This is a genomic window from Mesorhizobium sp. M0854 (assembly GCF_040319815.1).
In the GTDB taxonomy this organism is placed as follows: Bacteria; Pseudomonadota; Alphaproteobacteria; order Rhizobiales; family Rhizobiaceae; genus Mesorhizobium.
Genome location: NZ_JAMYOL010000025.1, coordinates 1 through 55726 on the forward strand (window position 1 = coordinate 1; position 55726 = coordinate 55726).

The window sequence follows — 55726 nt, forward strand, 5'->3', positions numbered from 1 at the left end:
GCGTGAACGCCTTTCTTCTCGTTGTCGAACTTGTAAATCTGCTGGAAAAGCGCGGAACGATCAGCAGCGACGACGTCGCGAAAATAGCCGAAGCCGCCGCACTTGCCGTTGCCGCATCCAGCGAACCCGACGTGAACAGCATCAATCTGTTGCAGGCCATCGCTGCCGCACGCCGGCCCAAATAGGCTTATATCAAATCCGCCAGCAATCGGCGCCCACCGACGCGTGGACTACCGAGATCAAAGGGACGGATGCGGAGGGCAAGCGTGTCGAGGACAACGCGGGAACAGTCGCTCCCGATTTATTCCTGGCCTTTTCTGCACTCAATCTCTGAAACCACCCACCCTGCCGGTTGCCGCCACCGATGCACATGCCAGCGTGCCAATGCGCACGACCGAGTGCGCTGGTGTAGCGAAGCTTGCGCAGCTACCGCGTGCTCATGCACCGCAGCCTAAGCCTCATGCTAATCACCCAGCCGGTTGAGTGCGGTAGGTACAAACGTCCGCTTGTAGAATGTCCTTCTTGCCTATTAATGCAGACGCTCTACCTCGTCCCGATGATTTGGGCTCCCGCTGGAAGGTTCTACGATGCCGGCGAAGTCGCCAATCCACCGCCGATGCACGACCCCGTCATTCTGCGGCTGGTCAAAGAAACGGGGATCACCGTCGAACAGGCGCGCGATCTCATCAACCTATTGGGCAACCTCAACTGGAACTCGCTCTTGCGAGAAGCCCGCTTCCTTACCAGCGCCGCTGAGGCGATAGGCACTCAGTCACGGATATTGAAATATTGAAAGCGCCACAAAATCCGCTAGTCTTAACTGCGGTCGCCTCTGCTTGCCACGAGGTGACTACCTAGCCTAACCCCGCTCCGGCCAAAGCGTCCCCCCGCCCTCGCCCCAACGCCGGAGCGGGGCTTTGGTCATCCCCGGCCTTGTCAGGCGCACGGTTGTCCTTGCCACGATGGCCAGTAGCCACGGTGTCGGTGCGGTACTTCATTGTCGCTCAACCTCGCCGCATGTCCCTTCAAAGCGACGCGCTTGCTCACTGGATGACCTTCACGATCCTGCGTGTGCCTGGATCGACCAGGACGGTCTGGTTGTCGACGACGACGTAGCGGTATTTGACGTTGGGGACTTCATGAAGCTCGACGGTATCGGGCAGGGTCGAGCCGACATTGAGCTCCACGCCGGGGAGCTGGACGGACGCCAGAGGCTGCTTTTTCACATACTCGCGTACGATCGTCTCCTGCTGCGGTTCGATGACCACGTCCTGAGCGGCAGCGGCGCCAATACCCGCAAGCAGCAAAAACCCAGCCGCGGCCGCCGAAAGATGCATTCTCATGATTGTCTCCTTTCCTCGTGAGCCACCTCTGCGCTGCGCTGCGTCATGCTGTTCGCAGCGGGGTCGCTATAGGCCGGTAACGTCATCAGGTGGAGCTTGTTCCGCCACTCGGATCGCTTGCCGTTTCCTTCCATTAGTTTGGAACAAAGTTTTTTAAACGCAGTTTTGCGGGGTGAAGGGACGCATTTTCCAAGGAGATCTCTCATGAAAGGCGTTCTGATCACCAGCATGTTAGCAATCAGCGTCAGCTGCGGGGCCGCACTTGCCCAGACGCAGCAGTCGACAGGCGATCAGTCCGGCGCCAATTGTGCAGCCGGCACTGCCAATTGCCAGAACGGCGCCAAGATGGGCGAGCAGGCTCAGGGCAAGGCCGGCGCCACCACTGATCAACAGGCGCAGGGCAAACCGAAGCTGAAGACCGGCGAGCAGGCACAGGGCAATGCTGGCGCTACGACTGACCAGCAAGCCCAGGGCAAACCGAAACTGAAGACCGATCAGCAAGCCCAAGGCAAGGCTGGCGCCACGACTGACCAGCAGGCCACGGGCAACACGAAGATGAAGACCGAGGAGCAAGCCCAGGGCAAGGCTGGAACCACCACCACCGAGCAGGCTCAGGGCAACACCAAGATCAAGCCCAATCAGCAGGCTCAGGGCAAGGCTGGAACCACGACAACCACCGAGCAAGCTCAGGGCAAGCCTGGCGCCACGACCGACCAGCAGGCCACGGGCAGCACCAAGATGAAGACCGACGAGCAGGCTCAGGGCAAGGCCGGGACCACGACCACCGAGCAGACCCAAGGCAATGCCTCGACGCAGACGCAGGACCAGAGTTCGACCGCTTCCATCAGCAATGTGACCGTTGAACAGAAGACCCAGATTACCCAGGTCATCAAGGAGACGAACGTCCAACCCGTTTCCAATGTCGATTTCGACATCTCCGTCGGCGTCGAGGTCCCGCGAAAGAAGGTCCGGCTGCATCGTCTGCCGGCGCGCATCGTCAAGATCGTTCCGGCTTATGAAAATTACGAGTATTTCGTGCTCGCTGACGGCCGGATCGTCATCGTCGATCCGAATACCTACAAGATCGTGGTTATCCTGAGCTAGTTGTGGCCAGATGGTCTACAAGTGGGTTGATCGTACCAAAGCCCGCCGCGCAGCTCGGGCGGCGGGCTTTTTCCGTACCCGGCTCCAGCGTCTGCAAATCGCCCATCAAGGTCCGTCCTCGGGGCGAGGAGTGAGCACGGTATGATCGACGGTGTCGGGCAGGCACGGAGTGGGCACCAAGCTTGTTCGGACTGACGCGGTGGCCATGGCATCAATGTTCGTAACCAGCACCATTCGCGCGTAGTGCCGCGGCCACAGCGGTTCTCCAAACAAGATGAAGATGCCGCCAACCATCAGCGCCACCAACAAGAGTGCCGTTGCGTTTGCAAATATCTCGCCGTAGCGCATGGTAACCTGTCCTGGCCGGAAATCGATTCAGCCTGTGACAGCGGCAATCGGGACGGTGCCGAAACCCAGCTCTACTGCCCTTGGCGCCTTGCGAATGCCGCCTCCCGTTGGATCCTCTCGGGAATAAGCCAGGTGAATAGCGGCACTCTCGGTACTTTGTTCCCGGGGCCGGACGACAGCCGCTCCCTTCATGCCGGACGTTTCCGTTGGCGAAGCCGCTGGCGGTCGTCGCCATTGATGTGCGGCAGCGAGGTCCTTGACGTGACGTTCGTGCATTTGCAGCACCGGCAGCGTCTTCTTGGCAAACTCCTTCGTCGCCGGATCGTCGCCAGAATTCGCGTAAGCGGAAAACAGCACCACCGCTTCCTTATGCGCCTGGGTCTGCATGTCGATATATTTCGATTGGAAACTGTCCCCGCTGGCCTCCTTGAGTTGGTCGGAGAGCGCGCGAAGCTTCCGTGGAGATCGTTCGCCAGTCTCAGAACCGCCTGACGTCTCAGGACCCGCCACTCATCGAGCGCGCCGCCGGCGACTACGGCTCGGCGGCGGTCACCGCCATCAATATAGCGATTGGCCGTACCGCGCCGGCGGAGCTTCTGGATAGCCAGGCCCGCAATGCGCAGCGCCCTTGTCCGGGCTCTGAACAGAGCCGGCGAGGATGCGTGAGGACCGGCTGCGTGGGTGAGATGTCCGAGCCATCCCAGCGTTGACGCCGATCCCGGGGCCGTTCGGCACGGTTTTCGGCAGCCGGCTCGCGCGGGTCTCGCTCCAGATCGTCGCGGGCAGCCGGAGGGTCTGGTTGTGCCATCATCAGAGAGCGCCAGTTTTCGCCTGTGGCGTTCGGTCTTAGAGTCCGTCATTCGGTGCCGACGATCAGCCGGGTGGAGAAAGTGGTGCACACCGGTCGGCTGCAGATCCTGACGGACCCGACGGTGCAGACCCCGCTCGGCGTTCCGATCTTCCTGCTCGCCGTCGTTATCGCGCTGCTGATTCCCTTCCGGAATATCCTGCCGGTGCTCTCACTGGTAGTCTTGGCCGTCGCATTGATGGAACGCGACGGTCTCGTAACCCTGATTGGACTGCTGCTCGCCTCGACGTCGTTTGTCGTGACTGCGGCTCTGCTTGTTGTTGTGGCATCAGCGGTCCCGACGTCCTAAGCGCGGGATTGCGAGATCACGGGCGCGTCGTCAGGCATTGAGTCCGAGACCGGCCGCTCACTGACGGCCCAGGCCTGCTCTTCGACATTTTCATCTGCCTCAAGTCTGCGCCGCAACTCGCTCATCACGCGGTGCGCCATCTGAACATCCTCAATCGAAATATGACCTGCCACATAGGCAACAACCATGTCGGTACCCGCAGAGCCATAACGCCAGCAATAGCAGGTTCTAAAAGGGTCCAGAATGTTTGGTCGAACTACCGAGCGGGGATTCGTAACCAGCTCGCTAAGTTCCCCGTGCCGCTCACGATCCTATAGACGGTTGAACCAATGGGTTGCCATGCGGCTATTCGCGAAGATCGAACGCGACGAACAGGCCAAAGGCTGGTGCAACATCAACAACAAGAGCGACCAGCTCGCAGTCACTTGCCACCAGATGTGGCCCGTCACGGCGCACCGCCGCGATAGTGTCTTTGACGGAGATGATGATGATTTGGCCGCGCCGGGCTTGTAAGATCAGCTCTTCAACAAGCTCATGTGCAGTCACTTTGCGGGGTCGGCAGTTCGTCAGAACGTTCATCCGAAGGCCTCCCACCTCAGCGAGAACCCAAGTGGGAATTTATGGATCACTCCACGGAAAAATCAATGTTCGAATCGTACTGAATAAAGGACTGAATCTTTGGGAGAAATTTTCCCCTCGTCCTACGGGGAAAGATACATCTTGGCTTCCTTGGCGGCAGCCTCAAAGGCCTTTCGTACCACCTGAGGGTCAATCGGATCGCCCTCCAGGTCTGACAGGCAGAGGGTCACCGCCTTGTGCCAGCGAGGTCCTCTGCGGGTCCACCTCTTGAGTTGCTCAAGGGCTGTCCTCGCATTGTTGCAGCCATGCCTGTCGCCGGTTTCAGTCTTCACGAACACCGGAGGGACGAACCAATGGGTTGCCATCGAGGGACAATTAGAGGGGGTGGAAATGTTTGGAAGGGATGTCTGAGCCGGTGAGCGAATTTGGCTTGTGCGAAGAGCCACACGACCTGCTAATCAGGAAAAAGCATCCCCTCCTCCATGGCAGCGGCCAGGAACGCCTTGCGGCACTCCTCAGGCTCATCTCGTCGGCAATAACAGCCACGCAAACGCGCACCGCGAGGTTCCAGTCAGGGCCACGGTTGGTCCACTTCAGGAGCTCCTTGGCTGCAGCGTGAACGTGGTGGACCCCTAGCGGAAGCCGTCGTGCTCCGTCTTGACGTACACTGGAAGTGCGAACCAAAGGATTGCCATGGAATTTAGAAGGACTTCCTCTGCGACCAGCTTCCGGTCGGGAGCTGGTAAACTTTTTGACCATCGGCCCTAAACAGAGGACCGTAACATCCCCATCTCCTCGGCTGCGCCGCGGTCGCGGTGAGGATAGGCGCCCAGCCTGGTTCGGTTTCGCCGTTGCGGAGCCACGGAAACGGCAGATTCTCTCACGTTTGGCGGTGCGGCGGTGGAACGGGGCGACCGAGAACCGCTGTTGCCGTTAAATCTCAGTCTTCGCTGCAGGCCAGCGCGATCAACGTCCACACATATTTCTGAAAGTCTCAGGCTTTAGCAGCCTTCCGCCCGTAGGGATCGCACCATTCGCACGACGACGGGATCGTAGGCGATTTTTTCGGATCTGCTGTAGTTCATTATAAAGAGCGCCGCACCGTCATTGCAGACGGCAATGACGCGTACGTAGCGGATTTGCCCGTCCCTGACACCGGAATAACTGGCCCACGTCGGCTTAACGCGCCGATAGGTCACTTTCCAGCCCGCCTTTTCATCCTCGACAATTCGATGCTCTATTTCGGCGCGGAAACTGGCCTTTCCGAGCCTTGCGCCCCAAACAGCAAGAAAGGCCTCGTTTTTGCCCTGAAAAGCTGCTCCCTGGTCGGAACGCTGAGTTAAAACAAAGCCGGGGGGCGCATCGAATACAAAGCCAAACTGCTTGATGCCGAAGGGCTGCCACTCTTGCGCATAAAGAAGCGTGGTGGAAAATAACAATGAGACGAAGCTAAGCAGCAAGCGGAACATGGCGCTTAATTAGGGTCGAGTAATATACCGTCCATATCATGCCGGAGTTTTTTGCCAAGCCGCCCTGCAAGCTGGGTTAGTCGCAGACGCCGGCGCCGCCGCTCGACACTGCTGCTTAACCCGACTTGGCTCCAAACTCGTACTCGGGCGATCACCTTGGCCCGATGAGGCGCCGTTAGTGAGCTGCGGCTGGCCAGCGCCGCCACACGCAATCGATGGCAAGATTTTGTGGCCGCAGTTGGTCGGCAATCCAAGGCTTACGAGTCCTCGCGTCCAATCCCTGTGCAGATTCCCACTGGAACCAATGCGACCGGGGCCGGTTAACAATCGAAGGGGGCCCCCTCGGATCTTGAATGATGGTCGATCTTTTGAACATCGAGTTGCCTAAAGCCAGGCAGCGCGTGAAACGAGTGGAGCTGTCCCTCCAGCGTGCGACCGAAATCCTGGACAAAGACTGCGGCGTCGGCATTAACATCGCGCTGTGCGACAGGATTAGGTCTGCACAACGTCGACTGGCCGAGGCCAGAGAACGTCTGGTCAAGATAGATTCCACCTGCACGGACTGCGGTCTGACACGCTGAACATCCGGCCGCTTGGTGGAGCATCGCAACAGGCCGCCGCGCGATGCGCGCTCAGGGCCACTGGTATTCCAGAGCTTCCATGCGTCCACAAACCGACGGTTGGAGCGTAAAGGACGAACTCGGCACCGAAATGTCAGGTCGTCCCCCGGTCGCTACCGGCAGCAACAAGGCGGTACCGGAAGTTATTGCCGATGCGTCGTCGAAATAGCGACCCTGGCGGATGCGGCCCGGAACGCGGCAAAGGTCTCCGGCGGAATGCTGTCAAACTCGGTATGCCTTGGCGCTGGCTACAAACCAGACCGATTTCTGGATCAGACCCCGTTTTGCGTATGGAGGGGGAGGGCATGACGGCAACTCGGGTCGAGACGGTCAACGAGCGGAGAGGCAGTCGCGTTCCTTGTCTCCGTCCCTCAGCAATCGTCGCAAACGCCGAACATGGAGCTGGCGCTCCTGCGAGGAAGCGGAAAGAGATCGGAGGGTTTTCTGCGGATGCTGCAGCCGCCCACGCGCCCGCTCAAGGCTTAGTTTCTTCCTGGGGAGGAGCTTTTGGGTCAGGACAATCAGGGACGACGGAGTGGTACGCTTCGTTATGGCAGAACGACCGCTTGATCGCAGCCACCTGGAACAGCGTCGAAATCGCAATCATCACCAATATCATCTGTCTCGTGCTTGGTTCGGTCTCACCTTGATTGTCGCCGCGCACGCCGCGGCGCGTTGGATGATGTCATTGGGATTCCTGTGTGAAAAGATCCGGGTAGGATTGCCGATTGGGCCTGTGCGCCCATAGTCACGGCATGAAGGCGGAGTATGTTGAACTGGTTTTGTTAGAGCAATCACTTGCCAATACAGGCGGTATGAATCGGGCGTTTTCCGACCGAGTGGATGACATCGCGGAGAAAACTGGCGGATCCGTCTTGTTCGACGTTCGCGTGGACGGCGATTCTCGCATTCAGAGGATGGCGGCGATTGGGTACGGCGCAAACGACACCGTGGTAGCAATCATGATGGATAAAAACGGACAACTTAGATCCGCGCCGGTGGACGCAGACAATGACTTTCTGGTGGCCGAACTAACCGTGTGGAGTTCGCTGCCGATGGCCGAGCAGGCCTCTGCCAACTACCACGGCGCGGCAGAGAGCTTGCTTGCGAAGCTTCGCAAATCGGGCCGTTTCGACCGGTCTACCTGATCTTTCTCAAAGTCGGATGGCGGTGGCGTGATGGCGAGACACACGGTAGCGCGTCGTGTGGGTCATGTCCCACGAGTCTGAATGTCCCACGAGTCTGAACCAAAAAGAATGTTTGATATCAAGCTCTTTACCGCGTCGGTGGCCCGCAAGGGCGAATTGGGACCTACAAGTTCAGCAATGATGGGCAAATTGTCCGCGTCGGTCTGAACTACCATTTCTAATCACTCTCAGAAGTATCAGACCGGCTTTTCTTCTTTAGGGCCGATCTGAACGCTGCCTTCGGCACCGTCGATGGTGGGCTTGATTGTGGCACGGTAGTTGCCGCCCACAAGGATTTTGACGGTGACTGTCCTGGCCGTTCCTTTCGAGTTGCTATTTGGGAGATTGCCCGGAACCGCCGGGCGCGGGTTGCTAAGGCGCTTCCGGGGTCAGCGGCGTCAGCGTTGCCGGCGCCGGAACGATGTCGAAATAGACGGTCGGCGCGGTCACCTCGATCGGGAAGGCCAGCTTCTGCACGCAGGTGTAGGTGAAGCGCGCCTCTTAATGCGCCCGGCCGAGCGCGGTCGCCAGCGGGATGGTGATGGAGCGCTGATAGGTCTCGCGGCCCTCCGGCGGATAGCAATCGATCAGCGGCCGCGCAACTTCGCGTCAACGAGTTCCTTAAGCTTGTCGGTCGGAACGTTCTTGGCATGGTCGATGCCGAGCTGATTCGCCTGCTTGGTGAGGTCCTCGCGTTCCGTGTCGGTGCCCTTGCCTTGGAGGAATTCGTCGGATTGGGACGAATTCTTACCGGCAAAGGGGAACCAGCCGGTTGCCTTGGCAACTTTCACTTCGGCTGCGCTCACGTCGACATCGGCGGTCTGGCCGGATCGAGGAAAACCGGACCGCTGGTGGTGTTGATACCGCGCGGGCCTGCCTGGTTGTTGGTGTTTCATCATCGCCTCCTTAGATGCCGTCAAGCTAGCGGATCGACTTCGGCCGGCGGATATCGACCACGCCGAGACGGAACATGCCGGGCACGTTGAACTTGATCGGGTCTGCCATGCAGGCCAGGAACCGGAAGGGCGTCGGTGAGTTGTCCGCGGACAACTAAGCTCGAAACGGCATCAGGGTTAAGCATTTGTAAATTCGTAAGGAAAAGGGTCTTATTGTAACTGCGCAGTTTATCGCATCTTAGCGCTAATTGCATAGTTCGAGGGCCAAGGATGTTGCAGCCAAAATTGGCGGCGGCCCTGAGCGCGTTTGAGGCTGGTGCACGGCATTTGCCGGCGGCGTTTCCTCCAAAACGACTCCATACTCGGCGATCACGGCATCCTCTGGGACCACGAGCAAATCCCTTGAGCGCTGACGGAACCGACTTGACAATTCGGCGGCCGTCCGACACGTTCTTAACAAAAGGCACAACAAACTTACAAAAGTTCAAGTTGGCACAATCTGGCCGATAGGGAGAAGGCCGATGCGTCTGTGTGACCGAGCGGAGATTTGCGCGTGAGCACGGTGACCGTGACCCGCGAAGCGCCCAGATGGGCCCTTCCCCGGTTCATGACGGCCGAGCATCCTTTCCCCTGGCTCGCGCCGATCACGGTGATGCTTCTCGTTTTCGGCATCTATCCCCTCGCCTATTCAGTCTGGCTGTCGTTACACAAACGCAATGTCGTCTCCCGGCAGCTCGACTTCGCCGGGCTCCACCAATGGACGCGCGCCTTCTCGGATGCGCGTATGTGGCATTCGCTGGAAACCACGCTGATCTACACCTTCGTCGCGCTTGCGGTTCAGCTTGCGCTCGGCATCCTCATCGCGCTTCTGCTTGACACCGATCGCAAAGGTTACGGCGTGCTGCGGGCGCTGATGACACTGCCGCTGGTGGTGCCGCCTGCGGTGACCGGAATGATGTTCCTGCTCATGCAGGACGGCTCTTTCGGCGTCCTGTCGTTCTACCTGTATGCCCTCGACCTGATCTCGCCGGCACAGCCGATCCTGACGCAGCCCGGAACCGCATTGGCGGCGATCCTGCTGGCAGACATATGGCAGTGGACGCCGTTCATGGTGCTCATCATCCTGGCAGGGCTCAGGGCGCTGCCGAAGGAACCTTTCGAGGCAGCCGCGATCGACGGTGCCAACGGCATCCAGACGTTCTTGCGCCTCACATTGCCGATGCTGCGCAAGGTGATAGCGGTCGCGGTGCTGATCCGCGGCGTCGATCTCTTTCGCATCTACGACTACGTCTACATCATCACCGCCGGCGGGCCAGGCACGGCCACCGAGACGCTTTCGTTCTACGCTGGCCGTATCTACTTCACCGGAGACTTCCCCTATGCCGCAACCCTGTCGCTGATCGTGCTCGTCGTCTTGATCGTCGTCTCGAACCTCTTCGTCAGGCTGTTCAAGGTGAGGTTCTGATGGAGTCGTCGCGCGCCCAAACGATCGCCCGCGACGTGCTCGCCGTCCTGGTGGTGGCGATCTTCATGTTCCCCATCGCGTGGTGGGCCTTGTCGTCCATCAAACCCTATTCGGCGATCTTCGACCGCAGCGGACCGGTCTACGTCGGATTCACACCGACGCCGGACAATTACCGCGTGACGTTGCTTGGCGTCTCACGCGTCGACATCGGCATGGAACAGGGCGGCGAGGCGGCCGGGGTGATCAAGGGTGGCGCCAGCTCCTACGATTCGCGCCAGTCGTTGCTCGACAGCGCCATCATAGCCGTCGGATCGACGGCGCTGACGCTGCTGCTGGCCACGCTGGCCGCCTATTGCCTGTCGCGAATGCAGTTCAGCGGCCAGCAGTCCTTCCTGTTCTGGATTCTGTCGCAGCGCTTCATGCCGCCAATCGCGATCGTCATTCCAATCGTTTTCATGTTCCGCGATCTCGGCTTGCGCGATACCTATACGGGCCTCGTCCTCGTTCACAGTTTGATCAACCTGCCGCTGGCGGTTCTGCTTTTGAAGTCGTTCTTCGACGATGTTCCGCGCGAGGTTGATGAGGCGGCGCTTATTGACGGCGCGACGCGCTGGCAGACGTTCCGACGCGTGGTCCTTCCCATGGTCAAGGGCGGCATCGCTGCGACGGCGGTGCTGTGTTTCATCTTTTCGTGGACCGAGTTCCTGCTCTCACTGTTCCTGACAACGTCGATCCGCACTGTGCCGGTGAAGATCTCGACCTTTGTCACCTCGACCGCGACCGAGTGGGGCTACATCACAGCGCTCGGCACGTCCGCGATCATACCCAGCTTCATCTTTATCCTGCTGGTTCAACGGCATCTGGTCCGCGGCCTCACCCTCGGATCGCTGAAGGAGTGAGGCGCAGACGAGAAGAACGACGACAGAAACGCAATGGAGGAACGATCATGAGCTTCAGTGAACACGACAAGAAGACATTCGTCGCCGATACCTGCAATGACTTTACGGCGCGCCGGATAACCAAACGCGACTTCATGAGGAAGATGGCGCTCGCTGGTGTCGGCTTTTCCGCCTTCGGATCGGCCATGCTGGGTGGTGGCCGCACCAATCGGGGGATGCTGGGCCTCGGGGTTGAAGAAGCCCGTGCCCAGGACGCCGATATGCTGAAGTGGCTGGCCGACGTCGGCAAACCATATGCCGGCACCAAAATCCGCTACACTTCGGAAGCGACGCCGCCAACGATTGTTGCCAACCAGCTTGTCGCGGGTGAATTCACCAAGGCAACCGGCATTGAGGTGGAAGTCGAGATCGTGCCGCTGGAGCAGGTTCTCGCCAAGGCGACGCAAGACGTACAGGGCCAGCTTGGCACCTACGACGTCTACTATCTCGACCAGTCCTGGATGGCGACATTTGCCCAGGATGTCGTCGATCCGCGCGAGTATTACGACCAGAACAAAGAACTGGCGATGCCCAACTTCGACTGGGACGATTTCTCCAAGCCGCTGGTCGACGGCATTGCCATGTACAACGGCAAACAGTGCGGAATTCCATTCGATATTCCGATCTTCATCCTGATGTACCGCAAGGATCTTTTCGACAAACACAACATTGCCCTGCCGACAGACCTCGACGCCTACCTTAAGGCCGTGCAGGCGCTCACAGAGGCAGAAAAAAGCAACGGCATCTTCGGCACCGCGTGCCAGGCGAAGTCCGGCCACTATTCGCTGGAATGCGACTGGACCTTCGCATTGTGGGGCCATGGCGGTTCTGTCTTCAACAAGGACAAGAAGTTTGTCGGCAATGACGAACGCGGCGTGGCCGGGCTCAAATTCTATCAGGAGCTGGTCAAGAACTCGCCGCCGTCGGCGACGACTTGGACCTGGGACGGCCAAGGACAGGCCCTGACACAGGGACAAGCCGCCATGGCAATCACCTGGGGCGAGGATTTCCCCGGCTTCGATGCCAACGATTCCAAGGTCAAAGGCCTGTTCGAGGCCCTGCCCGCGCCCAAGGAAGTTCCTGGTCGTCGCGCCGCTGCCGATTGCGGCTTCAACGAAATCCCGGCCGTCGGCCACCAGGGCGGCTCGACGATCTCGCTGTCGCAATATTCCAAGAACAAGGAAGCGGCATGGCTGTTCATGCAGTGGGTCTGCTCGAAGGATGTCATGGCGCGGGTATCGACGCTCGGCGGCGGCGCCTCACCGATGCGCAATTCCTCTTTTACAGATCCTCGGGTCAAGGCGAAGGCCGTTGTCGGTCCCGGAACGACACGCCATTTCGACGCGATCAAATACACGATCGACAACCAGATGGGATCGGAGCCGGACATGCCGATCTGGGCGGATCTGTCGAACAACGACATTCCGGTTGAGCTCGGCAAGTTGCTTACGGGCCAAGACTATGGCGGCGATGCCAAGGCGTGCCTCGATGCCATTGCCGGCATTGTCGACGGCAAAGTCAAGGATGCCGGTCTTTAGCGGCTGGTCGGTGATTTGGGCGAAGGCGGTTTCGACCGCCCTCGCCCGTTGGCAACGTGGCGGCAATGGTTCCTGATCTCGTCATCGGCATTGATTCCTCGACCTCGGCAACCAAGGCGATCGCCTGGGATCGCAATGGTCTGGCCGTGGCCGAAGGTCGTGCACCGCTTGCAATGTCCAACCCGCGTTCGGGCTATTTCGAGCAGGATCCGGCCGAGTGGTGGACCTCGACGGTCGCAGCGCTGCGCGCCGTGACGTCAACGGTTTCGCCGGCACGCATTGCCGCCCTTGCGATTGCCAACCAACGCGAAAGCTTTGGCCTTTTCGACGAGCAAGGCCAGGCGGTCGGGCCGGCAACGCTCTGGCTCGATGAGCGCGCCCGTGGGAAAGCACGGCGCTTCGGCGAGAGTTTCGGCGCGGCACGCGTCCACGCAATATCCGGCAAGCCGCTGGACGTCATTCCTTGCCTTTACCGCATGATCTGGTTCCGCGAGCAAGAGCCCGAGATTTTTGCCCGGGTGGAGCGGATGGCCGAAGTCCACGGCTATCTGGTCTTTCGCTTGAGCGGCCGGTGGGTGACGTCCACCGCATCCGCCGACCCGATGGGCATACTCGATATGCGGGCTATGGACTGGTCGAACGATATACTGGAGGCAGCGGGCGTCGCCCGGCGCATGATGCCAGAAGTGGCGCGGCCCGGCACCGTTCTGGGCCAACTGACTTCGGAAGCGGCCATTTCGACGGGCCTGCGCGAGGGCACGCCGATCGTCGCCGGCGGCGGCGACGGTCAATGCGCCGGCACGGGCGCTGGTGTGTTGCAGCCGCGATGCGCTTACATCAACCTCGGCACGGCGGTCGTCTCCGGCAGCTTCGGCACGGACTACGTCCATGACCAGGCCTTCCGCACCGAAACGGCGGTCGCCGATAATGGCTACATCTACGAGACGTGCCTTCGCGCCGGCACTTTTCTTGTCGACTGGATGGCGCGCGAGATGCTTGGCGTCGATCTGCATGGCGCAAGCGATGCCCTGGAGGCGCTCGAGGCCGAAGCCGCTGCCAGCCCGATCGGCGCAGGCGGCATAATGCTCCTGCCCTACTGGCAGGGCGTCATGGACCCACACTGGGACAGTGCGGCCCGTGGTGTGATTGCCGGGCTTTCGGGCTCGAGCCGCCGCGGCGACATCTATCGCGCCGTGCTGGAAGGCATAGCGCTGCATCAGGCCGCGACAAGTCAGCGGGCGGCTGCGGCTGCCGCCCAGACTGTCGACCAGTTCATAGCCATCGGCGGAGGAGCGAAGTCCGACCTGTGGATGCAGATTCTGGCGGATGCACTCGGCCGTCCCGTAAAACGTTCGACGACCGTCGAAGCCTCCTCGCTAGGCGCGGCGATGGCGGCGGCAAAGGGGGTGGGCTGGTTTTCCACCATCGCCGAAGCGTCGCTCGCAATGGCCAGCGAGCCGGCCAAAACCTTCGAACCGGACACGAAACGGGCCGCGCTCTACGCCGAACTTCTTGCGATCCATGCCGATCTTTGGCCAACGCTTGCAGCCTGGAACCAGCGCCTCGCGGCCTTCATGGAGGCCGATCATGGCTGAAACGACCAACTGGAACGCGTTGATCGAGGACGTTGTCGCGGGACGCTGGAGAGATCCCAAGACAGGCGCGGCCGCGGTCCTGCCGTTCCAGACGATCGAATTGCTGGAGACGACGGAAGGCCGCGAGGCGGATCTCGTTGCGCCGCTGAAGCTAGGCAGCCGCATCGCCGTGGTCTCCGATATCAACACCGTCGATGTGATGGGCAGGCGCGTCGCGAAGGCGCTGCGTGCCATCGCCGACATCGATGAAATCGTGCTGCCTGACGGCCTCGACTGTGATGAGGCGACGATCCAGGTGGTCAGGGAGAAGACACGTCACGCCGAAGGGGTCGTGGCCGTCGGGTCGGGCGTCCTCAATGACAGCTGCAAGCATGCAACCTTCCTCGACGAGCGACCCTATGCCGTCTTCGGCACGGCCGCCTCGATGAATGGCTACGGCGCCTCGACAGCGTCGGTGACCTTGGCCTCCGGGCTCAAGATCTCGCTGCCTTCACACGCCCCCAGGGGCATCTTCCTGGATCTTGGCGTGTCGGCCGCAGCGCCCGCCTGGCTCAGCGCCGCCGGGCTTGGCGACAGCCTCTGCCGCTCCACGGCCCAGATCGACTGGTGGGCTTCGCATCGGCTGTTCGACACTTACTATTCCGAGGTGCCCTACCTGCTGCAGGCGGGCGATGAGGAGCCGATGCTGGCCCATGCGCCTGGCCTTGCCAGGCATGACGTCACCGCTGTCGGGCATCTCCAGCGCGTCCTGACGCTGTGCTCGATGGGCGTGTGCTTTGCCGGCGTTTCCCATCCCGGGTCCATGGGAGAGCACCAGATTTCCCATTGGGTCGACATGTTCGCGCAAGACCATCATCCCGGCACCACGCACGGCCAGCAGGTGGGGGTTGCCTCGCTGGTCATGGCGCGGCTGCAAGCGCGGCTGCTGGACATGGAAAAGCCGCCGCAGGTGAAGCCGACCGCCATCGACGAGGCGGCGATGCTGGCCCGTTATGGCGCACAACTTGGACCACTTTGCATTGCCGAGATGAAGAAGACGGCACTCGACGCCAGCCAGTCGGAAATCTTCAACCGCAGGCTTGCGGAAATCTGGCCGGCGCTGCGCCAGGAGGTTCGGCCCATGGCAATGCCGGTCGCCCGCATGGAGGCAGCACTCAAGGCTGCGGGAGGGCCGGTCACCGGCGCGGAACTAGACCTGCCGCGCGCGCTTTGGCACGACGCCATTCGCTATTCGCGAGAAATCCGCGGCCGATGGTCTTTTGTCAACCTGGCCGCCGATGCGGGAGGACTCTTGGAAGAGTTTCTGGAGAGCGAATGGTGAGAGCGCATCCGATCGCCAATCGCTCGCATGGCGAAAATGAGATCCAACCGGCAAGGGCATCGAAGGGTAGCAATTTATGGCGTCTGTGACCATCAGCAACATAAAGAAGGACTATGGCGCCCTCTCGATTATCGATGGACTCGATCTCTCGATAGAGGATGGCCAGTTCGTCGTTCTGCTGGGGCCGTCCGGCTGCGGCAAGTCCACTCTGTTGCGCATGATAGCCGGTCTCGAGCCCATCACGTCCGGTGAGATCGCCATAGGCGACAGGGTCGTCAACATGCTCCATCCCAAAGACCGCAATATCGCGATGGTCTTCCAGAATTACGCGCTTTACGCCCACATGACCGTCTTCGACAACATGGCCTTTTCCATGCAGTTGAAGAAGCGCCCCAACGAAGAAATCAAACAGAAGGTCGGGTGGGCGGCGTCGATCCTCAACCTGACACCCTATCTGGAACGGTATCCCCGCCAGCTTTCGGGCGGCCAGCGGCAGCGCGTCGCCATGGGTCGCGCCATCGTGCGGGACCCAACTGTGTTCCTGTTCGACGAACCGCTGTCCAATCTCGATGCCAAGCTGCGGGTGCAGATGCGCACCGAAATCAAGGAGCTCCACCAGCGGCTGAAGACCACCACCGTCTATGTCACGCATGACCAGATCGAGGCCATGACCATGGCCGATGTCATCGTCATTATGCGCGACGGCCATATCGAGCAGATCGGGCGCCCGCTCGATGTCTACGATCGCCCGGCAAACCTCTTCGTCGCCTCCTTCATCGGCTCGCCCGCAATGAACATGTTCCATGGCGAGGTGGCTTCCGAGCGCGACGCCTGGGTGGTGCGGACCGACGAGCTATCCCTCCCGCTGCCGCCAGGGGCTGCGGTCCGGCCCGGCCAAAAGGTGATCTACGGCATTCGCCCCGAACATCTTCGACCAGTGGCCGACGGGCGCGGCATTCCGGCGAGGATCACGGTTGTCGAGCCGACCGGCCCCGAAATCCACATCTTTGCCAGCATGGGCAACGCCGCGATCTGCTCGGTGCTGCACGACCGCATGGAGGTCTCTCCTGGAGCTGTGATCCATCTGGAGCCGGCGCCTGAGCGAATCCACCTGTTCGACGAAGGCAGCGGCGAGCGGCTGGACAAGGGAAGAAGCTGAATGGCGCGGATCGTTATCCTCGGCGCCGGCGTCATGGGCTCTGCCATGACGCTTCCGGCCGCTCACGCTGGTAACCGCATCACTCTTGTCGGGACCCATCTCGATGGGGAGATCGTCGGCTCGGTGGCCAGCACAAGTCATCACCCACGCCTCAACATCACTCTGCCTGATGTCGTAACCGCCTGTTCCTGGACCGAATTCGCTGCGGCGATGAACGATGGACCCGATCTGCTTGTACTCGGCGTCTCGTCGGCCGGCATTCCTTGGGCGATCGACCGCATTGCAGAAAGCATCAAGTCGCCCGTGCCGATACTGATGATTACGAAAGGGCTTGCAGCAAGCGACGAAGGCGTGGAAATCCTGCCACATCTGCTTGCCCGCGAGATCGAGCAACGCACCGGCTTGTCGGTCCCGGTGATGGCCGTCGGCGGACCGTGCATTGCCGGCGAACTGGCGGCGCAGCGCGACACCTCTGTGATCATGGCCGGGCATGATCCCGACCAGGTCGCCGCGGCGTCCCGCATTCTGCGCGCGCCTTTCTATCATGCGCGATCGTCACCCGATCTCGTTGGGGTCGAGATCTGCGCCGCTTTCAAGAATTTCTACACACTCGCCGTTGGCGCTCCCGTCGGGCTGCTCGAGCGCGACGGCAAGGCGCCCAATGGCGCACTGATGCACAATCTTGCCTCGTCGCTATTCTCGCAGTCCCTCGCCGAGATGGCGATTCTGGTCGAAGCCCTGGGTGGAAAGGTCGAAACAGTGCTGGGGCTGGCCGGCTCCGGCGATCTTTATGTGACCTGCCAGGCGGGCCGTAACGGTCGCATGGGGCGCCTGCTCGGCCGCGGTCTGCCCTATTCCGTGGCGAAGCGCGAACATATGAGTTCAGACACGGTCGAGGGCGCGCAACTGGCGCTGGACCTTGGTCCGACTTTGAAGAATATGATGGCCCGGGGTGAACTTCCCCACGATCGCCTGCCGCTGACGAGCGCCATCATCGACGCAATTTGCCATGATGCTCCGCTGGTTTTGTCCTTCGACCGCTATCATCGAGGCTAGCGGAGCCGGGAAACTCGATTGATGCCTCATATCGATGAGCACATGGCTCCGCCGAGCCGCTCTGGACCCGCTGCCGCGGAGTGGACAGGATGATCTGATGGAGAAACCAGCGCGAAAGAAACGCGATGGCCGCCAAGCCGTAACGAGTTCCGTTACGGCCGATCGCGAGGAAGGGCTGCTCGTACGCGCCGCCTGGCTTGCTTATGTCGGTGACCTGACGCAAGCACAAATCGCCAAGTCTCTTGGCCTGACACGCCTTCGCGTCAACCGGATGCTGGCGCATGCCCGTCAGCGCGGGATCGTTCAGATTCGCATCAATTCCAAGGTGGCGAACTGCATCGAGTTGGAGCACCGGCTGCGGGACGCCTATGGCGTTTCCGACCCAATCGTGGTTCCGACACCGCCTGATCCCGCCCTGGTGCCACAGGTGATCGCAGCCGCTGCCGGTGAAGCCCTGTCGCATAGAATCCGTGACGGGATATCGGTGGGCGTGGGATGGGGACGGACGCTCCAGCTTAGTCTGCGCTCAGTGACCGTACGCCCCGTCAGAGGGATGTCGGTCGTTTCCCTGCTCGGCGGGCTCACGCGTGGATCGGCGATCAACATCTATGAAATCGCCTCGCGGCTCGCGGCGCTTTTCGACGCGGAATGCTACTACATCGCAGCACCGGTGTTCACGGACACGGAGGCCACGCGCGATCTGCTTATGCGCCAGTCCATTCTGGAAGACGCCTTCACCCATGCCCGCGACGTTGACGCCGCTTTCGTTTCGGTGGGCGCGGTGCACAAGGACGCCACCATCTTTCGGATCGGACTGGTAGGAGACGATGATCTCAGATCGCTCCAAAAAGCCGGAGCCGTCGGCGATATTTGCGGCCACTGGATCGGCGCCGACGGACAACTGGTCGATCACCCGCTAAACAGCCGTGTCATCGGCCTCGCCCCCGAACATCTGCGCGACGTCGACACTGTGATCCTGCCCTCCGGCGGCCTCGACAAGGTTCCGGTGCTGCGTGCCGTGCTGCGTCTCGGCGTCGTCGATGTGCTGATCACCGACGAGAAAACCGCTGAGGCGATCCTTGCGGAAAAGCCGTAGCGCAGACTGACCTCTACCAGAAGAGCGGCTCGCGAGTGATCGCTTCTTCGCGTCACAGAACCTCGTGGATTTCCTCGATCGAAGTCTCGCCGATCCGCTTGTCGAGAACGATCTCGCCGCGCGCCATCGCCACGACCCGGTCACAGCATTCGAAAACATGATGCATGTTGTGGCTGATGAAGACGCTGGTGATGTTCTGGGCCTTGAGGGCGCGAACGAAGCCGATCACCTTTCGCGTCTCCTTCACCGAGAGATGATTGGTCGGCTCGTCGAGGATCATGACTTTCGACTTGAAGTGCATGGCCCGGGCGATCGCCACGCCTTGGCGCTGGCCGCCCGACAGTTCGCCGACCAGCGCGTCGGGCGACCTCAGATGCAGATCGACGTCGGCGATCGCCTTGACGCTTTCGTCACGCATGCGCTTCTGGTCCAGGATGCCGATGCCGAAAACCGAGCCCTTCACCGGTTCGCGTCCGATGAAAACGTTGCGTGCGATGGTCATGGTCGGGACCATCGAATTGTACTGGTAGATCGTCTCGATGCCGCGATCCATGGCGTCGCGCGGGTTCGAGAATCGGACCGGTTCACCGTCGATCCTGATCTCGCCGCCATCGGGCTTTTGGGTGCCTGACAGGATGTTGATCAGCGTCGATTTGCCGGCGCCGTTGTCGCCGACGAGGCCCAGCGCCTCGTCTGGGTAGATGTCGAGAGTGACGTTCTTCAAGGCGTGGACGCCGGAATACCATTTCTGGAGTCCCTTGATCGCGATGATGGGTGCCGCCATGATCAGGTCTCCACCTTCATTGCCCTGCCCCGCTTTCGAAGCCAGGCGTTCACGACGACCGCGAAGATGGTCAGGAAGCCGATTGCCATCTTGAACCAGTTGGCGTCAACCTGGCTCAGCACCAGTCCGTTGTCGATGACGCGGATCAGGGCAGCCCCGATGATGCCGCCGAAGATGGTGCCAATGCCGCCAGTCAGCGAGGCGCCACCGATGACGGCAGCCGACACGGCTTGCAACTCCAGCCCCTCGCCGATCGAAGGCAGCGGCGCGCCGAGCCGCATCACCTGAATGGTGCCGGCAAAGCCGGCGAGCACCGAACAGATCATGAAGCAGGCGACCTTCACCCGGGCCGTCGGGATGCCCATCGATTGCGCGGCGGGCAGAAAGCCGCCGGTGGCGCGCACCCAGTTGCCGAAATTCGTGCGCGACAGAAGCACCGTCACCAGGATTGCCACGGCGAGAAACCAGAAGAACGACATGCGAAAGAGGTCGCCCGGCCCCACATAGATCGTAAACAGCCATTTCGGCAGAGCGTTGGCCGGGATGACAGGAGGGAAGCCACCGGAGATTACCACCGTCAGCGAACGCGCGATGAACAGCATGCCAAGCGTGGTGATAAAGCTTGGTATCGCGAAACGAATCGTTATGAACCCGTTGAAGAAGCCAATCAGGGCGGCGATCGCGAGTCCGGCGGCAAAGGCCGGCGCGAACGGCACGCCTGCCGCCAGCATCACCGCCATGGTCATCGGGGTCAGCGCAAATACCGAGCCTACCGAAAGATCAAACTCGCCGCATATCATCAGCAGGGTCACGCCGATCGCGACCAGCCCCATTTCAGGCAGCAGCCCGAGCATTCCGCGCACGTTCTGTGTGTTCAGAAATACGCCGTTCGAGCGAATCTGAAAGACGAGGAGGAGGAGGAGCAGGAACACGACCGCCGCAAGCTCCGGCTTCTCCAGATAAATCTTCATCAAGCGCTTCATCATTCGCTCCGGCTTGGGATTGTTTGCGCTGGCTTGTCGCATCGGCAAGGGGATGGCCGCAGTCTGTCTGCTACCGCCCCTGACAAGGGAGATGCCGTTGGAGGATGGGACGGAGCCGACGCCCAAGGCCGTGCTGCCTGGCCCTCCCCTTGCCCTCTCCGCGTAAGAACGAGGAGAGGACGCCGGCTTCGCGCCTACCGCACGCCTTGTGCGGCCAGTTCCTTGAGTTTTGGCACGTCTTCCTTGACGATGATGCCCTTGCCGGTGTCGATGTCTGCCGGCAGCAGACCGACGTTCTTGGCGAGATAGGCTTCCATCACCGGCATGAAGCCCTGCATGTAGGGCTGCTGGTCGACCTGGACCTGGATGTAACCCGCTTCCATCTGTTGCAGGACTTCCGAGACGATGTCGAAGCCGCCCATCAGCACCTTGCCCGGCTCGATGCCTCGATCGATCAGGACCTGGGCCACGTAGGCATGCCAAAGGCCGGTGTCGAAATACACCGTGGTGTCCGGGTGGGCAGACAGATAGGCGCCAACACGATCGGCGACGACGGCGCCATCTGTGCCGGTGTCGAGCCGTTCAATGACCACTTCGCGTCCGGCATTCGCGGCCTTGTATTCCTCAAGGAACTTCATGACGCCGGCAGCGCGCTGTTCCGACCAGTTCTGACCGGGCGCGGAGACGCCGACGAGCGCCCTGATCTTGCCTTCCTTGGGGAAGAACTCGGACATCTTCTTGCCGAGTTCGTAGCCGGCGGGAATGAAGCCCTGGCCGATGAAAGCCTGGCGGGCGTTGCCGGCTGCACCCTCGGTGTCGTCGACGTTGGACGCGATGACCGTGACGCCGGCAGCGCGGGCGTCGGCGATGATCTGGTCGAAGGCATTGTTGTCGACGATCGAGGTGATCAGCGCGTCCGGTTTTGCCGCGAGCGCCGCCTGCATGTTGGCCGATTGTTGCTCGATCGAGCCTTCGGTCTGCGTGAAGACCATCTGGCAATTGGCCTGGATCTTGGCGCAGGCGTCGTCAAAGCCCTTCTTCACCGCCTGCCAGAACGGGTTCGACGCCGACGAATGATGCGTGAAGACGATGTTCATCGGCTCCTGTGCGCGTGAGCCGATTGCCGAGCCTCCAGCCAGTACTGCTGCCAAGGCTGCCGAGATAAGTAGCTTCTTCATGGTTCTCCTCCTCCGTAGAAAGCTGCTTCAGGTTCATTTTCAGAGAGTAGATGCGTCGCTCACCCGTCGAAGCGCCGTGAAGGCGCGATCGATCTCCGGGTTCAGTTCCATGCCGAGGCCCGGTCCGGGGGGCACGGTGATCATGCCGTTCTTCACCTGCGGCAAAGCGGTCACAAGATCGCGGTACCAGGTCTTGTAAAAGGCCCTGACACTCTCCTGGACAAGCGCGTTCGGCGCATTCAGCGACAGGTGGGTCGATGCGCCGAGCACCACTGGACCGGTGCAGTCGTGTGGCGCGACCGGCAGGTGCCATGCTTCAGCCATGGCAGCGATCTTGCGCGCCTCCGAGAGCCCGCCGCACCAGCTGATATCAAGCATGATGACACCGGCCGCTCCGGTTTCGAGAAGATCGCGGAAGGCCCACCGGGAACCGAGCGTTTCCGAAGCCGATATCGGCGCCAGCGAAGCCTCGGCATAGCGTTTCAGGCTGGACAGGCTGTCCATCCTGATTGGATCTTCGTGCCAGAAGGTCTTGTAGGGCGCAAGCTCGCGAGCGATCTGCATGGCCGGCAGCAGCTGCCACATTGAATGGAATTCAACCATGATGTCCATCTTGTCGCCGACCGCATTGCGGATTTTCTCGAACGGCGCCAGCGCGGAATTCAAGTCGGGCTGCGATATATACTGGCCGCGCGTTTTCTCGGCGGCCATGTCGAAGGGCCAGATCTTCATGGCCGTGATGCCTTCCTCCAACAACGAATGCGCCAGTTCGTCGGCGCGGTGAAGGAAGCCGTTCAGATCATCATAGGCGTCGCCGGGCTTGTCGAGCCCGTAGTTGGCAGTCGTCTGCCCGGTGGCCTTCTTGATGTATTCGGTTCCGGCACAGGTGTTGTAGGTCCTGATCTCGTGCCTGGTGAACCCGCCGAGGAGTTGTGCGATCGGCTGACCCGTCGCCTTTCCGAACAGATCCCAAAGCGCGATATCGAAAGCGGAATTGCCCCTGACTTCCGCGCCCGTCGATCGGAAACCGAGATAGCCGACGAGGTCGGCGGCAAGCAGGTCGATCTGCAAGGGGTCGCGCCCGATCACGCACGGCGCGACATATTCGTGCAGATAGGTCTCGACGGTTTCAGCCATGAAAAAGGTCTCGCCGAGTCCGACGAGGCCTTCGTCCGTGTGAACCAGGACCCAGAGAAGGTTCGGCCGCTCCTTGAGCCGCAGCGTTTCCAGTTTCGTGATCTTCATTGCGCCCCTGCTCCTCAGGCGATGCCGGCCGCCAGCAGGGCCTTGACGCTCTCGTCAAAATGCCTCGCCATCAGGTCACGCGCCGACTGGGGATCACCGGTCTCGATTGCTTCGGCGAGGTCGATATGGATCTGGATCATCGCCAACTGCTCGGCATCCGAAGGGCGGGTCCGCCAGCCGATCGGCCAGGTCTGGCGCGATACGCGCTCGAACGCGCCGACGATGAGGCTGAAAACCGGATTCTTCGCAGCCTTGGCGATTTCGAGGTGAAATGCGAGATCGTGCTCCATGACCTGTTCCGGCCGCTGGAAATTCTCGAGCATGGCGAGCGCGTGCGTCCTGATCCTTTCCACCTCGTCGGCTGTTCTGCGCAAGGCCGCCAGCATGGCGGTGCGGGTCTCAATCGTGCGGCGCACGTCATAGATTTGCTGCACCGTGATCTGCTCGGTGTGGACGCCATGCTCGATCACCAGTGACATCGCGCCATAATCCAGCTCGGCGACGGTAGCCCGTCTGCCCGCCCTCAGGTCGATAAGCCGCATGGCGGCGAGCGAGCTGAAGGCCTCGCGAACCACGGTACGCGAGACGCTCAATTGTCTCGAAAGCGCGGCCTCGCTGGGCAGCCGGTCGCCGGGCCCGAGCTCATGCGCGCGGATATGGCGCGTGATCTCGCCGATCGTATTGCTGACCAGGCTCGCTGCGTCGGAATGTTTTGCGGATACGGCCGTGCTCACGCAATCTCCCGTTCAGGAGTGGGCAAACCTGTATGGCAGGTTTTCCAGATATGTTGATAGTACATAGGAAAGCTGTAAGTCAATCGAGTCTTCGCCGGGAGACCTCGGCATCATCGCCGGGGACATCGATGACCAGAGGCTTGCATGAGCGATGCTGTTGACGCGACCGGGTGCGGGAGCCTGCGTGGTCGAACAGCGATCATCGCGCTTGGGTAGGGCAGACATTCTCGTCGTGAACACCGGCGGGCGGCCGACCATGCCGCCCGAAAATATCTCGACGGACGATTCACTGCTATTTCGATCGACGCACCCCATATGAGCGGAAAGAGTGTCACTTGAGGACTTGCCTATGCTGATTTCGCGTTGGGGACGGTTTGCAGTTTTGCTTGCGGGGTTGTTCCTGGCATTTTCCATCGTCGCTGTGGATCACGCCGATGCGCGCCGTGGCGGCAGCTTCGGCAGTCGCGGCATGCGCACTTTCCAGCCGGTCCCGCCGACCAGAGTTGCGCCGCAACCGGCCGCACCGGTCGAGCGCTCGATGACGCCCAATGCGGCCACGAACAATGCGGCCCGTCAGCCGCAGGCATTCCAGCGCCCGGGCTTCTTCAACGGCCTCGGCGGATCGATGATACGTGGGCTGCTTCTCGGCGGTTTGATCGGCGTTCTTCTGGGTCATGGGTTCGGCGGCTTGGCCGGCATGTTGGGTCTTTTGCTCCAAGTACTGCTGTTCGGCGGCGCGATCATGCTGGCGATCCGCTTTTTCCGCTCGCAGGCGGCGCAAAACCCGGCGTCCGTTACGGCTGGTGCCTCGCGGGGCACCGGGACCTTTGCGCGAAACGCAGCAGCGCGGCACGAGCCGAGCAACGGCCCGACTTCCTCCATTACCGGCATCGGGTCAGGATTTGGCGGAACGAGCCAAGCCAACGCTTCCGATGAGATCACACTCACCCAAACCGACCTCGACACGTTCCAGCAACGGCTGACGGAAGTTCAGGAGGCATTCGGGCGCGAAGATCATGCTGCATTGCGCCGGTTGGTGACACCCGAGATGGTGTCCTATCTGTCCGAGGAACTTGCCGACAATGCCAAAAAGGGCGTCAGGAACGACGTGTCGGACGTCAGCCTGCTGGAGGCCGATATTGCGGAAAGTTGGCGGGAGGGTGATCGCGACTACGCGACGGCTGCTTTGCGCTATGAGTCTCGCGACGTGACCCGCGACCGCATCAGCGGCAAGATCGTTGAGGGCGGGGCCGATCAGCCGACGGAGACGGCCGAACTGTGGACCTTTACGCGGCAGAACGGCGGTGACTGGAAGCTTGCCGCAATACAGCAGCCTGGCTGATGTGCTTGCCTTCGTTGAGATCTCTGCCCAGAGGTTGTTCAGGTTTCGCGCTACCACTCGAAGACCAGCGCCCTTTTCGCGCTTGATCAATCCGTCACGGACTGATGCGGTAGCTCACCAGCGCGCGTCGGCGTCGGCCGGTCGGTCAATCGAGTCTTTAGCGCGTCGATAAGGCTGATTGTGATGGCGATCACCGCAGGTCCGAGGACAAGGCCGGATGCTCCGAACAAGACGAAGCCGCCGACCGCGCCGATAAAGGCCACCACCGTGTGGAGGCGCAACCGATTCCCGACAAGCATCGGATAGAGCAGATTGTCGATGCCGCCGACGATGACGCCGCCCCAGACGGTCAATATCGCTGCGCTGGCCCAAGCTCCCTCCAGTGCGAGATAGACCGCTGCGGGCACCCAGATCACAAACGCCCCGAGCACGGGCACGATGGCAAGAAGTCCCATGACAAGGCCCCAAAAGACTGGCGTCGGCAGGCCGAGCCACCAGAACATCAGGCCACCCAATGTTCCCTGGACGGCGGCGACGAACACGGTGCCGAGCAGTGTTGCATGGACGGTCTCCGCAAAGCGAGACAAGATGTAGGCTGTCTCCGGAGCGCGCAGGGGCGAAAGGCCCGCGACGGCTTGCAGGCCATGTTGGCGGTCGCGCAGAAAATAGAACAGAAGATAAAATGTCAGGCCGAACATCGCGACTTGATAGATGGAGCCACGCAATAGCGATGTGCTTTGTCCCGTCAGCCATTGCACGAATGCGGCGACTGAGCCGGCCGGATCGAATTGGTTCTCGGTCCATTGGGCAATGGCCGAAAGCGTGGGATAGCCAGACATGAAGCCGACTGCGTCCCAACCGCGGATGACCTCCTCCAGATAAGTCGCTCCGTTTACCGCCTCGCGAACGAGCTGTTGTGCGACGAGCGCCAGCGGCAGGCCGACGGCGATCGCCGCGACGCTTACCGATATCAGCGCTGCCAGGTTTCGATTTCCGACCCGTCTCTCAACCCACCGGTGAGCCGGAGACAGAATAATTGCCAGGACGAGCGCCCAGGTCAATGCCGGCAAAAAAGGCCACGCCAGCAGATAACAGACATATAGACCGATCGCCGTCGCTGCCAGGACGCCGAGCAATTTCAATTGTTTCACATCCGGCATCTGTTTCAGATCGGGCATCTCTCGCCGTCTCGCAAGCCCAGCGAGCCTAATGGTTTTCCCGAAGAAAAGGCAGGTCGGTTGCCGTACCCGGTCAGGCTGCCGCTGAGGCGCTTCGAGTGACCTTCAGGGGATTTTGACGGCATGCAAATCGAACCTGATATCGCTCGCCTGCGCTTTGACGGCCTTTCAGCCCGTCTGTGACTGGCAGATGGGGCTTGAAGAAAAGCGACGACAGGAAAACGCTTCAGAACTCCCACGGAGATCTCAGAACGAGTCCTGCCGTCTCGAAGTCAGTCAGATTGCGCCTGGCGAGGCGGCCACCGCTTACTCGAGCGATCGCCGCGATCATGCCATCGGGTGCCGACATGCCGCGTCCCTGGCGAGCAGCAGCACCCAAATTTTCCCCATAAACCAGCGCAGACCGAAGATGCGGTCTGCGAAACGCCGGCGCCAGTCCGCTAACCCTTGCTCCAGCCGTTCGGCACGTTGATCCGGTCTTATCTTCTGGATGCCGAAGGCGATCTCGGCAATCGTCACGTTGGAAGCGCGAGTTGGGCATCGTATCGGATCAGCCAGGCAATGACTGCCTCGTCTGGGGTCTTTTTTCAACGTTTCGGAAACGACGTTGATATCGACAAAGATCAAAGCTCGACGCCTCGATTCGGCCGGCGACTCTCACGGATCACCGCCTCAAGGTCGATGTCTGTGCCGGATTGCGCTGAAAGCCGCGGATAGAAGGCAGAAGCAGGCTCACGACCGGCCTCGCGGATCTCGTAAGATTCGAGGGCGCGCTCGACCACCTCCGCAATCGAGCGGTTTTCACGGCGGGCAAGCCGGTGTGCAAGATCGCGCGCCTTGGCGCTGCGGACTGAGAGTTGTGGCTCGGCCAGATCGGACTCCTTGGCACCCATTGTATTTCGCCTGCTAGCAAGATGGCTTCTGATGGCTTGATGTCAAATCGATCTTGCAGGGCGTGTTGCGGCTGCGCTTGACAGCTTGCGTCCGAGCCCGATGGACTTGGCCAGTGCCGAGCGACAAACGGAATAGACGCATTCTCCGAACCAATCGAGCGGGCCAATCATGCTTTGGGCGCGCGCTGTCGGCTCGCGCTCCTGTTTCAACGATGTCGCCGAGGCGCGCGATCCGGCCCGTCATCCAATCCTGCCAGCGAATAGCTCGTGCTTCGCCCACCGGCTTCATCTCTCACGAGTATCCCTTGCGCCAGGAGATCATTGATATCGCGCAAGGCCGTGTCAGGTGAGGTCTTGGTCAGCACTGCCCATTTCGAGGAGGTGAGCTTGCCTTCGAAGCCGTCCAGGAGCCGATTGACGACTTTGCGCTGGCGTTCGCTTAGAGGTCGTTGGACCATCTCCTCCCAAAAACGGGCCTTTCGCAGCACATTGGCCAAAATCTCCTCGGCCCCGCTGAAGGCGCGGTCGAGGCAGCTTAGAAACCATTGCAGCCAAGGGGTGATGTCGAGACTGCCCTTCTGCGTCCGTTCGAGGATGGCGTAGTAGTCCTTCCGCTCCGCCCGGATTTGCGCGGACATGCTATAGAACCGCTGAGCGCTGCCCTCCGATCGCGCCAACATCATGTCGGCGATCGCGCGGGCGATACGGCCGTTGCCATCCTCGAAGGGATGGATGGTGACGAACCATAGATGGGCGACCCCCGCCTTCAGAACGGGATCAAGCGGCGCGTAACCGTTGAACCAGTCCATGAACGAGGCCATTTCAAGCTCAAGCCGGGCCGCTGCTGGAGCTTCATAGTGGACTTTCTCCCGACCGATGGGACTTGAGATGACCTGCATCGGACCAGAGGCTTCATGCCGCCACGCACCGACGATAATCTTCGTCAGGCCGCTGCGACCCGTCGGAAACAGGGCCGCATGCCAGGCGAACAACCGCTCATCCGAAAGTAGCGCCTGATATTTCTGAGTTGCGTCGAGCATCATCTCGACCACGCCCTCGACATTGCGGTCGACCGGCGCCAGTGCGCCAATATCCATGCCCAGTCGGCGGGCGATGGACGACCGCACCTGTTCCTTGTCGAGAATTTCACCCTCTATTTCGCTGGATTTGAGAACGTCCTCCGTTAGGATCTGAAGCACCGCCTCGGCACGCAATTCGAAGCCTAGCGCCTCCATCCGTCCCAGCAGCCGGCCCTGCCGATGGCGCACCGTCGCCAGTTGATCGGCAAGGTCCTGGCTGCGCCACTCGAACTGCGGCCAGTTTTCAAGCTCGTAGATATAGGTCGCCATATTGTCCGCACTCTTTGCGTTGAATATGGGCTCCAATCGTCGTATATGCAAGATCTTTTGCCGCAATTTCTGCGGTGAATAGACCAGCTAAACACCGCATGTCACGGCTTATTATTCCTCATTGTCAGCTTCTTCTCTCAAAGACCTCCCATTTTGACGCTATATCTCCTCAAGATTATGAGGCATTTGCGGTTAGGCAGTGAGATGGCACTGGTCCAGTACTCTGAGAATGGCTTCTTCGCTCCGCGCACGATTGCCGACGCCTTTCGCACGACGAGCAACGAAGTCGGCCGAACTCCCGGGCTGGGCAAGGATGCCGTCCAGCACAAGCAGCGGGTCCGGTCGGACAAGACCATCGCCGATGTGGTCCACAAGGTCAGCCGTGCTTCGGTTCAAGCCTTCGCAAGATCGCCCGCCTTGCCGCTACGAATTGAGAGCTGTGGCTCGGCCATATAGGATTCCTTCGCAGCATTACTTAAACCCACTGGACCCAAGGCGGTCGCCCTCAGTCCGCAGTAGACCTGCCCAAGCTCCACCCGTCCGAAGGGTCCGTGCGTTGCGGCCGCCTTAACGCCGGATTGTGAGCGCCGCATCTACCGCTCGCGACTTCGGCTACCACGCTCCCGACGACCAGCTCCTGCGCTCATCGCTCCATCTGGCACGCTTGATGAAACTGCTCGACCGCCATTCTAGAAAGACGACTGACAAGGCCCCCCTTTGCCGGCATGATGCAAGCATCAACATCTGAGCCTTCCATGCTCAAATCGCCAAGGGTTGTTGAGAACTTCGGATGACCCGTATCGCAACCTTTAACGTCAACGGGGTGAACGGTCGTCTGCCCTTGCTCATCAAGTGGCTGGGTCAGACCGACTATGACATCGTGTGCCTTCAGGAATTGAAGACTTCGGATGAGAAATTTCCCGCGGAAGCCGTCAGGAACGCCGGTTATGGCGCGATCTGGCACGGGCAAAAGTCCTACAACGGTGTAGCTATACTCGCACGGGGAAAGGAGCCCCTGGAGCGTCGACGCGGCCTGCCGGGTGACCCTGACGATACTCACAGCCGGTATATCGAGGCAGAGGTGGATGGGATCGTCGTGGGGTGCATCTACCTGCCCAACGGCAATCCAGCGCCCGGCCCGAAATTCGACTACAAGCTCCGCTGGTTCGACCGTCTGATCAGCTACGGCCAGCTACTGCTCAAGGAGGGGATCACAAGCGTTCTGTGCGGCGACTACAACGTCGTGCCAACGCCGATCGATGCCGTGGTGCCGAGACGTTGGCTAGGCGACGCAGTCTACTTTCCGGAGAGCAGGCAGGCCTATGCCGAAATGCTAGACAATGGCTGGATGGATGCCGTCCGCTGCATTCATCCGGAGAAAGGCATCTACACGTACTGGAACTTCTCCTACCGAGGCGGTTATGATCGGAGTTCCGGCCTGCGGATGGACCACCTCCTCGTCAGCCCATCACTTTCGAACAGGTTACGTGACGCGGGCGTGGACGCTGACCTGCGAGGCTGGGAAAAGCCGAGTGATCACGTGCCCGCCTGGATAGAGATCGACCCGTCCGGCAAGTAGTTGACAGATCGAATGTTCGGCGGAATCGCCGGGCGTCTTCGCCCACTGCTATAGAATGCGCTGCGAGATTGCTCACGCTGCTTTTCTGGCAGCCGCCCTAAACGGACGGTCAATGGTGAAGGCATCTGGACGGATGGCTGCCTCGACCTGGCTCCAGGTCACGGCACGGGCGATTGGGAAGCCGGGTCGCGCTCGTGGGGAGAAGGCGCCGACCGCCGTGTTGCCGCGCCCATTGCGAAGGTAGTCGATGAAGATGCGGCCCTTTCGGGCTGCCGGCGCGGCGGAGAGCAGATAGCGATCGGGATGGGCTTCAGCGAGGCGCTTGGCGAACGATCGGGCAAGGAGCCGGGCATTGTCGTGCGTGATCTTCGTCTCAAGTGGGGCCATCAGGTGAATGCCCTTGCCGCCCGTCACCTTCGGCCAGCTCTGCAGACCTTCCGCTTCCATGATGTCGCGGAGCGTTAGCGCGGTCTCGATCACTTCATCCCACTCGACCCCCTCGCCCGGATCAAGGTCCAGAACAACCCGGTCGGCATGTTCGATGTCGTCAACAGTAGCGTTCCAGGGATGCAACTCTACCGCGTCCATCTCGACCAGCCCCAGCAAGCCGGCAAGGTCGTCCACCCACACGCGCACACCTTCGCCACCCTCGCGCTTTTGAACGCGCAACTGATGCACTGCTGCGGGGATCTTCGGCAGCGCGCCCTTGTGGTAGAAGGTTGCCCCGAGAGCATGGCGGACCAGCTTCAGCGGTCGGTGGCCGAGATGGACGAGTGCGTAATCGGCAACCCTCTGCCAGTAGCGCGCAAGCTCTTCCTTGGAGGGCGAGACCGCGTCGGGCAGCAGTTGCAGGATGTTCTCGCTCGGAACGCCATATTCCTGGGCTGGTCCACGTCGCTTTGATGGCGCCGGAGGCTTGGCCGGGATCGCCACGAGGTCTTCTCGCAGACCCTTGAATACTGCCTCGCGCAACACGCCGCGATCAGTGACGCCGCTGAACTGTACCTCGGCCAGCACCTCTGGTCTGACCCACGTCGCCTTCGGCTTCACGATGGGCTCTGACAGAGGCGACTTGCTGATGATCAGCGGGTCGAGCCGCTCTCGAACCAGTTGAGCAACGCTCAAGGTGTAGCCGCTGCGGGCCTTCCCGGCATAGAGCAGTCGGTCGCCCTCGCGGCGACCGATGTAGAGGGATGCGATGCGGCGCGGGTGAGCGCCCAGCTTCTCGACAAATGCCACGATGGGGAAAGTGTCGCTCTTGATGCACTTCACCTTGAGCCAACTGGTCTGGATCCCTGAGCGGTAGGTGGCATCGGTGCGCTTGGAGACGATGCCCTCCAACCCCATGCGGCAGGCATGTTCAAACACGTCCGTGCCGCCCAACTCCAGATGTTCGGCGTAGGTCAATGTCGGGGCTGAGTTCTTCAGCAGCTTCTCTAGGGCTGCCTTACGCCTTACCAGCGGCTGCTGCCGCAGATCGCGCCCGTTGAGGTGCAGCAGGTCGAATGCGCAGAAGATGAGCCTCGGCGAGTCTGGGTTGCCCAACTCCCGTTCCAACGCTTGGTAGTCCGGCAGGCCAGTGTCGCCGAGAACGACAGCCTCCCCGTCGATGATCGCCGCCTTCACCGGCAAGCCCGCCGCCGCTTGAACAATTCGTCGGTACCGGTGCGACCAGTCGTAGCCACGGCGCGTGAAGGCTCTCGCTTTGCCGCCCTCAATGATGAGTTCGGTGCGGTAGCCGTCGTACTTGATCTCATGAAGCCATTCGCCGCCCTCGGGCGCATTCTCGACCAGCGTCGGCGACTGGAACTCAATGAAAGAAAGCCCGTCTGTGGCGTTACGCATGCACCCTCCGACGGCGACTCAAGACGCGGAGCAGCAATAGGTTCCGGGGCATTTTAGCGAAATTGTATGTTGGGGCAGTTTATGGTTCCGTTGGAATTAGCATCAATTATCAAGCCGCGCACATAGCAAGGACTGGCGCGAGCTGGAGGCGGATTTGCTATGGCTCGATCTGCCGCCAGCCAAAATGCAATGACAATAGCCAGCGGCTTGGGAGGCTTGCGTGGCGCGGATCGTAGTCGCACCGCAATTGCACCGCCGTGTAGTCGTAGTCGAGGTGTCGGGGTCCGCCGAGCCTCCTTGCGCCATCCTGATCTGATGTGCGTCCTGACATGGACTGTCCTTTCATGGCTGCATCGGGGCAAGCGGCAATTTCTGTCCTCACCAAAGGTCCGCTCTGTGAATAGCCGTTCATTGCGGCTGCCATGGATGAGCAACGGTTGGGTGGAAGCCTCACATTGCTGCGATCGATCTGAACTGGAACGGGCGCGCCATGAGCAGAAATTGAGAAACATCTTCCGAAGTGGACATTCGGGTGATGCGCTAGGCACGGAAGCAAGGAGGCTCGTGCATTCGGGGCGCGCCCTCTTTAAAGCCGTCACGGGGCTTGCAATTCGGTGGCGCATTGCGACACTTGTTGCATGAGCACGTCCGCACAACCAGTGCGTCTGGCCCGCCCCGAAAAGAAGCGGCGTCGCATCCCTATTGCGGTCATCATGGCGTTGAGTTTTGGCAGCCTCGTATTCCTGTCGGTCGGGGGCGTGCTCGCGTTGTCGGTCGGCGCCAATTTTCGCAACACGTTCGACTTGCTCGGCGCTCAGTCGACACTCCTGATCGATGCGATGGAGGACTCGCTGCGCGCAGAGATGGGGGACGCCGAGAACGCGGTCGACGGCATCGCGCAGCTGTATGCCCAGGGCGAGTTCCAGATCGACGACGAGGCGATGTCTGCAGCCGTTGCCGGTGCTCTGGCTACCGCCTCGGGGGTCGAGGCGATGCTGATCTGCACCCCCGACCTGGTCTGCCGTGGCGCCGCGCGCTCAGTCGAAAACAACGTTGCAACGGGCGCCATCGAGCATTTTCCGGCCAAGCCCGAGAAGTCGCCCCAAGTCCGCGCCGCCCTCGAACAACGCAGACGGGTCGGCGGCAGGCAATGGGGGGCATTCGTAGCCAACGAGTTCGGCCTGTACGCGCATGTCTCAGTGCCGCTGGCACGTGATGGCGTGACGCAGGCCTGGGTGATCGCGGCGGTCGAATTGCAGAAACTGTCCGATATCACGCGGGAGCTATCATCGCGATTTGGCACGCATGCCTTCATTCTCGACGGCGAAGACCGCGTGCTCGCCGACCAAAGGCTGGCCGATCCCGACGCTCTGAAGAACGGCGTCCTGCCGCTTACGCCGCTGGCCACGTATGGCGATCCGGTATTGGCCGCCTATAGCGCGCGGAAGGTAGAGCGGGATTTCGACACGCGCCGCGCCCGCGACATAGAAATCGCCGAGATCGACCGCAGCGTGGACAATGCGTCCGAGTGGAGCGGCGACGCCACCTACATCGCCATCAGCCGCAAGATCGCAGGCTATGGCAACGAGCCCTGGACGCTCGGCGCGTATTTCGAGACCAGTCAGATCAGCAAGGAGATCGAGCGCGTGTTGGGATCGGCCCTGCTCGGTCTTGGGGCGATGGCCGTGGCGGTCATCGTCGCGATCCTGCTTGGCAGCCGCCTGTCGCGACCGATCCAGGCGATCGCCGGCCAGGCCATGCGCGTTGCCGATTTCGATCTCGACGGCGTGACTCCGCTGCCGCGCAGCAGGGTTCTGGAGTTGGACAACCAGGCTTCGGCCTTCAACGCCATGCTGATCGGTCTGCGTGCATTCTCGACCTATATTCCGCGCTCGCTGGTGGCCAAGCTGGTGCGCACCGGAGAGGTCGGCATCGCCGAACCGCGCGAAGCGGTCGTCACCGTCATGTTTACCGACATCGTCGGGTTCACCACGCTGTCGGAGCAGATGGACGCCGCAGCCGCGGCCAGGCTGCTGAACCACCACTTCGAGATCCTGTGCGGCGCGGTCGATGCACATGGCGGTACGGTCGACAAGTTCCTGGGCGACGGCATGCTGGCGTTCTTCGGCGCGCCGGATCGTCTGAAGGGCCATGCCGCCGCGGCCGTCCGCGCCGCCGCGGCGATCCGCGAGGAGCTGGACAAGGACAATCTGGAAGCGGCTGGCGAAGGCCGGCCTCCGCTTCATGTCCGCATCGGCATCCACACAGGCTCCGTCATCGTCGGCAATATCGGCGCATCCGATCGCGTGAACTACACAATCGTCGGCGACACCGTGAACATCAGCCAGCGGCTTCAGGAACTCGGCAAGTTGCTCGCACCAGATGCCGCGACCGCCATCGCCATTTCCGGCGAGACTGTTTCGCGGCTCGACGAAAAGTTCGAAACGATCCCGGCGGGCAAGCACAGGTTGCGCGGGCGCGGCGAAGCGACGGAAGTCTTTCAGCTTCGCAAAGTCGCGACGTCAGCACCGCCCCGTATGGACGTTCGCCACGCCCAAGCAGGCTAGGGCCATGCCGCTTCCATGCCGTTGATCGGCGGCTTGGAGAAGCCGGCGCGAATGCTGATTCCGGCTAATGTCGACTTCCAAAAAGAGAATTCGGCTCCGCAAGGTCCCGAAAGGGTCATCGGCGTGAATTCGTCCTGCGCGAACGACCTTCCCCTCGGGGTCGCTCAAAGACTCCCATCTTGCGGACCAACCTCACCAAGGCGTCTGGGCTCAAAAACGTCCCGCTCGAAGCCGGCTGCCAGTGTTGGTCAGGATGATGTCGCTGGCGACAGCACCTCTTCGAGCAGGGCTGTTGCAATGGCAAGGCTATCAGCAGCCATCTCCTCGTAGTCTGGCCTGATCATGAGCTGTGCGATCATCCGTCTGACGAACTCCGGATTCAGCTCTGCAAGCCGCTCCCTTGTTCGAGCGACACGATCCACGCCGGGCCCCGGCCACGATGAAATCAATCTCGCCCAGGCCCTCGAACGCGAATTTCTGAAACCTCGTCCCGTCGCAGTAATCGAGCGGTTGGAAACTCGTTCGCTTCGAAAACATGGTGATGCACACGGCCGGTGAACATCTTGAGCAGCTCTCCGGTCACATCGCGGCTCTGAAAGCGAACGTCGGAATGCAGCGCCTTGTTGCAGGCGTCCATGTCGGGATAACGGATGGCGAGCGCCATGGCATAGACGGGGGCGCCCTCATCCCGTGCCGTGCCATCCAGAACGCGCACCTCCTCGGCTCCAGGGAATTGCGTCCACAACGGCACTAGCCTTTCCCTGACAAAGCGCCGGAATTCGCTCTCGCGTCCGGGGTGGATTTCGCCTTCGAACAGGGCGTAGCGAATGATCATGGCGAGGGTTTCCTGATTTTCTGCGCTTGGGATGGCCGCCGGCCGGCAAGGGCAGGTCGCGGTGTAATCCGTGGATTTGTCGTGCGAATGAGATGCGGGCGCATCGCGTATTGCGCCCGCATCGCCGGGCTCCTACTTGCCCCAGATCTTCTTGTATGCGTCGCGGTAGCCATTGCCGGGGTCGAATGCGTTATTCGGCCCACCGTCGAACTCGACATTGTCGGCCGTCACCACATGCAGCGGCGACAGATAGCCCGACCATTTTTCGCCAGCGATGGCGCGGTTCAGCTCGTCGACCAATTGCCAGCCCTGCAAGTTGAGCGGTTCGGCGACGGTCACCTTCTGGAACTGACCGGCGCGAATGCGCTGATAGGCCGATTCCGAACCGTCGCCGGCGGCGACATTGATCGGCGCGTCGGTACCGGCTTTGCCGGCGGCGGCAAGTGAGGGTCCCATGAAGTCGAAATAGAGATCGTTGATCGCCAGCGAATGCGTCCAGGCATCGCCGTATTTCTGCAGCAGCGAAGTGGTCAGCTGCGGCATGCGCTGCGAAGTCTCGGCGATCGGCGTGTCGACATATTCGAGCACCCTGCCGCCCAGCCGCTCGATCTCCGCCTTCATCTTGTCGGCTTTGGCGATGGCGATGGCATAGGTCGAATCGGTGAAGATGACGACGCCGGGCTTGCCCTTCGCATCGGCGTAGGCCCAGTCGGCCGCGGCCGTGGAGACTTGCATGGCATCCGTCGACACGTTGGCGAACACGCCGCTTTTCTCGTCGGGCCCGATCACCGGTCCGGCATGCCAGGAGACCAACGGGATACCTGCGGCCTTGGCCTGTTCCAGCGCCGGCGCCTGCTCGACCGCGTCAAAACCGTTGATGACGATGCCATTCGGCTTCAACGCCATGGCCTGGCCGAAGGCGGCGGTGCGGCCGCCGATCGAGCCGGCGCCGTCAATCACCTTGACCTCCCAGCCTATCGCCTTGGCTGCTTCCTCGACGCCGTTGGTGACGCCCAAGATGCCGCCGTTCTTGAGGTCGCCGGCGAGCACGACGATCGTCTTGCCTTGCTGCGCCTTCGGACCGGTGGTCGGGCCATCCCAGGCCGTGACCTTCTGCGCATATTTCTGGACCACCGCCATGGCGTCGGCTGTGGCGTCCCCCCGTGCCTGGCCGGCGAACAGGACAGGAGCAGCGATTGTCATGGCCATCAAGGCGACGGATGATTTCAGGAATGTTCTGCGTTGCATGTTGATACCTCCCTTGGTTTCTAGAAATTGCATGGTCTTTCAAACTCGGCTTTCGATTGGAGTTGGCGACATGTCACCGGCCGATGTCGCCCGCCACCGGACCAACACCGGCCGGATGTGCGTTGACGTAGATGGCGTAGAGGGATGTCTGAGCGGTGATGTAGAGGCGGTTGCGCTTGGGACCGCCGAAACAGACATTGGAAACGAGCTCGGGAACCAGGATACGGCCGATCAGGGTTCCGTCCGGCGCATGGACGCGCACCGAGTCGGCGCTGGAGGCCCAGATGTTGCCGTCGCGATCGACGCGAAAACCATCGAAGAGGCCTGCCCCGCACTCGGCGAAGATGCCGCCTGCGCGCGCCGACCGGCGATCGGCGGCAAGGTCATAGGCCTTGATCGCGCGCGGCAGGCCGGGCACATGGCTGGCGCCGCTGTCCGACACGTAGAGGATCGTCTCGTCGGGCGAAAAAGCCAGGCCGTTCGGCTGCACCATGTCGGTGACAACGGCGCTCACCTCACCCGAAAGCTCGTCGAACCGGTAGACATGGGAGCCGCCGATCTCCGCTCTGGCGATCTTGCCCTCGTAGTGGCTTTCGATGCCGTAGACCGGGTCGGTGAACCAGATCGTACCGTCGGATTTGACCACCACGTCATTGGGTGAATTGAACCGCTTGCCTGCAACGGTTTCGACAAGCGTCTGCCAACGCCCGTCATGCTCGAGCCGGGAGACACGGCGCCCGCCATGCTCGCAAGCAACGACGCGGCCTTCGCGGTCGAGTGTGTGGCCGTTCTGGTAGTTACAACGGGCCTCGAAGATGCTGACGGAACCATCGCTTTCGTCGTAGCGCAGCAGCCGATCGTTCGGGATGTCCGACCACAGCAAATGCCTTGCGGCGGGGACATACACCGGTCCTTCCGCCCAACGGCTACCGGTCCATAGCCGTTCGAGCTTGGCATGCCCGATCATCAGCTTGCCGAACCGATCGTCGAGAACCTCGTAGTCGTTCATTCCATGATCCACGGGTTTGGCTCGATTTGTCACTTCGAGGGCTGCGCGACGGTCTTGGTCCTGTTTCTTTGCGCTGCGCCGCGCTTGCGCTGGGCGTAGCCGGCAATGCCTATGGCGACGAGCAGCGTGACGCCGTTGAACAATGGCTCGACGAAGAACGAGCCGCCGAACTGCTGGATGCCGGAAATGCCGACCGCCAGGATGATGACGCCCGTCATCGTGCCCCAGACGTTGACTCGTCCAGGCTTGATCGTGGTCGAGCCGAGAAAGGCGCCGACGAGAGCCGGCAGCAGATACTCCAGTCCGACGCTGGCTTGGCCAATGCGAAGCTTGGAGGCGAGCAACACTCCTGTCAGCGCCGTCAGGAAGCCCGAGGAGATGAACGCCCCAATGACGAAGCGGCGCACCGGAATGCCATTGAGAGCAGCCGCCTTCGGGTTGGCGCCGATGGCATAAACGTAGCGGCCGATCGGCAGATATTCGAGAATGATCCACAGTGCGACGGCGATGCCAAGCACGTAGAGGCCGGTGATCGGCAGCCCGAACACCATCGTGCCGTTGAGCGCGTAGAAGCCGTTGGGCAACACGCCGACAACCTGCCGGCCGCCAGTGTGCCAAAGCGCCAAGGAATAGAGCACGGTGCCGGTGCCCAGCGTGGCGATGAAAGAATCGATGCGGGCGACTTCGACCAGCAGGCCATTGAGGAAGCCGGTCGCGGCGCCGAGAACCAGCACTATCATCACTGCCAGCGGCCACGGAATGCCGAACATGGTCTGCAGACTGATGGCCAGGATGTGCCACAGCACAATGCCGTAGCCGACGGTGAGGTCGATGCGTCCCGACGCCATCGGGATCATCGCCGCCAGCGACAACAGCGCAATAATCGCCTTGTCGGAGATGATCGAGCGCAGGTTAAGCAGCGTCGGGAACGTGTTCGGCAGCAGGATCGAAAACAACAGGATCAGCAACACCGTCAGGATAACCAGCCCGTAGACCGGCAGCAGCCGGATGACCTTCTGCCCCATGGACAAATCAGCCATCTCGCCGCGGGTCGGTTCGAGGGCGCTGGATTCGATCGATTGCATGAGTTCGCTCCCAGAAAGATCAGGCGGCTTCGGAAGCCGATGCCGCGGTGATCACGGCGGATGTGGTGAGGTCTTTGCCGGTGAGTTCGCGAACGATCTGTCCTCGCGAAAACACCAAAGCGCGGTGGCAGATGTGGGCAATCTCCTCGAAATCGGTCGACACCACGACGACGGCGAGGCCGGCTTCAATCGCGCGGCCGATCAGCCGGTAGACCTCAGCCTTGGCGCCGACATCGACGCCGGCCGTCGGATCCTCGGCGATCAGCAGCGTACGCCCGGTGTGCAGCCAGCGCCCGACGACCACCTTTTGCTGGTTGCCACCCGACAGCGCCTCTATCGGCAGGTTCGGATCGTTGGGGCGCAGCCCGACGGAACTGCCGATCGCCTGCGCCAGCGCAGCCTCCTTGTGAGGCGCAAGGAAGGAAAACAGGCCGCGCTTGCCGGCGCCGGGATTGAGGAAACTGTTCTCACGGATCGACAAGGATCCAGCGATTGATTCTTCGGTCCTGTCACGCGCGATCAGGCCGATGCCGGACGACATCGCCGCGATCGGGCTGGACAGGTCCGGCACAGCCCCGCGGATCGTCACCGTGCCGGAAAAGGCCTGGCAGCCAAACAGCGCCCGGCCAACCAGTTCCTGCCCGGCGCCGCGCAGGCCGACCAAGCCGAGCAACTCACCCTTGCGCACGTCGAAAGACACCGGGCCGGCACCGGCGCAGACCAGGTCGCGTACGGCGCAGATCGTCTCGCCGGCCTGCGTTTGAGCCTTGCTGAAAACCTGGCTGACCGGACGGCCGACGATCATCTCGACCAGTTCGTCCGGTTTTGTGTCGGCGACTTTCTTCTCGCCGACCAGCCTGCCGTCGCGCAGCACGGCGACGCGATCGGCGATGCGGAAAATTTCATCCAGGCGGTGCGAGACATAGATCATGCCGACGCCGCGCTGCTTGAGCGGACGGATGGCGTCGAACAGCCGCTCGACCTCGTCGGCGGGAAGGCTGGCGGTCGGCTCGTCGAGCACCAGCACATCGGCCTCGGTAGCCAAGGCGCGAGCGATGGCGACCAGCGATTTTTCTGTACGCGTCAGATCCTGAACGCGTGTCGTCGGGTCGAAGTCACAGCCGACCAGCTTTAACGCCTCATGCGCCCTCGCCTCGGTCGATCGCCAGTCGATGAGCCCGGAGCGCAGCGAAAAGCCTTGGGCCAGGCCGACATTCTCGCCGACCGTCATCCATTCGATAAGACCGAGATCCTGGTGAATGAAGGCGACGGGCTGGCGCTGGTTCGGCCGCGGCGGGCGATGATGGTAGGGCTCGCCGCGAAACAGGATTTGGCCGCCATCCGGCCGATAGATGCCGGCGAGCGTCTTGATCAGCGTCGACTTGCCGGCGCCATTCTCGCCGAGCAGCGCCAGGATCTCGCCCTTGTGCAGATCAAGTGTCACGTCGGAGAGCGCGCGGGTGCCGCCGAACTCCTTCGTAATTGACTTGAACTCGATCAGTTTTTGCTCGGTCACAATGCGTTCCTCCCGAGATCGCCCAAATGATGTTATCGATAACATTTCTAGGCGTCAAGTATCAAAGAATAAGGCCAACGGATCAGCTGGTCTTGCCGTCGAGCAGACGCATCATCTCGGCCGAATCGTTCGGCCCCAATCCAGCGGCGCAGAGCAGGCGATGGATCTCGACCACCTGCCCGGTCATCGGCATCGGCGTCTTGGTTTTCAGCGCGAAGGCCTGCAGCGAATCCAGATCCTTCAGCATGTTGTCGATGCGGCCGGTGGCTGAAAAATCCCGGGCAGCGAATTTTGCCATGAACTCCTGCATGATGCTGGAGTCGGCCCGCCCGCCCTTGAGTGCAGCGGGAATTGCCTTCGGGTCTACGCCGCCGGCTTCGGCAAGCTTCACGGCTTCGGCGACAGCCTGGAACAGTACTGCGCAGAACAGCTGGTTGATCAGCTTGGTCGTCTGCCCTGCCCCACTTGGGCCCATGAGAGTGTAGTTGGCGCAGAGATGCCGCATCACCGTGCGCGCCTGTTCGAAGTCTTCAGCCTCGCCACCCGCCATGACGGTCAGCCTGCCGGCCAGCGCGCCGGGAACGCCGCCCGAAAGCGGGCAGTCGAGCCATTTCATGCCGGTCTCGGCAGACAGCTTCCCGGCCATCTGCGCGGTGTCGACAGGATCGATCGAAGACATGTCGATCAGCAGCTTTTCCGACGACGCCGCAGCAGCGACACCACCATCGCCAAACACCACCGAACGCACGATATTGGCATGGTTGAGACTGAGGACGATGAAGCTGCTCGCCCGCGTTGCTTCGGCAACCGATGCGGCGGCAGCCGCACCCTTTGCAGTCAGCGCTGCAACCTTGACCTTGTCCAGATCGAATACCGTTACGGCTAACCCAGTCTCGATCAGGCGTGTGGCGATCGCCGACCCCATGATGCCGGCACCGACAACGGCGACTTTTGTTGGTTGCGTCATTTCAACGTGCCTTTCTTTGAGCTGGCAGGGCCGACCCCAAATGTACCCAGACCCTGCAACACTCTATCGGCAATCGTGTCGACAGGCGCCTCGATGTCCACTGTGACCACCAGCGGTTCGTCGCCGGGATGCTCCAGTGTGGCGAACTGGCTGTCGAGCAGCGCTGGCGGAAAGAAGTGGCTGCGGCGCTCGGCAAGCCTGGCTTGCAGCACCGCACGTGAACCGTCCAAAAATACGAAAAGCACCGGCCCGATAGCACCATGGCGAAGGCGATCGCGATAGGATTTCTTCAGCGCCGAGCAACTCGCGACGAGCCCGCGTCCTTGCTCATGTGCATGGCGCAAGGCTGCGCCCAACAGGTCCAGCCAAGGCCAGCGATCCTCGTCGGCAAGCGGTATGCCCGCCGACATTTTCTCGACATTCCCGCGCGGGTGCAGCGCGTCGCCTTCGACAAAAGCGAGCCCTAGACGAGCCGCGATCGCGATGCCAATGCTGGTCTTGCCGCAGCCGCTAACACCCATCACGACGATGGACCAGGACTCAGAGGCAGGTTGTGATGCCGCCATCGACATAGAGCGTGTGTCCATTGACAAAGGATGAGGCCGGTCCAGCCAGAAAGATCGCCGCGCCGACCAGTTCGCCGACATCGCCCCAACGACCCGCCGGTGTGCGGTTGGTCAGCCAGGCTGAAAACTCGGGATTGTCGACCAGCGCCTGGTTGAGCGGCGTCTTGAAATAACCCGGCGCAATGGAATTGATCTGCAAGCCATGCTTCGCCCAATCGGCACACATTCCGCGCGTCAGGTTGCGCACAGCGCCTTTCGTGGCCGTATAGGGCGCGATGTTCGTCCGTGCCAGTTCGCTTTGCACCGAGGCGATATTGATGATCTTGCCGCGCCGCCGCGGGATCATGTGCCGCGCCACCGCTTGTCCCACGAAGAACACGCTGGAGATGTTGGTGCGCAAGAGTTCCTCCCATTTGTCGGCGGGGAAATCCTCGAGCGGCATTCGGAACTGCATGCCGGCATTGTTGATAAGGATATCGATGGCGCCGATCGTCGCCTCGATCTCCGCGACGCCGTTCGCCACCGCAGCATGATCGGTGACGTCGAAGACGGCGCTATGGACCTTGTGTCCCTTCGCTGTCAGTGCATCCGCAGCTGTTTTGACCTTTTCGGCGCTGCGTCCGTTGAGCACGATTTCGGCGCCGTGCTGCGCCAACCCCTCGGCCAGCGCCAGGCCGATCCCCTGTCCCGAGCCGGTGACCAGCGCCCGCATGCCGGTCAAATCGAATAACGAACTGCCCAAATGCTCCTCCTGAGCAATGTTTCCTGAGCGGCCACGATTTGCAGCGCAGCGCCGCCAGTCCCTATTGACATGAATGTTATCGATAACATAGTCAATGGAAAAATGAGTTCGCACAGGAGACGACGCCGTGACCGACATTTTGATGACAGGTCCCTATCCCGATTGGGACATGGGAGATCTTGAGGCGAAATATCGGGTCCACAAACTTTGGCAGTCCGAGGACAAGGACGCGTTGCTCTCAAGCCACTCCGGCGCGATCCGCGCCATCGCTACGCGCGGCGAGCTTGGCGCAAGTGCTGCGCTGATGAGAAAGCTGCCGCAGCTCGAAATCGTTTCCTGCTATGGCGTCGGCACCGACGCCATCGACCTTGCCTATGCCAGTGCGAACGGCATTCGTGTCACCAATACACCTGATGTTCTAACCGAGGACGTAGCCGATATCGGGATCGGGCTGCTGCTCGCCGTGGCGCGAAAAATCCCGCAGGCCGACGCCTATGTACGCGATGGAAGCTGGCGCAAGGGCAATATGGGGCTGGTCACGCGTGTCTGTGGAAAAAGGCTGGGCATTGTCGGCATGGGCCGCGTCGGTGCGGCGGTGGCGAAGCGCGCCGCTGCATTCGACTGCACGATTTCCTATTTCGACAACCGCAAGCGCGACGATCTTCCTTATACTTTTGTCGGCGATCTGGTCGAACTGGCGCGCGACAGCGAATTTCTGATCGTAACGCTCGCCGGCGGCGAAAGCACAAAACACATGATTAATGCGTCGATCCTGGCAGCGCTTGGAGCAGACGGTATCGTCATAAATATTTCGCGCGGCAGCACGATCGACGAGACCGCGTTGCTCGCGGCCCTGGAATCCGGTGCCATCAAGGGTGCCGGGCTCGACGTGTTCTGGAACGAGCCAACCATCGACGAGCGCTTCCTGAAGCTTACCAACGTCGTGCTGCAACCGCACCACGCCAGCGGCACGGTGGAAACCCGCAAGGCCATGGGTCAGCTCGTTCGCGATAATCTCGCGGCCCATTTCGGCGGACAGACCTTGCTGACACCGGTCGTCTGAGAAGGGATCAATCATGAAGTCGATCGTCATCCACGCGGCAAAAGACCTGCGGATCGAGGAGACCGATCCGGGCTCCCCTGGCGCCGGACAGGTCGAGATCGCGGTCGAGGCTGGCGGCATCTGCGGCTCGGACCTGCATTATTACAACCATGGCGGCTTCGGCGCGATCCGCCTTCGTGAACCCATGATTCTTGGCCACGAGGTTGCGGGCACGGTGCGGGCCCTCGGCGACGGCATCTCCACACTTGCGGTCGGCGATCGCGTGGCGATCTCGCCCAGCCGGCCCTGCAATGCCTGTCGCTACTGCCTGCAAGGCATGCAGAACCAGTGCCTCAATATGCGCTTCTATGGCAGCGCCATGCCGATGCCGCACATACAGGGGGCGTTCCGCCAGCGCCTGGTCGCCGAGACGTGGCAGTGCCACAGAATAGCCGACCACATCTCCATCAACGAAGCCGCGTTTGCGGAGCCCTTCGCGGTGACGCTGCATGCCATGAACCGCGCCGGCTCGCTGCTCGGCAAGCGGGTTCTGATCACCGGCTGCGGGCCGATCGGCGCGCTTTGCATCCTCGCCGCACGAGCCCACGGTGCGCGCGAAATCGTCGCCACCGATGTCATGGAGGGCGTGCTGGCGAAGGCCCTGGAGATCGGCGCCGATCGCACTATCAACGTCGCGACAAACAGCGAAGAGCTCGCCGCCTATAATGTCGACAAGGGTAGTTTCGACATGATGTTCGAGGCCTCCGGCAATGAACGCGCGGTGCGTGCAGGGCTCGATGTCCTGAAGCCACGCGGCGTGCTCGTGCAGCTCGGTCTCGGCGGCGATCTGTCAATCCCGCAGAACCTCATCGTCGCGAAAGAGATCGAGATGCGGGGCACTTTCCGTTTCCACGAGGAGTTTGCGCTCGCCGTCGACCTGATCAATCGCCGCCGGGTGGATGTCAAACCGCTACTGACAGGCATCTATGCTCTCGACGAGGCGGTCGCGGCTTTCGACATCGCTGGTGACCGAAACAAATCCATGAAGGTTCAGATCGCGTTCTGAAGATCCTTCGGTTGCGCTGGAGGCGCATCGGCACATCGCATGAAATCACGTCGGCGCCAACCGCCGCCAAGGCGGCGTGTGCCACATCGAAATCCTGCTCGCCGGTTCCCGACCCGACGCCGATGCCGCCCGCAAGGCGTCTGCCGAAGCGGATCGGCAAGCCCTCGGGCAAATTGGTCACGTCGCCCTGCGATGCGATACCGGCTGAGAGCGCCACTTCGAACGCGATGCCGCCAGTAGCGGCGTTTATTGACGCTGCAGCGCGCGCCTTCGCCTGCGCCGTACGCATGCTGAGGAACCGCGCGCCATCCATGCGCAGACTGGCGAGGACTTCGCCGCTCGCATCGACGACCACGAGACATTGCGACGCCCATCGTGATGGCGCGCGCTGCTCCGGCTGCAACGGCTTTCAAAGCACCGTCATGCGTGAGGGTGATGGTTTCGCGAACATCGCTGCTGGGCTGCCCTTCGCTGCGTTTGAATCGATGCAGGAGCTCAGGTGCTTTCGCGCTCGACGACGCGATAGCTTGTGAGGACGATTTCTTCGCCGTGTCGTTTCTCGTCGCCTCGGATCACCTGGATCAATCTGCGGGCGGCCTGTTGCCCGATGCCGTAGCAGTCGACATTCACGGTGGTGATGCCGGGATGGCAAAAGGCGGCTACCTCGTAGTCGCCGAAGCCGGCAATGGCGATGTCCTGCGGGATCCGCATGCCCCGGCGCTTGCATTCCATCAGTGCGCCGAAGGCCGAAAGGTCCGAAACGCAGAGTACGGCTTGCGTGTCCGGCCAGCGCTCCAGCATGCTGACGACGGCCTGGCCTCCCTGCTCGATGGATATCGGCGGCACGCCAAAGGAAACGAGGCGCCCGGTTGGCAGGCCGAGCTCCTCAATGGCTCTGACAAAGCCTTCGCGCCGTTGGCTGCCGCGCGTGTCGCGCGAGGTCGTGCCACCGATGTAACCGAATTTATTGTAGCCTTTTCTGGCCAGCGTCTTGACGAGAAGCCCCATCGCCTCTTCGTTGGAGAATCCGACCACCTGATCGATGGGTTTCGCCGGCAACTCCCAGGTTTCGACTACAGGGATGCCCGCGTTTTTAAGAAGCCGGCGGGCGCGCTCCGTATGGGCGCCGCCGGTCAGAATGATGCCTTCGGGCCGCCGACGGAGCATCGCTTCGATCAGCTTTTCCTCCTTCTCGACCGTATAATCGGTGTAGCCGAGCAGAAGCTGGAGTCCCGTGCTCTCCAGTTCATCCGTTATGCCGCGCGCCGTATCGGCGAAGTTGGAATTGTTGAGTGATGGAACCATCGCGGCAACAAATCCAGTCTTGCGCGAGGACAGGCTGCCGGCCGATTGGTCGAGCACGTAGCCGAGGTCGTTGACCGCGACCATGATCTTTTCCCGCGTGGCCTTGGAAACGAGGCTGCCCTCTTTCAGGGCGCGTGAAACCGTCATGGTGGACACACCTGCCCGCCGCGCCACGTCGACCATCGTCGGGGCGTGGCTCTCGCCCGGTCTCGATGAGGCGGCCTTGGCCATCATGCCGCTCCACCAGCCGGCAGCGATGTGCCCAAGCAAAACGCTGGACACTCGGGCACAAGCTCTCTGCGGCGTCCGGCATCGCTCATGAACCACCCGTTGGAATCAACTTCACGCAAGGCATGTTATCGATACCATATCAAAAGACAACAGCCACATACGTCCCAAGCGTAAACATGGTCATGAGCACCGGTTTGGGCCGCGATCACACTTTGGCTCTACTGCCGACGACGATTGCCGAATGAGGTCCGCCCGACAGGACCGGACACCGTTTCTTCGATGCCTGCCGGGCGTGGGTGCGCCAGCTCTGTCAGCCAGGAGCAGCAGGGCAGGAACGCCCGCCATCGGGATGCCGGCACCACACGATAGACCGCCTTCATGTAGTTGGCGCTCCCGAGCAGATAGATCGCCGGTCCGCCAGTGAGGATCAGGACTTAGGTTAGGCCGTCTTGAGCGGATCATGGGAATGCGCCAGCACCAGATCGTTGCCGACGGCGGCGGCGATGACCCCGCCGACCAGGATCCCGCGGGCATAACGAGGCCTATCTGCCGAATTGTCGGAGGTTAGAACTCTTCCGCCGAGGAGAACGACTTCGCGTTGAAACCGAACGCTCTAAGCAGGTCTGGCAGGGACTCGCGCACCGATTCATCGTCGTCGACGACAGACACGAGTGGTTGCACAACTTTCATCGAATCCCCGCTGAACTCTGCGCATTGCCCATAGCCGATGCGCGCATGGTGCCGACCTCGCGAAGCCCTTCCCCGAAGTACTCCGGGATGGAGAATGAGAACGTAGCACCCGGGCCACGGTTCCGTTCAGCCCACAGGCGTCCGTTATGGCTCTCTATGATGGTGCGGCTGACGGACAACCCGATCCCCATGCCCTCGCTCTTGGTTGTATAGAACGCCTCGAAGAGGCGCGCCGTTCCTTCCGGCCCGAAACCAACGCCGGCGTCCTGTACGGAGAGGTGCACGTGATCGTCTTCGTCCAATTCGGTTCTGATCACCAGCTGCCTCGGGCGGTCATCGACGCCGCTCATCGCATCGGAAGCGTTCCGCAGCAGGTTTATGATTACCTGTTGAAGCTGGACCCGGCCACCGCCGACCGGCGGAAGCCCGTCGGCGAACTCGGTGTGCAGCGCCACCCGGTTTCGTTGAAGATCGCCGGACGACAGTGCAATCACCTCTCGCGCAGCCTCGTTCAGATCAATTGGTTCGATCGTTGGGGGCCGTTTGCTGAAAAGCGCGCGCAATCGTGCAATCACGTCCGCCGCACGATTGCCGTCGCGGATGGTGCGGCGCGCGGTTTCTTGCGCGACCTCGATGTTTGGCGGGTCGGCCGCCAGCATGCGAAGGCACGTGCTGGCATTACTAATGATTCCTGAGAGCGGCTGATTGACCTCATGCGCGATCGAGGCCGTCATTGCGCCGAGGCTCATTACCCTCGTGAGGTGGGCGAGTTCCGACCTAAGTTTGTCGTGCGCCTGCGCCAACAGCCGGCTTTGTGTCACGTCCTGAACCGCGCCGACGCATTCCAGTCGACCGGTATCGTGCTTTATCACGCGGCCGAATACTCTGACGTGTTTAATGCTGCCATCAGCCATGAGAAGCCTGATGTCGTATTCGGGATTGTCCCGACCGGAGCGCACCCGACGGGCGGCTGCACGATGCCAACAGCCTTGATCGTCGCCAGCAGCAGGGGGCCTGCGGGCTGGACTTGGAACGGCGCGCCTTGTCGGGATTGTCCTTGAGCGAGCGCGGATCAACGAATTTCAGTTCCATGGGAATGCTCCTTGGAGGTTGCAGACGCGGCCTTTCAGCGGTCCTTTCTCGTCTTCCTTCCGAAGACATCCCCCTGCCCGCGGAGCGGGCGGGCCGGTGCAACTGCCTGGTGAGCATCCCTGCCCGGCAGGACAAGCGGGGCTTTCAGCCCTGCGCCGGACGACGCGGCCGGGATTGCGAGGCTGGCGGTTGAGCGTCAGCGCCACCGGTCTGGCCGATCAGCGAGGGGGTTTTCCTTGCCTCCATTTCCTCTCCCTATGCTGTCCAAATCTGCTGGGCGGAGCGCTCACGCCTGACGGAGCTTGAAATCCGCGTATATTATAGCAATATACATCGATGATCGAATGGGAACGGATTGCCGGCTTCGACTGGGATGCGGGCAATGCCCGCAAGAGCATCGACAAGCACGACGTCAGCCAGGCCGAGGCGGAACAGGTGTTCTTCAACGAGCCGTTGCTGACCGTTCCCGACGCAAAGCACAGCGCCATCGAGCAACGAATTCATGCTCTGGGGCGCACCGATGATGGAAGGCTGCTGCACATCACCTCCACGCTTCGGGACAAGGACACCAAGATCCGGGTGATTTCCGCCCGGGATATGAGCCGCAAGGAGCGAGGCTACTATGACCAAGACAGCTAAGCCGGTTCCGACCTTTGCATCGGAGGCCGAGGAGCGCGCCTTCTGGGAGTCCAACGACTCCAGTGAGCATGTCGATTGGAGCAAGGCAGAGCGGGTCCGCCTGCCCAACCTCAAGCCGTCGTCGACCTCGATCTCGTTGCGGCTGCCCAATAGCCTGCTCGAACGGATCAAGGTCGCGGCGAACAAGCGCGACGTGCCCTATCAGTCCCTTATCAAGACCTGGCTGTCCGAGAAGATTGACGCCTCTCGAGGCTAAGGAGGCCGGCCTTAAGCCGCCTCTACCTCTCCCGGGTAACGAGCGGCAATGCCGATCTTGACAGGATGACGAGCGGGGGCTTCTTCCGCGACAGCGTTACGCTGGTCAGCGGCGCGACCGGCACCGGCAAGACGCTGCTGGTGACCAATTTCCTGGCCGGTGGCGTCGCGGCCGGCGAACGCTCCTTACTGGTTGGCTACGAAGAAAGCCGCGGTCAGCTCATTCGCAACGCGCGCAGTTGGGGTGTCGATTTCGAGACGATGGAAGCGGAAGGCGGGCTCAAGGTCGTCTGTCTCTATCCGGAGGCGCAAAGCCTTCCCGACCATCTGCTGATGATCCGTCAATTGGTCGAGGAATTCAAACCGGATCGGCTTGCCATCGACAGCCTTTCCGCGCTCGAACGCATTGCGCCGGAGACCGGCTTTCGCGAGTTCCTGATCAGCCTCACATCCTTCGTCCAGAACGGATTCAGGCGACCCGCTTTAGGTCTTTGTTTTATGCATGTCGTTCTCCCAAGACCGAGCTCACTTTTGGGCGACATTGCATTAGCGAAAAGCTGATGCTGCCGGTTTTTCGAACTTCGCCGCGCCGGTCATGATGGCGACGACATCGCCCATGGTGTGGGTTTTCGGACTGACCACGGCCGCACGTTTGCCCAGGCGCATGATGTGGATGCGGTCGGCGATTTCGAAGACGTTCGGCATGTTGTGGCTGATCAGGACCACCGGCAATCCGCGCTGGCGGATCGCCCGGATCAGGTCGAGAACCTGGCCAGTTTCGCGCACGCCGAGTGCTGCCGTCGGCTCATCCATGATCGCGAGCTTCTTGGCGAACAATGCCGCTCTGGCGACCGCGACGCCCTGACGCTGGCCGCCTGACAACGATTCGACCGCGCTGCCGATCGACGGCAGGTGGAATTTCAGGTCCGCCATGCTGCGCTCCGCCTCCGCGCGCATACCCTTCTTGTCGAGCATGCGCAGCACATTGCCGAGAAAGCCGGGGCGGCGGCGTTCCCGGCCGAGAAACAGGTTGCTGGCGATGTCGAGCGCGGCCGCAACGGCGAGATCCTGGTAGACCGTCTCGATGCCGAGCTTGCGTGCTTCCAGCGGACCCTTGAAGTGGACGGGTTGGCCGTCCAGCAGAATGTCGCCGCTGTCGGGGACGATCGCGCCAGTCAGCGCCTTGATCAGCGAACTCTTTCCAGCGCCGTTGTCACCGACCACCGCCAGGATTTCGCCGGCGCGCAGTTCGAAATCGACACCGTCGAGAGCGGTGACGTGGCCGTAGCGTTTGACTACGTTGCGGGCTTCGAGGATGACGCCACCCGGGGTGGTCACCACTGGCGCTCTCGGCTCGACAGGCGTCATCACCGCCTCCCCCTGGCCAGTTGATCGAGCGCGACCGCCACGATCACGAGAATGCCTGTGATCAGATCCTGCCAGAGCGGATCAATGCCGGCGAGCGTCAGCCCGTTGCGCAGGACGCCGACGATCAGCGCGCCTATCAGGGTGCCGATCAATCCGCCCCGGCCGCCGAACAGGCTGGTGCCGCCGATGACGACGGCGGTGATGGAATCGAGATTGGCGGTCTGCAAGGCATTGGGGTCGGCATTGGGGATTCGGCCGAGCGCCAGCCAGGCCGCGATCCCGTAAATGAACGCCGCTAGGACGTAGACCGAGAGCAGAAGCCGACCGACCGGTATGCCGACAAGCCGGGCAGCTTCCGGATTGTTGCCGACCGCGTAGACATGCCGTCCCCATTGCGTCTGGTTGAGAAGAAACCAGACCATTCCATAGAGGAGGAGCATGATGATGACGCCGTAGGTCACGATGAAACCGTTCAGGCGGATGGTGTTTCCCGTCCAGCCGAGAAAGTCGTCGTTGACCGCAAAAGCCCCGCCCGCCGAAATCAACCTGAGGGCGGCGGTGATGATGCCCAATATACCGAGGGTGACGATGAAAGGCGGCAGGCGCAGGCCGCTGATCAGGCTTCCAGCCGCGACACCCGCCGCTGTGCAGGCAAGAACGGCCAGGGCCATGGCCGCGATCGGGTCATAGCCGCTGTTCGCCAGCTTTCCGGCCAGGATGGTGCCCAGTACGCATATCGCTCCCACCGCGAGGTCGATGCCGGCGGTCAGGATGATCAAGGTCTGGCCAATGGCCAAGGTGCCGATGATCACCGTCTGCTGGAGAATGATCGACAGGTTTTGCGTGGCGAGAAAACGCGGATTGGTCAGCGAAAAGATCACGCCGAAAGCGAGCAGTACCAGCAATGGGCCCACCGATGGCGTGCCGATGACCTTCTTGGCAATGCTGGACGTTCCGCCCAAAGAGAGTGCCGATGGCGAATTCATAAGTGCCCTTTGGAACAGTCGCCGCGTTCCCAGCCTCAAGGGTCGGGCCGGAAACGAACGGGACCATGCCGATACAGATATACCGTCTTGCCGACGGCCTGTCCGGCATGGTCCCGCCGGGAGGATTCAAAATATCAGTCGCCCCAGCAGTTCTTGAGGCCCCATTCGGTATCCTTGGAGTCGATCCCTTCAATCGGCTTGTCGGTGATCAGGAAAGAACCCGTATTGACGAAGCCGCTCGGCTTCTTGCCGCTGGCGGCATAATCGACGACCGCGTCGACACCCATGGCCGCCATCTTGTAGGGGAACTGCATGACCGTCGCGGCGATCTTGCCGGCCTTGACGTCGCGGACACCGGCGCAGCCGCCGTCAATCGAGGTCAGCATGACATCGGCTTCCTTGCCGAAGGATTTCAACGCCGCATAGCCGCCGGCGGCGGCTGGCTCGTTGATGGTGTAGACCGCATTGATCTCGCCGTTCTTGGAGAGCAGGTTTTCCATGCCGACCTGGCCCTTGTCCTGCGCGCCATTGGTGATAGCCGAGCCGGCAATGGCCGGATCACCTTCGGCAAGCCCGAAGCCCTTCAGATATCCATTGTGCCGGAACGTATCGACCGTGCCGCCGGGCGTTCCATCGAGCATCGCCAGCACCGGCTTCTTGTCGCCGAGCGCCTTGCGGGCATAGGCGCCCTGCTGCACGCCGGCCTCGAAATTATCCGTGGCAAAGGTGGCGTCGACCGCTTCGGCCGGATCGGTCGCCGTATCGAGCGCGATCACGAGGACCCCTGCATCGCGCGCCTTCTTGATGATACCCAGCATGCCGGTCGAATTGTTCGGCGTCACCAGTATGCCTTTGGCGCCGGCGCTGATCAGATCCTCGATCGCAGTGACCTGGCCCTCATTGTCGCCGTCGAACTTGCCAGCACGGGCGATCAGCTTGGCGCCCTTGGCCTTGGCCTCCGCTTCGGCGGCCTGACGCATTTTCACAAAGAACGGGTTGACCTCCGTCTTGGTGACGAGGCCGACAATGACTTCATCGGCCAAGGCATGGCCGGTCACTGCAAAAGCGGTCCCGAAGAACACCAGGCCCGCAACGGCTGATTTCACGATAGTTCCGGATTTGGTGCCGGTCGACATAGGCAAAGTGAACATGAACTCCTCCCGAGTTGTTGAACCTTTCTCCTCAAAGGCTCACCGAGTTACGCATATGTTTTGCATAGAGTCAAACATTATATCTATAATTATGTATGTTTTTATACATAATTATAGATGCGAGCCGCGCCTCATGCGTGCCCTGCACGTCGAAGGATGGCGGTTCCGCACAAGATCGACGGGGTTGGCAATCGCCTTGCTCAGGCCACCGATTTCGTTTCTTTCTCCGGCCGGTCGAGCGACGCCGCCCTGTTCAGATCATGCATGGCGTTGCGTACGGTCCGGCTGTCGCTGAGCTGCCGATAATTTTTGTAGAGAGACCGGTAGGCGGCCGCGCTTTCGCGGCGTGGGTGATAGAGGGTGAAGGTGCGCGCGCCGAACCGGGCCGTGCCCTCGGCGAAGCCGCTCACCAGTTCGGCCGCGACCGCGCCATGAACCGCCGCGCCGACGGCCGTCGCATGGGCAATGCTTGGAACCTCCACGACGCGCCCCAGCACGTCGGCCATGAGCTGCACCAGCAATGGATTGTTCTGGGCCAGCCCGCTCGTCAGGATGATGCGGTTGATGCCAAAATCGCCGGCCTCGAAGAGGTCGACCACCGTGCGAGCGCCAAAACACAGCGACTCGATCAGTGCGCGGTAGATGCCGACGCCCGTGGTTTCGGTGGTGAGACCGAGAAGCAGGCCGCTGAGGTCTGAATCCGCGAGCGGCACCCGGTTGCCGTTCCACCAGTCAAGCGCCACGAGATGGTTGGCGCCGGGTTCGAGCCCGGCTGCCTCACGGTTGTAGACACGGAAACTTTCAGCCTCGTCCGCGCCACGCGGAAAGGCCTTCACGAACCAGGCGAGCATGTCGCCAAACCCAGCCTGCCCGGCCTCGTAGCACCAGAGATCGCGAACCGATCCATCCTTGGCCACACCTTCGATGCCGGGGGGCAAAGGACGGAACTGTTCGTTCAAAAAGAGATAGACCGCAGACGTTCCGAGCGCACCGACGAGACAGCCGGACGACACGGCCCCGACCGCGGGCAGCACGACGTGTGAATCGATGACCGCCACTGCGACGATCGCGCGGCCAGTGATCCCCGTGCGCGTCCGCCATGCCTCAGACAAGCCTCCAGCCGGAGTGCCGATACGGCGCGGCACCGACAATCTTTCGGAAAGACCGGGCACGATTCCCTGCGGATAGCCTTCGGTCTCGGAATACTGGGCCTTGTAGGCCGCAAAACCCAGACTGCGCACTTCGGAGCCGGTCAGTTGCCAGACAAGCCAATCGCCGGACTCGATGAACCGGCCGACCTCGCTCCAGATGCCTGGCGCCTCGTCCGCAATCTGGGCGGCCTTCGGAAGCAGCCATTCCCCGGAAAGCTTGCCGCCGAAATTGCGCAGGAAGGATCCGCCCCGACGGTTGATCGCGTCTGCGTAGGGCTGTGCGGCGCGATGTTTCCACAGCTTGACATAGGCATGAGGCTCGCCAGGGTGAAGTTCGGAAAGGGCTGTTCCGTCGGTGGTGGTCGGCATCGGCGAGCTTGCCGAGAAGCCGAGCCCGATCGACTCGACGATCCGTCCGCGCCCCAGCACACCAAGGATTTCTTCCGCAGCATCGAGATAGTCGGCGGCGTTCTGCAACGCCCATGAGCGTGGCAAGGGCGTGCCGTCACGAAGGCTTTGCGTCATGACGTCATGGCGATAGGCATGCGTGTGGCTGCCGATCTGCTCGCCGGTTGCGGCGTCGATCAGGACGCCGCGGGCTGATCCGGTGCCGTAATCCAGTCCGATGACATAGGTAGCGGTCATCTCGCCTGCTGCCTTCCCAACTCCGGCGACGCAGCGCGGCGATGTTTCTCGAGCGCCCTGTGGACCGCCTTTTCGACGGCGTCTATGGTCAGGTGGAAATGCTCGTAGAGGATCTCGGCCGGGGCCGATTCGCCAAACGTGTCGATGCCGACGCATTCGCCTTCGAGGCCGACATATTTGCGCCAATAGTCGGTGACGCCGGCTTCGACGGAGATGCGGGGCACGCCCCGTGGCAGCACCTCGGCCCTATAGTCGTCATCCTGCCGGTCGAAAGCACTGGTGGACGGCATCGACACCACGCGAACCTGAACCGCTTGCTTCGCGAGTCGCTCCTGGGCGGTGACAGCGAGCTGTACTTCGGATCCGGTCGCGATGACGACGGCATCCAGCCGGCCATCTTCCCGGCGCAGCACATACCCGCCCCTGCGCACCGCTTGAACCTGGGCTTGGTCGCGCGGCTGAAACGGCAGGTTCTGGCGGCTAAGCGCGAGACTTGTCGGCGTCGCCACCTGCTCCAGCGCAACCTGCCAGGCAACCGCCGTCTCAACGGTGTCGCATGGTCGCCAGACGTCCATGTTGGGCATCAGCCGGAGCGTAGCCAACTGCTCGATGGGCTGATGCGTCGGACCGTCCTGACCGAGCGCGATGGAATCGTGGGTAAAGACATAGATGGCGCCGAGCTTCATCAGCGCTGCCATCCGCAGGGCGTTGCGCGCATATTCCGAAAACATCAGGAACGTGCCGCCGAATGGACGCAACCCGCCATGGGCCATCAGGCCGTTCATGATCGCGGCCATTCCGAACTCGCGAACGCCGTAGTAAATGTAGTTGCCGCCCGAGACGGAGGTGATCGGCTCGGCCCCCTTCCAAAGGGTGAGGTTCGAACTGGCGAGATCTGCCGAACCGCCGATCAGCTCGGGAAGGAAGCCGGAAAAGGCCTGAATGGCATTCTGGCTTGCCTTGCGTGTGGCCAGCGTTTCGGCTTTTTCGACGGTTTGCGCAACGAACGCATCCGCCTTGGCGGCGAAGGCCGTGGGAAGATCGCATTTGGCTCGCCGCTCGAACTCCGCCGCTTCATTGGGGTAGACCTCGCGGTATGTCTCGAAGCGGCGGCGCCAGTCGGCCTCAGACATAGCCCCTCTGACCGAGGCGTTCCACGCGTCGCCAATCTCTCTTGGGACGTCAAAGGGCGCATGCGGCCAGTCGAGAGCAAGCCGAGCCCCACCGACTTCGTCGGCGCCCAGCGGAGATCCATGGCAATCGTGACTGCCCGCCTTCGTCGGCGCTCCCTTGCCGATCATGGTCTTGCAGCAGATCAGCGTCGGGCGGGTTGCATGCGCTTTTGCCGCGGAAATCGCCTGGTCGACTGCCGCAATATCGTGCCCGTCCACATCAGCAATGACCTGCCAGCCATAGGCCTCGAACCGCTTCGGCGTATCGTCCGAAAACCAGCTCTCGACATGGCCGTCGATGGAAATGCCGTTGTCGTCGTAAAGCACGATCAGCTTGCCCAGACCGAGCGTTCCGGCAAGCGAGCACGCCTCATGCGAAATGCCTTCCATCAGGCAGCCGTCGCCTGCCAGGACAAA

At 61.5% G+C, this 55726-nt stretch carries 57 protein-coding genes and 3 pseudogenes (1 of these 60 cut by a window edge); 24 read left to right on the top strand and 36 right to left on the bottom strand.

Annotated elements, in window-relative coordinates:
* The coding region (locus NKH99_RS25915; RefSeq protein WP_353016350.1) for a hypothetical protein at positions 1-185 on the top strand (185 nt) is incomplete at its 5' end.
* A 347-nt stretch (positions 186-532) separates the two neighbouring features.
* Positions 533-793 (top strand): hypothetical protein, encoded by a 261-nt coding sequence (locus tag NKH99_RS25920; protein WP_352619112.1) that lies wholly within the window; start codon positions 533-535, stop codon positions 791-793.
* A 250-nt stretch (positions 794-1043) separates the two neighbouring features.
* Here NKH99_RS25920 and NKH99_RS25925 read toward each other — a convergent pair whose 3' ends face one another.
* Complete coding sequence (locus NKH99_RS25925) at positions 1044-1343, bottom strand: DUF1236 domain-containing protein (protein ID WP_352686334.1); 300 nt, start codon at positions 1341-1343, stop codon at positions 1044-1046.
* Positions 1344-1547: 204 nt separating this feature from the next.
* Between NKH99_RS25925 and NKH99_RS25930 the strand changes: the two genes are divergently transcribed.
* Entirely contained in the window at positions 1548-2447 is a 900-nt protein-coding gene (locus NKH99_RS25930) for a DUF1236 domain-containing protein (RefSeq protein WP_353016431.1), read from the top strand.
* A 105-nt stretch (positions 2448-2552) separates the two neighbouring features.
* Here the strand turns inward: NKH99_RS25930 and NKH99_RS25935 are convergent, their stop codons facing one another.
* On the bottom strand, positions 2553-2795 hold the full coding sequence (locus NKH99_RS25935; protein WP_352474328.1) for a polymerase: 243 nt from the start codon (positions 2793-2795) through the stop codon (positions 2553-2555).
* A 27-nt stretch (positions 2796-2822) separates the two neighbouring features.
* Positions 2823-3305 carry a DUF4142 domain-containing protein gene (locus NKH99_RS25940; protein ID WP_353016351.1) on the bottom strand — a complete coding sequence of 161 codons (483 nt, stop codon included), beginning with the start codon at positions 3303-3305 and terminating at the stop codon, positions 2823-2825.
* A 196-nt stretch (positions 3306-3501) separates the two neighbouring features.
* On the opposite strand from NKH99_RS25940, the gene NKH99_RS25945 reads away from it, so the two are divergent.
* Positions 3502-3645 carry a hypothetical protein gene (locus NKH99_RS25945; protein ID WP_352474331.1) on the top strand — a complete coding sequence of 48 codons (144 nt, stop codon included), beginning with the start codon at positions 3502-3504 and terminating at the stop codon, positions 3643-3645.
* Between the two features lie 13 nt (positions 3646-3658).
* Entirely contained in the window at positions 3659-3952 is a 294-nt protein-coding gene (locus NKH99_RS25950; RefSeq protein ID WP_353016352.1) for an exopolysaccharide biosynthesis protein, read from the top strand.
* Here NKH99_RS25950 and NKH99_RS25955 read toward each other — a convergent pair.
* The 4 genes from NKH99_RS25955 to NKH99_RS25970 form a co-directional block, all read right to left on the bottom strand.
* A complete protein-coding gene (locus NKH99_RS25955; RefSeq protein WP_353016353.1) occupies positions 3949-4140 on the bottom strand; it encodes a hypothetical protein in 192 nt (63 codons plus the stop codon). The genes NKH99_RS25950 and NKH99_RS25955 overlap by 4 nt on opposite strands.
* A gap of 157 nt (positions 4141-4297) precedes the next feature.
* Positions 4298-4531, bottom strand: a complete 234-nt coding sequence (locus NKH99_RS25960; RefSeq protein WP_352775003.1) for a hypothetical protein — start codon at positions 4529-4531, stop codon at positions 4298-4300.
* Between the two features lie 122 nt (positions 4532-4653).
* Positions 4654-4896, bottom strand: coding sequence for a DUF982 domain-containing protein (locus NKH99_RS25965; RefSeq protein WP_352503259.1), 243 nt, complete (start codon positions 4894-4896; stop codon positions 4654-4656).
* 636 nt (positions 4897-5532) lie between these two features.
* Positions 5533-6000 (bottom strand): hypothetical protein, encoded by a 468-nt coding sequence (locus tag NKH99_RS25970; RefSeq protein WP_352503258.1) that lies wholly within the window; start codon positions 5998-6000, stop codon positions 5533-5535.
* A 353-nt stretch (positions 6001-6353) separates the two neighbouring features.
* On the opposite strand from NKH99_RS25970, the gene NKH99_RS25975 reads away from it, so the two are divergent.
* The gene (locus NKH99_RS25975; protein ID WP_352474338.1) at positions 6354-6581 is read left to right on the top strand and encodes a hypothetical protein; all 228 of its coding nucleotides are present in this window, start codon (positions 6354-6356) and stop codon (positions 6579-6581) included.
* 794 nt (positions 6582-7375) lie between these two features.
* Positions 7376-7768: a hypothetical protein gene (locus NKH99_RS25980; RefSeq protein WP_353016357.1), complete on the top strand. Its 393-nt coding sequence runs from the start codon at positions 7376-7378 to the stop codon at positions 7766-7768.
* Positions 7769-8394: 626 nt separating this feature from the next.
* Here NKH99_RS25980 and NKH99_RS25985 read toward each other — a convergent pair.
* Both NKH99_RS25985 and NKH99_RS25990 read right to left on the bottom strand, forming a co-directional pair.
* A complete protein-coding gene (locus NKH99_RS25985; protein ID WP_352503257.1) occupies positions 8395-8613 on the bottom strand; it encodes a hypothetical protein in 219 nt (72 codons plus the stop codon).
* A gap of 115 nt (positions 8614-8728) precedes the next feature.
* Entirely contained in the window at positions 8729-8857 is a 129-nt protein-coding gene (locus NKH99_RS25990; protein ID WP_352503256.1) for a hypothetical protein, read from the bottom strand.
* Positions 8858-9256: 399 nt separating this feature from the next.
* Here NKH99_RS25990 and NKH99_RS25995 point away from each other — a divergent pair, with 399 nt between their 5' ends.
* The 8 genes from NKH99_RS25995 to NKH99_RS26030 all read left to right on the top strand — a co-directional run bounded on the left by NKH99_RS25995 (position 9257) and on the right by NKH99_RS26030 (position 18871).
* Entirely contained in the window at positions 9257-10168 is a 912-nt protein-coding gene (locus tag NKH99_RS25995; RefSeq protein ID WP_352474341.1) for a carbohydrate ABC transporter permease, read from the top strand.
* Entirely contained in the window at positions 10168-11067 is a 900-nt protein-coding gene (locus tag NKH99_RS26000; RefSeq protein WP_352503255.1) for a carbohydrate ABC transporter permease, read from the top strand. Before NKH99_RS25995 ends, NKH99_RS26000 begins: the two co-directional genes overlap by 1 nt.
* Positions 11068-11114: 47 nt before the next feature.
* Positions 11115-12644 (top strand): ABC transporter substrate-binding protein, encoded by a 1530-nt coding sequence (locus NKH99_RS26005; RefSeq protein ID WP_352503254.1) that lies wholly within the window; start codon positions 11115-11117, stop codon positions 12642-12644.
* Between the two features lie 65 nt (positions 12645-12709).
* On the top strand, positions 12710-14239 hold the full coding sequence (locus tag NKH99_RS26010) for a xylulokinase (protein ID WP_353016361.1): 1530 nt from the start codon (positions 12710-12712) through the stop codon (positions 14237-14239).
* Complete coding sequence (locus tag NKH99_RS26015) at positions 14232-15560, top strand: iron-containing alcohol dehydrogenase (protein WP_353016363.1); 1329 nt, start codon at positions 14232-14234, stop codon at positions 15558-15560. The genes NKH99_RS26010 and NKH99_RS26015 overlap by 8 nt, the downstream gene beginning before the upstream one ends.
* A gap of 76 nt (positions 15561-15636) precedes the next feature.
* Positions 15637-16719, top strand: a complete 1083-nt coding sequence (locus NKH99_RS26020; RefSeq protein WP_352474347.1) for an ABC transporter ATP-binding protein — start codon at positions 15637-15639, stop codon at positions 16717-16719.
* Positions 16720-17775, top strand: a complete 1056-nt coding sequence (locus NKH99_RS26025; protein WP_353016365.1) for a hypothetical protein — start codon at positions 16720-16722, stop codon at positions 17773-17775.
* Positions 17776-18046: 271 nt separating this feature from the next.
* A complete protein-coding gene (locus tag NKH99_RS26030) occupies positions 18047-18871 on the top strand; it encodes a sugar-binding transcriptional regulator (protein ID WP_353016368.1) in 825 nt (274 codons plus the stop codon).
* A gap of 52 nt (positions 18872-18923) precedes the next feature.
* Here the strand turns inward: NKH99_RS26030 and NKH99_RS26035 are convergent, their stop codons facing one another.
* The 5 genes from NKH99_RS26035 to NKH99_RS26055 all read right to left on the bottom strand — a co-directional run bounded on the left by NKH99_RS26035 (position 18924) and on the right by NKH99_RS26055 (position 23795).
* Positions 18924-19655, bottom strand: coding sequence for an ATP-binding cassette domain-containing protein (locus NKH99_RS26035; RefSeq protein ID WP_023678772.1), 732 nt, complete (start codon positions 19653-19655; stop codon positions 18924-18926).
* A gap of 2 nt (positions 19656-19657) precedes the next feature.
* Complete coding sequence (locus NKH99_RS26040) at positions 19658-20638, bottom strand: ABC transporter permease (protein WP_352503300.1); 981 nt, start codon at positions 20636-20638, stop codon at positions 19658-19660.
* A gap of 194 nt (positions 20639-20832) precedes the next feature.
* On the bottom strand, positions 20833-21816 hold the full coding sequence (locus NKH99_RS26045; protein WP_502895713.1) for a sugar ABC transporter substrate-binding protein: 984 nt from the start codon (positions 21814-21816) through the stop codon (positions 20833-20835).
* A 39-nt stretch (positions 21817-21855) separates the two neighbouring features.
* Positions 21856-23061 carry a mandelate racemase/muconate lactonizing enzyme family protein gene (locus NKH99_RS26050; RefSeq protein ID WP_352746547.1) on the bottom strand — a complete coding sequence of 402 codons (1206 nt, stop codon included), beginning with the start codon at positions 23059-23061 and terminating at the stop codon, positions 21856-21858.
* A 14-nt stretch (positions 23062-23075) separates the two neighbouring features.
* The gene (locus NKH99_RS26055; RefSeq protein ID WP_352503247.1) at positions 23076-23795 is read right to left on the bottom strand and encodes a FadR/GntR family transcriptional regulator; all 720 of its coding nucleotides are present in this window, start codon (positions 23793-23795) and stop codon (positions 23076-23078) included.
* A gap of 352 nt (positions 23796-24147) precedes the next feature.
* Between NKH99_RS26055 and NKH99_RS26060 the strand changes: the two genes are divergently transcribed.
* Positions 24148-25137: a Tim44 domain-containing protein gene (locus NKH99_RS26060; protein WP_353016433.1), complete on the top strand. Its 990-nt coding sequence runs from the start codon at positions 24148-24150 to the stop codon at positions 25135-25137.
* Positions 25138-25223: 86 nt separating this feature from the next.
* Here the strand turns inward: NKH99_RS26060 and NKH99_RS26065 are convergent, their stop codons facing one another.
* From NKH99_RS26065 to NKH99_RS26080, 4 genes and pseudogenes are all read right to left on the bottom strand, one after another.
* On the bottom strand, positions 25224-26315 hold the full coding sequence (locus NKH99_RS26065) for an AI-2E family transporter (protein ID WP_353016369.1): 1092 nt from the start codon (positions 26313-26315) through the stop codon (positions 25224-25226).
* A 226-nt stretch (positions 26316-26541) separates the two neighbouring features.
* Positions 26542-26942: pseudogene (locus NKH99_RS26070) on the bottom strand (PIN domain-containing protein).
* Positions 26939-27187, bottom strand: a complete 249-nt coding sequence (locus NKH99_RS26075; RefSeq protein ID WP_352779711.1) for a plasmid stabilization protein — start codon at positions 27185-27187, stop codon at positions 26939-26941. The pseudogene NKH99_RS26070 and the gene NKH99_RS26075 overlap by 4 nt, the downstream one beginning before the upstream one ends.
* Before the next feature lie 227 nt (positions 27188-27414).
* Complete coding sequence (locus NKH99_RS26080; protein WP_353016370.1) at positions 27415-28557, bottom strand: Fic family protein; 1143 nt, start codon at positions 28555-28557, stop codon at positions 27415-27417.
* Positions 28558-28761: 204 nt separating this feature from the next.
* On the opposite strand from NKH99_RS26080, the gene NKH99_RS26085 reads away from it, so the two are divergent.
* Together NKH99_RS26085 and xth are read left to right on the top strand one after the other, a co-directional pair.
* The gene (locus NKH99_RS26085; RefSeq protein WP_353016372.1) at positions 28762-29013 is read left to right on the top strand and encodes a hypothetical protein; all 252 of its coding nucleotides are present in this window, start codon (positions 28762-28764) and stop codon (positions 29011-29013) included.
* A 334-nt stretch (positions 29014-29347) separates the two neighbouring features.
* The gene (xth, locus tag NKH99_RS26090) at positions 29348-30136 is read left to right on the top strand and encodes an exodeoxyribonuclease III (RefSeq protein ID WP_353016374.1); all 789 of its coding nucleotides are present in this window, start codon (positions 29348-29350) and stop codon (positions 30134-30136) included.
* A 72-nt stretch (positions 30137-30208) separates the two neighbouring features.
* Here xth and ligD read toward each other — a convergent pair whose 3' ends face one another.
* A complete protein-coding gene (gene ligD, locus NKH99_RS26095) occupies positions 30209-31981 on the bottom strand; it encodes a DNA ligase D (protein WP_352780445.1) in 1773 nt (590 codons plus the stop codon).
* A 638-nt stretch (positions 31982-32619) separates the two neighbouring features.
* Between ligD and NKH99_RS26100 the strand changes: the two genes are divergently transcribed.
* Entirely contained in the window at positions 32620-34548 is a 1929-nt protein-coding gene (locus NKH99_RS26100) for an adenylate/guanylate cyclase domain-containing protein (protein ID WP_353016376.1), read from the top strand.
* A gap of 445 nt (positions 34549-34993) precedes the next feature.
* On the opposite strand, the gene NKH99_RS26105 is transcribed toward NKH99_RS26100, so the two are convergent.
* The 8 genes from NKH99_RS26105 to NKH99_RS26140 all read right to left on the bottom strand — a co-directional run bounded on the left by NKH99_RS26105 (position 34994) and on the right by NKH99_RS26140 (position 42486).
* A complete protein-coding gene (locus tag NKH99_RS26105; RefSeq protein WP_353016379.1) occupies positions 34994-35383 on the bottom strand; it encodes a hypothetical protein in 390 nt (129 codons plus the stop codon).
* Positions 35384-35515: 132 nt separating this feature from the next.
* A complete protein-coding gene (locus NKH99_RS26110) occupies positions 35516-36631 on the bottom strand; it encodes an ABC transporter substrate-binding protein (protein WP_353016382.1) in 1116 nt (371 codons plus the stop codon).
* A 73-nt stretch (positions 36632-36704) separates the two neighbouring features.
* The gene (locus NKH99_RS26115) at positions 36705-37640 is read right to left on the bottom strand and encodes an SMP-30/gluconolactonase/LRE family protein (RefSeq protein ID WP_353016385.1); all 936 of its coding nucleotides are present in this window, start codon (positions 37638-37640) and stop codon (positions 36705-36707) included.
* 29 nt (positions 37641-37669) lie between these two features.
* On the bottom strand, positions 37670-38725 hold the full coding sequence (locus NKH99_RS26120; protein ID WP_352450612.1) for an ABC transporter permease: 1056 nt from the start codon (positions 38723-38725) through the stop codon (positions 37670-37672).
* 19 nt (positions 38726-38744) lie between these two features.
* Positions 38745-40241 carry a sugar ABC transporter ATP-binding protein gene (locus NKH99_RS26125; RefSeq protein WP_353016388.1) on the bottom strand — a complete coding sequence of 499 codons (1497 nt, stop codon included), beginning with the start codon at positions 40239-40241 and terminating at the stop codon, positions 38745-38747.
* An 82-nt stretch (positions 40242-40323) separates the two neighbouring features.
* Entirely contained in the window at positions 40324-41208 is an 885-nt protein-coding gene (locus NKH99_RS26130) for an NAD(P)-dependent oxidoreductase (protein WP_353016390.1), read from the bottom strand.
* Entirely contained in the window at positions 41205-41780 is a 576-nt protein-coding gene (locus NKH99_RS26135) for a gluconokinase (RefSeq protein ID WP_353016393.1), read from the bottom strand. The genes NKH99_RS26130 and NKH99_RS26135 overlap by 4 nt, the downstream gene beginning before the upstream one ends.
* Positions 41749-42486, bottom strand: a complete 738-nt coding sequence (locus tag NKH99_RS26140) for an SDR family oxidoreductase (RefSeq protein WP_352771297.1) — start codon at positions 42484-42486, stop codon at positions 41749-41751. Before NKH99_RS26140 ends, NKH99_RS26135 begins: the two co-directional genes overlap by 32 nt.
* Positions 42487-42658: 172 nt before the next feature.
* On the opposite strand from NKH99_RS26140, the gene NKH99_RS26145 reads away from it, so the two are divergent.
* A complete protein-coding gene (locus tag NKH99_RS26145) occupies positions 42659-43579 on the top strand; it encodes a 2-hydroxyacid dehydrogenase (protein WP_353016435.1) in 921 nt (306 codons plus the stop codon).
* Between the two features lie 13 nt (positions 43580-43592).
* On the top strand, positions 43593-44624 hold the full coding sequence (locus NKH99_RS26150; protein WP_352780462.1) for an L-idonate 5-dehydrogenase: 1032 nt from the start codon (positions 43593-43595) through the stop codon (positions 44622-44624).
* On the opposite strand, the gene NKH99_RS26155 is transcribed toward NKH99_RS26150, so the two are convergent.
* The 4 genes and pseudogenes from NKH99_RS26155 to NKH99_RS26170 all read right to left on the bottom strand — a co-directional run bounded on the left by NKH99_RS26155 (position 44521) and on the right by NKH99_RS26170 (position 47764).
* Positions 44521-44937 (bottom strand): heme-binding protein, encoded by a 417-nt coding sequence (locus NKH99_RS26155; RefSeq protein ID WP_353016437.1) that lies wholly within the window; start codon positions 44935-44937, stop codon positions 44521-44523. The genes NKH99_RS26150 and NKH99_RS26155 overlap by 104 nt on opposite strands.
* Positions 44938-45119: 182 nt before the next feature.
* Positions 45120-46112: a LacI family DNA-binding transcriptional regulator gene (locus NKH99_RS26160; RefSeq protein WP_352474894.1), complete on the bottom strand. Its 993-nt coding sequence runs from the start codon at positions 46110-46112 to the stop codon at positions 45120-45122.
* A gap of 615 nt (positions 46113-46727) precedes the next feature.
* Positions 46728-46850, bottom strand: a pseudogene (locus NKH99_RS26165) (DNA-binding response regulator); the annotation flags it as partial.
* Complete coding sequence (locus NKH99_RS26170; protein ID WP_353016395.1) at positions 46847-47764, bottom strand: sensor histidine kinase; 918 nt, start codon at positions 47762-47764, stop codon at positions 46847-46849. The pseudogene NKH99_RS26165 and the gene NKH99_RS26170, both read right to left, overlap by 4 nt.
* 514 nt (positions 47765-48278) lie before the next feature.
* On the opposite strand from NKH99_RS26170, the gene NKH99_RS26175 reads away from it, so the two are divergent.
* The 3 genes and pseudogenes from NKH99_RS26175 to NKH99_RS26185 all read left to right on the top strand — a co-directional run.
* The gene (locus tag NKH99_RS26175) at positions 48279-48581 is read left to right on the top strand and encodes a BrnT family toxin (protein WP_352502783.1); all 303 of its coding nucleotides are present in this window, start codon (positions 48279-48281) and stop codon (positions 48579-48581) included.
* Complete coding sequence (locus tag NKH99_RS26180; RefSeq protein WP_352474883.1) at positions 48565-48837, top strand: BrnA antitoxin family protein; 273 nt, start codon at positions 48565-48567, stop codon at positions 48835-48837. The genes NKH99_RS26175 and NKH99_RS26180 overlap by 17 nt, the downstream gene beginning before the upstream one ends.
* Positions 48838-48890: 53 nt before the next feature.
* Positions 48891-49397, top strand: a pseudogene (locus NKH99_RS26185) (ATPase domain-containing protein); the annotation flags it as partial.
* Here the strand turns inward: NKH99_RS26185 and NKH99_RS26190 are convergent.
* The 5 genes from NKH99_RS26190 to tkt all read right to left on the bottom strand — a co-directional run.
* Positions 49383-50204, bottom strand: coding sequence for an ATP-binding cassette domain-containing protein (locus NKH99_RS26190; protein ID WP_352541824.1), 822 nt, complete (start codon positions 50202-50204; stop codon positions 49383-49385). The pseudogene NKH99_RS26185 and the gene NKH99_RS26190 overlap by 15 nt on opposite strands.
* Entirely contained in the window at positions 50204-51190 is a 987-nt protein-coding gene (locus tag NKH99_RS26195; RefSeq protein ID WP_353016397.1) for an ABC transporter permease, read from the bottom strand. The genes NKH99_RS26190 and NKH99_RS26195 overlap by 1 nt, the downstream gene beginning before the upstream one ends.
* 134 nt (positions 51191-51324) lie before the next feature.
* On the bottom strand, positions 51325-52341 hold the full coding sequence (locus NKH99_RS26200; protein WP_353016400.1) for a substrate-binding domain-containing protein: 1017 nt from the start codon (positions 52339-52341) through the stop codon (positions 51325-51327).
* Positions 52342-52541: 200 nt separating this feature from the next.
* Complete coding sequence (locus NKH99_RS26205) at positions 52542-54137, bottom strand: FGGY-family carbohydrate kinase (RefSeq protein WP_353016403.1); 1596 nt, start codon at positions 54135-54137, stop codon at positions 52542-52544.
* Positions 54134-55726, bottom strand: partial view of a transketolase gene (gene tkt / locus NKH99_RS26210; protein WP_353016404.1) — the 3' portion only. 468 nt of this gene lie beyond the right edge of the window; 1593 of the gene's 2061 nt are visible here — the last part of the coding sequence; the start codon falls outside the window, past its right edge; it ends in the stop codon at positions 54134-54136. The genes NKH99_RS26205 and tkt overlap by 4 nt, the downstream gene beginning before the upstream one ends.

What these genes read in the sequence shown, in the direction of transcription:
- NKH99_RS25920 (WP_352619112.1), top strand. Translation starts at nt 533, where the DNA reads ATGCAGACGCTCTACCTCGTCCCGATGATTTGGGCTCCCGCTGGAAGG.
- NKH99_RS25925 (WP_352686334.1), bottom strand. Translation starts at nt 1,343, where the DNA reads ATGAGAATGCATCTTTCGGCGGCCGCGGCTGGGTTTTTGCTGCTTGCG.
- NKH99_RS25930 (WP_353016431.1), top strand. Translation starts at nt 1,548, where the DNA reads ATGAAAGGCGTTCTGATCACCAGCATGTTAGCAATCAGCGTCAGCTGC.
- NKH99_RS25935 (WP_352474328.1), bottom strand. Translation starts at nt 2,795, where the DNA reads ATGCGCTACGGCGAGATATTTGCAAACGCAACGGCACTCTTGTTGGTG.
- NKH99_RS25955 (WP_353016353.1), bottom strand. Translation starts at nt 4,140, where the DNA reads ATGGTTGTTGCCTATGTGGCAGGTCATATTTCGATTGAGGATGTTCAG.
- NKH99_RS25960 (WP_352775003.1), bottom strand. Translation starts at nt 4,531, where the DNA reads ATGAACGTTCTGACGAACTGCCGACCCCGCAAAGTGACTGCACATGAG.
- NKH99_RS25965 (WP_352503259.1), bottom strand. Translation starts at nt 4,896, where the DNA reads ATGGCAACCCATTGGTTCGTCCCTCCGGTGTTCGTGAAGACTGAAACC.
- NKH99_RS25970 (WP_352503258.1), bottom strand. Translation starts at nt 6,000, where the DNA reads ATGTTCCGCTTGCTGCTTAGCTTCGTCTCATTGTTATTTTCCACCACG.
- NKH99_RS25975 (WP_352474338.1), top strand. Translation starts at nt 6,354, where the DNA reads ATGATGGTCGATCTTTTGAACATCGAGTTGCCTAAAGCCAGGCAGCGC.
- NKH99_RS25980 (WP_353016357.1), top strand. Translation starts at nt 7,376, where the DNA reads ATGAAGGCGGAGTATGTTGAACTGGTTTTGTTAGAGCAATCACTTGCC.
- NKH99_RS26000 (WP_352503255.1), top strand. Translation starts at nt 10,168, where the DNA reads ATGGAGTCGTCGCGCGCCCAAACGATCGCCCGCGACGTGCTCGCCGTC.
- NKH99_RS26005 (WP_352503254.1), top strand. Translation starts at nt 11,115, where the DNA reads ATGAGCTTCAGTGAACACGACAAGAAGACATTCGTCGCCGATACCTGC.
- NKH99_RS26010 (WP_353016361.1), top strand. Translation starts at nt 12,710, where the DNA reads ATGGTTCCTGATCTCGTCATCGGCATTGATTCCTCGACCTCGGCAACC.
- NKH99_RS26015 (WP_353016363.1), top strand. Translation starts at nt 14,232, where the DNA reads ATGGCTGAAACGACCAACTGGAACGCGTTGATCGAGGACGTTGTCGCG.
- NKH99_RS26020 (WP_352474347.1), top strand. Translation starts at nt 15,637, where the DNA reads ATGGCGTCTGTGACCATCAGCAACATAAAGAAGGACTATGGCGCCCTC.
- NKH99_RS26025 (WP_353016365.1), top strand. Translation starts at nt 16,720, where the DNA reads ATGGCGCGGATCGTTATCCTCGGCGCCGGCGTCATGGGCTCTGCCATG.
- NKH99_RS26030 (WP_353016368.1), top strand. Translation starts at nt 18,047, where the DNA reads ATGCTGGCGCATGCCCGTCAGCGCGGGATCGTTCAGATTCGCATCAAT.
- NKH99_RS26035 (WP_023678772.1), bottom strand. Translation starts at nt 19,655, where the DNA reads ATGGCGGCACCCATCATCGCGATCAAGGGACTCCAGAAATGGTATTCC.
- NKH99_RS26040 (WP_352503300.1), bottom strand. Translation starts at nt 20,638, where the DNA reads ATGAAGCGCTTGATGAAGATTTATCTGGAGAAGCCGGAGCTTGCGGCG.
- NKH99_RS26045 (WP_502895713.1), bottom strand. Translation starts at nt 21,816, where the DNA reads ATGAAGAAGCTACTTATCTCGGCAGCCTTGGCAGCAGTACTGGCTGGA.
- NKH99_RS26050 (WP_352746547.1), bottom strand. Translation starts at nt 23,061, where the DNA reads ATGAAGATCACGAAACTGGAAACGCTGCGGCTCAAGGAGCGGCCGAAC.
- NKH99_RS26065 (WP_353016369.1), bottom strand. Translation starts at nt 26,315, where the DNA reads ATGCCCGATCTGAAACAGATGCCGGATGTGAAACAATTGAAATTGCTC.
- NKH99_RS26080 (WP_353016370.1), bottom strand. Translation starts at nt 28,557, where the DNA reads ATGGCGACCTATATCTACGAGCTTGAAAACTGGCCGCAGTTCGAGTGG.
- NKH99_RS26085 (WP_353016372.1), top strand. Translation starts at nt 28,762, where the DNA reads ATGGCACTGGTCCAGTACTCTGAGAATGGCTTCTTCGCTCCGCGCACG.
- xth (WP_353016374.1), top strand. Translation starts at nt 29,348, where the DNA reads ATGACCCGTATCGCAACCTTTAACGTCAACGGGGTGAACGGTCGTCTG.
- ligD (WP_352780445.1), bottom strand. Translation starts at nt 31,981, where the DNA reads ATGCGTAACGCCACAGACGGGCTTTCTTTCATTGAGTTCCAGTCGCCG.
- NKH99_RS26100 (WP_353016376.1), top strand. Translation starts at nt 32,620, where the DNA reads ATGAGCACGTCCGCACAACCAGTGCGTCTGGCCCGCCCCGAAAAGAAG.
- NKH99_RS26105 (WP_353016379.1), bottom strand. Translation starts at nt 35,383, where the DNA reads ATGATCATTCGCTACGCCCTGTTCGAAGGCGAAATCCACCCCGGACGC.
- NKH99_RS26110 (WP_353016382.1), bottom strand. Translation starts at nt 36,631, where the DNA reads ATGCAACGCAGAACATTCCTGAAATCATCCGTCGCCTTGATGGCCATG.
- NKH99_RS26115 (WP_353016385.1), bottom strand. Translation starts at nt 37,640, where the DNA reads ATGAACGACTACGAGGTTCTCGACGATCGGTTCGGCAAGCTGATGATC.
- NKH99_RS26120 (WP_352450612.1), bottom strand. Translation starts at nt 38,725, where the DNA reads ATGCAATCGATCGAATCCAGCGCCCTCGAACCGACCCGCGGCGAGATG.
- NKH99_RS26130 (WP_353016390.1), bottom strand. Translation starts at nt 41,208, where the DNA reads ATGACGCAACCAACAAAAGTCGCCGTTGTCGGTGCCGGCATCATGGGG.
- NKH99_RS26135 (WP_353016393.1), bottom strand. Translation starts at nt 41,780, where the DNA reads ATGTCGATGGCGGCATCACAACCTGCCTCTGAGTCCTGGTCCATCGTC.
- NKH99_RS26140 (WP_352771297.1), bottom strand. Translation starts at nt 42,486, where the DNA reads ATGCGGGCGCTGGTCACCGGCTCGGGACAGGGGATCGGCCTGGCGCTG.
- NKH99_RS26145 (WP_353016435.1), top strand. Translation starts at nt 42,659, where the DNA reads ATGACAGGTCCCTATCCCGATTGGGACATGGGAGATCTTGAGGCGAAA.
- NKH99_RS26150 (WP_352780462.1), top strand. Translation starts at nt 43,593, where the DNA reads ATGAAGTCGATCGTCATCCACGCGGCAAAAGACCTGCGGATCGAGGAG.
- NKH99_RS26155 (WP_353016437.1), bottom strand. Translation starts at nt 44,937, where the DNA reads ATGGATGGCGCGCGGTTCCTCAGCATGCGTACGGCGCAGGCGAAGGCG.
- NKH99_RS26160 (WP_352474894.1), bottom strand. Translation starts at nt 46,112, where the DNA reads ATGGTCGACGTGGCGCGGCGGGCAGGTGTGTCCACCATGACGGTTTCA.
- NKH99_RS26170 (WP_353016395.1), bottom strand. Translation starts at nt 47,764, where the DNA reads ATGGCTGATGGCAGCATTAAACACGTCAGAGTATTCGGCCGCGTGATA.
- NKH99_RS26175 (WP_352502783.1), top strand. Translation starts at nt 48,279, where the DNA reads ATGATCGAATGGGAACGGATTGCCGGCTTCGACTGGGATGCGGGCAAT.
- NKH99_RS26180 (WP_352474883.1), top strand. Translation starts at nt 48,565, where the DNA reads ATGACCAAGACAGCTAAGCCGGTTCCGACCTTTGCATCGGAGGCCGAG.
- NKH99_RS26190 (WP_352541824.1), bottom strand. Translation starts at nt 50,204, where the DNA reads ATGACGCCTGTCGAGCCGAGAGCGCCAGTGGTGACCACCCCGGGTGGC.
- NKH99_RS26195 (WP_353016397.1), bottom strand. Translation starts at nt 51,190, where the DNA reads ATGAATTCGCCATCGGCACTCTCTTTGGGCGGAACGTCCAGCATTGCC.
- NKH99_RS26200 (WP_353016400.1), bottom strand. Translation starts at nt 52,341, where the DNA reads ATGTTCACTTTGCCTATGTCGACCGGCACCAAATCCGGAACTATCGTG.
- NKH99_RS26205 (WP_353016403.1), bottom strand. Translation starts at nt 54,137, where the DNA reads ATGACCGCTACCTATGTCATCGGACTGGATTACGGCACCGGATCAGCC.